Origin of the sequence: Streptococcus caprae (assembly GCF_042649745.1) — a bacterium.
Classification (GTDB): Bacteria; Bacillota; Bacilli; order Lactobacillales; family Streptococcaceae; genus Streptococcus; species Streptococcus caprae.
Map to the genome: position 1 here is coordinate 1 of NZ_JBHRZV010000052.1, position 57,671 is coordinate 57,671.

General features: G+C 43.5%; 51 protein-coding genes, 5 pseudogenes and 1 riboswitch (1 of these 57 running past the window's edge). Of the genes and pseudogenes, 48 read left to right on the forward strand and 8 right to left on the reverse strand.

The features are described 5' to 3' along the window. The 11 genes and pseudogenes from ACFORF_RS09410 to tpx all read left to right on the forward strand — a co-directional run. Positions 1–497: pseudogene (locus tag ACFORF_RS09410) on the forward strand (transposase); the annotation flags it as partial. A gap of 183 nt (positions 498–680) precedes the next feature. After that, positions 681–1,019, forward strand: coding sequence for an ATP cone domain-containing protein (locus ACFORF_RS09415; protein WP_380427639.1), 339 nt, complete (start codon positions 681–683; stop codon positions 1,017–1,019). Between the two features lie 315 nt (positions 1,020–1,334). Continuing rightward, on the forward strand, positions 1,335–1,958 hold the full coding sequence (locus ACFORF_RS09420; RefSeq protein ID WP_380427988.1) for a GTP pyrophosphokinase: 624 nt from the start codon (positions 1,335–1,337) through the stop codon (positions 1,956–1,958). Between the two features lie 2 nt (positions 1,959–1,960). Beyond that, entirely contained in the window at positions 1,961–2,647 is a 687-nt protein-coding gene (locus ACFORF_RS09425; protein ID WP_380427641.1) for a response regulator transcription factor, read from the forward strand. Further along, positions 2,648–3,880: a sensor histidine kinase gene (locus tag ACFORF_RS09430; protein WP_380427643.1), complete on the forward strand. Its 1,233-nt coding sequence runs from the start codon at positions 2,648–2,650 to the stop codon at positions 3,878–3,880. It abuts the gene before it with no gap. Between the two features lie 29 nt (positions 3,881–3,909). Then, positions 3,910–4,248 (forward strand): hypothetical protein, encoded by a 339-nt coding sequence (locus ACFORF_RS09435; protein ID WP_380427645.1) that lies wholly within the window; start codon positions 3,910–3,912, stop codon positions 4,246–4,248. Positions 4,249–4,637: 389 nt separating this feature from the next. Next, the gene (locus tag ACFORF_RS09440; RefSeq protein ID WP_380427647.1) at positions 4,638–5,015 is read left to right on the forward strand and encodes a GntR family transcriptional regulator; all 378 of its coding nucleotides are present in this window, start codon (positions 4,638–4,640) and stop codon (positions 5,013–5,015) included. Continuing rightward, complete coding sequence (locus tag ACFORF_RS09445; protein ID WP_380427649.1) at positions 4,999–5,220, forward strand: ATP-binding cassette domain-containing protein; 222 nt, start codon at positions 4,999–5,001, stop codon at positions 5,218–5,220. Before ACFORF_RS09440 ends, ACFORF_RS09445 begins: the two co-directional genes overlap by 17 nt. 150 nt (positions 5,221–5,370) lie before the next feature. Next, positions 5,371–5,847: a hypothetical protein gene (locus ACFORF_RS09450; protein ID WP_380427651.1), complete on the forward strand. Its 477-nt coding sequence runs from the start codon at positions 5,371–5,373 to the stop codon at positions 5,845–5,847. A 13-nt stretch (positions 5,848–5,860) separates the two neighbouring features. Continuing rightward, entirely contained in the window at positions 5,861–6,535 is a 675-nt protein-coding gene (locus ACFORF_RS09455; RefSeq protein WP_380427652.1) for a hypothetical protein, read from the forward strand. An 84-nt stretch (positions 6,536–6,619) separates the two neighbouring features. After that, positions 6,620–7,105, forward strand: a complete 486-nt coding sequence (gene tpx, locus ACFORF_RS09460) for a thiol peroxidase (protein WP_380427654.1) — start codon at positions 6,620–6,622, stop codon at positions 7,103–7,105. Positions 7,106–7,226: 121 nt separating this feature from the next. On the opposite strand, the gene ACFORF_RS09465 is transcribed toward tpx, so the two are convergent. Continuing rightward, the gene (locus tag ACFORF_RS09465) at positions 7,227–7,625 is read right to left on the reverse strand and encodes a TetR-like C-terminal domain-containing protein (protein WP_380427656.1); all 399 of its coding nucleotides are present in this window, start codon (positions 7,623–7,625) and stop codon (positions 7,227–7,229) included. Beyond that, positions 7,625–7,855: a TetR/AcrR family transcriptional regulator gene (locus ACFORF_RS09470; protein WP_380427658.1), complete on the reverse strand. Its 231-nt coding sequence runs from the start codon at positions 7,853–7,855 to the stop codon at positions 7,625–7,627. Before ACFORF_RS09470 ends, ACFORF_RS09465 begins: the two co-directional genes overlap by 1 nt. Positions 7,856–8,109: 254 nt before the next feature. On the opposite strand from ACFORF_RS09470, the gene ACFORF_RS09475 reads away from it, so the two are divergent. Together ACFORF_RS09475 and ACFORF_RS09480 are read left to right on the forward strand one after the other, a co-directional pair. Then, positions 8,110–8,811 carry an ABC transporter ATP-binding protein gene (locus ACFORF_RS09475; protein WP_380427659.1) on the forward strand — a complete coding sequence of 234 codons (702 nt, stop codon included), beginning with the start codon at positions 8,110–8,112 and terminating at the stop codon, positions 8,809–8,811. Between the two features lie 9 nt (positions 8,812–8,820). Beyond that, positions 8,821–12,315: an FtsX-like permease family protein gene (locus ACFORF_RS09480; RefSeq protein WP_380427661.1), complete on the forward strand. Its 3,495-nt coding sequence runs from the start codon at positions 8,821–8,823 to the stop codon at positions 12,313–12,315. Positions 12,316–12,467: 152 nt separating this feature from the next. Here the strand turns inward: ACFORF_RS09480 and ACFORF_RS09485 are convergent, their stop codons facing one another. The 4 genes from ACFORF_RS09485 to ACFORF_RS09500 form a co-directional block, all read right to left on the reverse strand. Then, on the reverse strand, positions 12,468–12,941 hold the full coding sequence (locus ACFORF_RS09485; RefSeq protein WP_380427662.1) for a hypothetical protein: 474 nt from the start codon (positions 12,939–12,941) through the stop codon (positions 12,468–12,470). A gap of 52 nt (positions 12,942–12,993) precedes the next feature. Further along, a complete protein-coding gene (locus tag ACFORF_RS09490) occupies positions 12,994–13,236 on the reverse strand; it encodes a hypothetical protein (protein WP_380427664.1) in 243 nt (80 codons plus the stop codon). Positions 13,237–13,438: 202 nt separating this feature from the next. Continuing rightward, a complete protein-coding gene (locus ACFORF_RS09495; RefSeq protein ID WP_380427666.1) occupies positions 13,439–14,629 on the reverse strand; it encodes a cation diffusion facilitator family transporter in 1,191 nt (396 codons plus the stop codon). An 89-nt stretch (positions 14,630–14,718) separates the two neighbouring features. After that, entirely contained in the window at positions 14,719–16,050 is a 1,332-nt protein-coding gene (locus ACFORF_RS09500; protein WP_380427668.1) for an alanine/glycine:cation symporter family protein, read from the reverse strand. Between the two features lie 151 nt (positions 16,051–16,201). Beyond that, positions 16,202–16,327, reverse strand: a riboswitch (glycine riboswitch). A gap of 265 nt (positions 16,328–16,592) precedes the next feature. On the opposite strand from ACFORF_RS09500, the gene pcrA reads away from it, so the two are divergent. The 30 genes and pseudogenes from pcrA to ACFORF_RS09650 form a co-directional block, all read left to right on the forward strand. Next, positions 16,593–18,899, forward strand: a complete 2,307-nt coding sequence (gene pcrA, locus ACFORF_RS09505) for a DNA helicase PcrA (protein WP_380427670.1) — start codon at positions 16,593–16,595, stop codon at positions 18,897–18,899. A 416-nt stretch (positions 18,900–19,315) separates the two neighbouring features. Beyond that, entirely contained in the window at positions 19,316–19,495 is a 180-nt protein-coding gene (locus ACFORF_RS09510; RefSeq protein ID WP_043026295.1) for a hypothetical protein, read from the forward strand. Further along, positions 19,482–20,267, forward strand: coding sequence for a replication initiator protein A (locus tag ACFORF_RS09515; protein ID WP_380427672.1), 786 nt, complete (start codon positions 19,482–19,484; stop codon positions 20,265–20,267). The genes ACFORF_RS09510 and ACFORF_RS09515 overlap by 14 nt, the downstream gene beginning before the upstream one ends. Before the next feature lie 153 nt (positions 20,268–20,420). Further along, positions 20,421–21,770: a DNA (cytosine-5-)-methyltransferase gene (dcm, locus tag ACFORF_RS09520; protein ID WP_380427673.1), complete on the forward strand. Its 1,350-nt coding sequence runs from the start codon at positions 20,421–20,423 to the stop codon at positions 21,768–21,770. Further along, positions 21,754–22,203 carry a hypothetical protein gene (locus tag ACFORF_RS09525; protein ID WP_380427675.1) on the forward strand — a complete coding sequence of 150 codons (450 nt, stop codon included), beginning with the start codon at positions 21,754–21,756 and terminating at the stop codon, positions 22,201–22,203. The genes dcm and ACFORF_RS09525 overlap by 17 nt, the downstream gene beginning before the upstream one ends. Continuing rightward, the gene (locus ACFORF_RS09530; protein ID WP_380427677.1) at positions 22,188–22,565 is read left to right on the forward strand and encodes a hypothetical protein; all 378 of its coding nucleotides are present in this window, start codon (positions 22,188–22,190) and stop codon (positions 22,563–22,565) included. The genes ACFORF_RS09525 and ACFORF_RS09530 overlap by 16 nt, the downstream gene beginning before the upstream one ends. Before the next feature lie 8 nt (positions 22,566–22,573). Beyond that, positions 22,574–22,807, forward strand: coding sequence for a hypothetical protein (locus ACFORF_RS09535; RefSeq protein WP_043026288.1), 234 nt, complete (start codon positions 22,574–22,576; stop codon positions 22,805–22,807). Then, positions 22,785–23,381, forward strand: coding sequence for a CPBP family intramembrane glutamic endopeptidase (locus tag ACFORF_RS09540; protein ID WP_380427679.1), 597 nt, complete (start codon positions 22,785–22,787; stop codon positions 23,379–23,381). Before ACFORF_RS09535 ends, ACFORF_RS09540 begins: the two co-directional genes overlap by 23 nt. A 58-nt stretch (positions 23,382–23,439) precedes the next feature. After that, positions 23,440–23,928: a hypothetical protein gene (locus tag ACFORF_RS09545; protein WP_380427681.1), complete on the forward strand. Its 489-nt coding sequence runs from the start codon at positions 23,440–23,442 to the stop codon at positions 23,926–23,928. Next, positions 23,925–25,820 carry a VirD4-like conjugal transfer protein, CD1115 family gene (locus ACFORF_RS09550; protein WP_380427683.1) on the forward strand — a complete coding sequence of 632 codons (1,896 nt, stop codon included), beginning with the start codon at positions 23,925–23,927 and terminating at the stop codon, positions 25,818–25,820. Before ACFORF_RS09545 ends, ACFORF_RS09550 begins: the two co-directional genes overlap by 4 nt. Before the next feature lie 9 nt (positions 25,821–25,829). Then, positions 25,830–26,072, forward strand: a complete 243-nt coding sequence (locus ACFORF_RS09555) for a hypothetical protein (RefSeq protein ID WP_029175065.1) — start codon at positions 25,830–25,832, stop codon at positions 26,070–26,072. Positions 26,073–26,091: 19 nt separating this feature from the next. Further along, positions 26,092–26,943, forward strand: coding sequence for a conjugal transfer protein TrbL (locus tag ACFORF_RS09560; protein WP_380427990.1), 852 nt, complete (start codon positions 26,092–26,094; stop codon positions 26,941–26,943). An 88-nt stretch (positions 26,944–27,031) separates the two neighbouring features. Continuing rightward, entirely contained in the window at positions 27,032–27,388 is a 357-nt protein-coding gene (locus ACFORF_RS09565; RefSeq protein ID WP_380427685.1) for a PrgI family protein, read from the forward strand. Further along, complete coding sequence (locus ACFORF_RS09570; protein ID WP_380427687.1) at positions 27,339–29,708, forward strand: VirB4-like conjugal transfer ATPase, CD1110 family; 2,370 nt, start codon at positions 27,339–27,341, stop codon at positions 29,706–29,708. Before ACFORF_RS09565 ends, ACFORF_RS09570 begins: the two co-directional genes overlap by 50 nt. Before the next feature lies 1 nt (position 29,709). Next, positions 29,710–32,541, forward strand: a pseudogene (locus tag ACFORF_RS09575) (phage tail tip lysozyme). 115 nt (positions 32,542–32,656) lie between these two features. After that, positions 32,657–33,649 (forward strand): hypothetical protein, encoded by a 993-nt coding sequence (locus ACFORF_RS09580; protein ID WP_380427688.1) that lies wholly within the window; start codon positions 32,657–32,659, stop codon positions 33,647–33,649. A gap of 1 nt (position 33,650) precedes the next feature. Then, a pseudogene (locus ACFORF_RS09585) lies at positions 33,651–34,115 on the forward strand (hypothetical protein); the annotation flags it as partial. A gap of 441 nt (positions 34,116–34,556) precedes the next feature. Then, a complete protein-coding gene (locus tag ACFORF_RS09590; RefSeq protein WP_380427690.1) occupies positions 34,557–39,500 on the forward strand; it encodes an SspB-related isopeptide-forming adhesin in 4,944 nt (1,647 codons plus the stop codon). Further along, positions 39,493–39,639: pseudogene (locus ACFORF_RS09595) on the forward strand (calcium-binding protein); the annotation flags it as partial. The gene ACFORF_RS09590 and the pseudogene ACFORF_RS09595, both read left to right, overlap by 8 nt. Positions 39,640–40,240: 601 nt before the next feature. Then, a complete protein-coding gene (locus ACFORF_RS09600) occupies positions 40,241–47,212 on the forward strand; it encodes a DEAD/DEAH box helicase family protein (RefSeq protein WP_380427692.1) in 6,972 nt (2,323 codons plus the stop codon). A 68-nt stretch (positions 47,213–47,280) separates the two neighbouring features. Then, positions 47,281–47,586 carry a DUF5962 family protein gene (locus ACFORF_RS09605; protein ID WP_380427694.1) on the forward strand — a complete coding sequence of 102 codons (306 nt, stop codon included), beginning with the start codon at positions 47,281–47,283 and terminating at the stop codon, positions 47,584–47,586. Position 47,587: 1 nt separating this feature from the next. Then, on the forward strand, positions 47,588–47,887 hold the full coding sequence (locus ACFORF_RS09610) for a DUF5966 family protein (protein WP_373659982.1): 300 nt from the start codon (positions 47,588–47,590) through the stop codon (positions 47,885–47,887). Between the two features lie 101 nt (positions 47,888–47,988). Continuing rightward, entirely contained in the window at positions 47,989–48,633 is a 645-nt protein-coding gene (locus tag ACFORF_RS09615) for a hypothetical protein (protein WP_146565828.1), read from the forward strand. Positions 48,634–48,673: 40 nt separating this feature from the next. Further along, complete coding sequence (locus ACFORF_RS09620) at positions 48,674–49,765, forward strand: DNA primase (RefSeq protein WP_380427696.1); 1,092 nt, start codon at positions 48,674–48,676, stop codon at positions 49,763–49,765. A gap of 57 nt (positions 49,766–49,822) precedes the next feature. Continuing rightward, on the forward strand, positions 49,823–50,062 hold the full coding sequence (locus ACFORF_RS09625) for a DUF5965 family protein (protein WP_380427698.1): 240 nt from the start codon (positions 49,823–49,825) through the stop codon (positions 50,060–50,062). Beyond that, entirely contained in the window at positions 50,059–50,466 is a 408-nt protein-coding gene (locus tag ACFORF_RS09630; protein ID WP_380427699.1) for a DUF5945 family protein, read from the forward strand. Before ACFORF_RS09625 ends, ACFORF_RS09630 begins: the two co-directional genes overlap by 4 nt. Before the next feature lie 42 nt (positions 50,467–50,508). Further along, entirely contained in the window at positions 50,509–50,805 is a 297-nt protein-coding gene (locus ACFORF_RS09635; protein ID WP_380427700.1) for a hypothetical protein, read from the forward strand. Positions 50,806–50,844: 39 nt separating this feature from the next. Next, entirely contained in the window at positions 50,845–51,222 is a 378-nt protein-coding gene (locus ACFORF_RS09640) for a replication initiation protein (RefSeq protein WP_380427701.1), read from the forward strand. Between the two features lie 161 nt (positions 51,223–51,383). After that, on the forward strand, positions 51,384–52,022 hold the full coding sequence (locus ACFORF_RS09645; protein ID WP_380427702.1) for a hypothetical protein: 639 nt from the start codon (positions 51,384–51,386) through the stop codon (positions 52,020–52,022). A 204-nt stretch (positions 52,023–52,226) separates the two neighbouring features. Further along, a pseudogene (locus ACFORF_RS09650) lies at positions 52,227–52,418 on the forward strand (DNA cytosine methyltransferase); the annotation flags it as partial. A 161-nt stretch (positions 52,419–52,579) separates the two neighbouring features. Here ACFORF_RS09650 and ACFORF_RS09655 read toward each other — a convergent pair. Both ACFORF_RS09655 and ACFORF_RS09660 read right to left on the reverse strand, forming a co-directional pair. Next, positions 52,580–52,858 (reverse strand): site-specific integrase, encoded by a 279-nt coding sequence (locus ACFORF_RS09655; RefSeq protein ID WP_380427704.1) that lies wholly within the window; start codon positions 52,856–52,858, stop codon positions 52,580–52,582. A 45-nt stretch (positions 52,859–52,903) separates the two neighbouring features. After that, a complete protein-coding gene (locus ACFORF_RS09660) occupies positions 52,904–53,590 on the reverse strand; it encodes an ArsR/SmtB family transcription factor (RefSeq protein WP_380427705.1) in 687 nt (228 codons plus the stop codon). Between the two features lie 259 nt (positions 53,591–53,849). Between ACFORF_RS09660 and ACFORF_RS09665 the strand changes: the two genes are divergently transcribed. From ACFORF_RS09665 to ACFORF_RS09685, 5 genes are all read left to right on the forward strand, one after another. Beyond that, positions 53,850–54,959 carry a HesA/MoeB/ThiF family protein gene (locus ACFORF_RS09665; RefSeq protein ID WP_380427707.1) on the forward strand — a complete coding sequence of 370 codons (1,110 nt, stop codon included), beginning with the start codon at positions 53,850–53,852 and terminating at the stop codon, positions 54,957–54,959. A 2-nt stretch (positions 54,960–54,961) separates the two neighbouring features. Then, positions 54,962–55,711, forward strand: a complete 750-nt coding sequence (locus ACFORF_RS09670; RefSeq protein WP_380427709.1) for an ABC transporter ATP-binding protein — start codon at positions 54,962–54,964, stop codon at positions 55,709–55,711. Then, positions 55,704–56,471: an ABC transporter permease gene (locus ACFORF_RS09675; RefSeq protein ID WP_125177073.1), complete on the forward strand. Its 768-nt coding sequence runs from the start codon at positions 55,704–55,706 to the stop codon at positions 56,469–56,471. Before ACFORF_RS09670 ends, ACFORF_RS09675 begins: the two co-directional genes overlap by 8 nt. A 445-nt stretch (positions 56,472–56,916) precedes the next feature. Next, a complete protein-coding gene (locus tag ACFORF_RS09680; RefSeq protein ID WP_380427711.1) occupies positions 56,917–57,405 on the forward strand; it encodes a modification methylase Sau96I in 489 nt (162 codons plus the stop codon). 182 nt (positions 57,406–57,587) lie between these two features. Next, positions 57,588–57,671 carry the 5' portion of a hypothetical protein gene (locus ACFORF_RS09685; protein WP_380427713.1) on the forward strand. Its footprint extends 69 nt past the window's final position, so the window shows 84 of its 153 coding nt (coding positions 1–84); it begins with the start codon at positions 57,588–57,590; its stop codon lies off the right edge, out of view.

Genomic DNA, 57,671 nt, shown 5'->3' on the forward strand with positions numbered 1-57,671 from the left:
CAGTTTGACCGAAAATCTCACGAATACAGGGCCCTCAAGCGCTACTGGTCTTGATACAACAAGACAGTCGAAAACTTAGCGATAAACGCTTCTATCGCCCGACTTTTCGCATGCACTTGACTAACCAGGAGATTGTCACTAAACTGCTCAGCTATTCCCAAGAACTGAAAGAGCACTACGAGATTTATCAGCTCCTACTTTTCCATTTCCAAGAAAAGCAAGCCGACCAGTTTTTTGAGCTTATCCAAGAAACACTTGATAGCGTAAATCCTATCTTTCAGACGGTGTTCAAGACATTCTTGAAAGACAAGGATAAGATTGTCAATGCCTTGGCACTGCCTTACTCCAACGCTAAACTCGAAGCGACAAACAATATCATCAAGGTCATTAAGCGAAATGCCTTTGATTTCAGAAACTTTGAAAACTTCAAAACTCGTATTTTCATTGCCATAAACATAAAACGAGAGAAGACAAGTCCTGTCCTCTCTCGGTGTTAAATTGGTCAACCCACTACAGTTGACAAAGAGCCTTAAACAAGGTCTAAAGACCTTGTTTTTTTACCTATATTTTACTGAAATTGTTCTGTAATCTTTCTAAAACCTTGACAAAGTCGTATGGAATAGGGATAATAGAGGTAAAGGTAATAGCATTTTCTGTAATTGTAAGGAAAGGAGTTCCATATGCAAATTATTAAACGTGATGGTCAAATTACTGAGTTTGATCCTGAAAAAATTTATCAAGCAATTTTAAAGGCTGCCCAAAGTGTTTATGTGATTGATGACAAACTGCGTCAGGACATGGCTCAGGTAACTAAAAAAGTTGTTCTTGATCTTGAAGAGGCTCAGGTAGAGCGTCCAACTATCTCTATTATTCAGGGATTGGTTGAGCACCGTCTTCTCGATGCAGGTTTTATCAAAATTGCAGAGCAGTATATCGAATATCGTCTTCAACGTGACTTAGAGCGTAATGGTTACGGTGATCATATTGCAGTACATCTTCGTTTCGATCAGTTGAAATAGAATAAAAAGCACTATTAGACTAGCTTTGTCTGATAGTGTTTTAATTTGCTATGATTGTAGAGTATGGTTTTTGCTATTGTTCTTAATACTCGCTCAAAATCAAAAGAGACAGGGCTAGTTGACGCAGGCTTAACTGGCGCTAGGCAATGAAAGCTAACGACCTATAGCTTTTATTTAGGAAGAGTATAACCTGATTTCGGTTTACCTTAAGGTCTTAGTTCCTGGATATGGTATAATATAAATCAATAAGAAATAGTCTGGCTATCTTCGAAATGAAGTCAGATAGCAAACTGTTATCTTGAAGAGAAAAGAGAAATTGTTATGTCAACGATTTATGGGTATTATGAAGCCAATTTACAAAGGATATTAGATGATTTTTGTGAACAGATTAAAGTTGCCAATCAAGCAGCAAAGGCTGAAACTGGGTTTAAACTCTATGAACACCTTATCGCTCGTGTTAAGTCGCCTGAGTCAATGGCAGATAAATGTCTTCGCAAAGGACTACCAGTTACAACTCAGTCTGCTTTAAAAGAGATAAGAGACGCGATTGGGATTCGGATTATCTGTGGCTTTGTGGATGACATCTATAAATTGGTTGATTTGATGAAAGGTATGGTCGGCGTTCGGATTTTTAAGGAAAAGGACTTTGTCTTTAATGCCAAGTCCAACGGCTATCGGTCCTATCACCTTATTTTAGAGGTTGAAACGCCTTTTGAAGATTGCTTGGGCCAGACTCCTGGAACATATTTTATTGAGGTTCAACTGCGAACTATTGCCATGGATTCCTGGGCCAGTTTGGAGCATCAGATGAAGTATAAGCATGAGGTTAAAAATGCAGAGCTAATCACACGCGAGCTTAAACGCTGTGCTGATGAGTTGGCATCTTGTGATCTGTCCATGCAGACCATCCGAAATTTGATTGCAGAAAGTGGGGAATGAGAATGCCTTTAAAAATCTTATTAGCAGAGGATGAGGAGCAGCTATCTCATGTCTATGCGACTGCTCTGCGCCACAAGGGCTTTACTGTAACCCAAGTTTCCAATGGCCTTGAGGCAGTAAAGGCTGCTAAAACTGAACGCTTTGATGTGATGATTTTGGATATTATGATGCCTATTATGACAGGGCTTGAGGCTTTAGAAGAGATTCGGGCCTCAGGCGACAAGACCCATATCATCATGCTTACGGCTATGGCAGAGCTAGATGACAAGATTAGTGGCCTGTCAGCTGGAGCTGATGACTATTTGACCAAGCCCATTTCTATCAAAGAGTTGTTAGCACGGATAGAATCCTTAGAACGTCGGTTAGCAAAATTTAGCTCTCCTCTCTTGTCCTGTGGAACAGTAACACTTAATCTAGCCGAGCAAGAGCTTTCCAGTCACAATGCTGTTCGCCTGGCTGGAAAAGAAGTAAGACTGATGGAGCTCTTCATGCTTAATCCTGGCAAGGCTTTATCCACTGAGGAACTCTTTAATCAAGTCTGGGCAGGAGATGGCGATGATAGCATCACTGATTCCTATGTCTGGGTGTACGTTTCCTACCTTCGACAGAAACTAAAGGCAATTCATGCAGATGTGACTATTGAAGGAGAACAAGGTGGGGATTTTACGCTAGTTGAGGTAGGTGACTAGATGAAGGTTCTCAATAAAATACGACTACAGTTTATTCTGATTGCTTCCCTAGCCATCATGGCTGTGCTGGCTTCTTTTATCATTGTTTTCAATTCCGTTCGTTATGTTTCAAATAATGCTGAGGTTAGCACTGTCTTATCTATTTTAGTGGACAATGATGGAGAAATTCCTAGTAATGAAGAGCTGGATTCAGCCTTGGAAGGAACAGGCTTATCTGCCATTCGGGCCTCTCAATTATTTTACTTTTCCTTTGTTCTTGATGACGATAATACCTTAATCTCAAGTCAACTGAACGAGATTAAAGACCTTTCTGAGTCAGATATTGCAGAGATTATGACTGAACTGAATTATTCTAAGGGTAAGGGAACTATTAAGTATGAGGGGCATTATTACGCTTATCAGATTGCCCAGAAAAAGACAGGGAAGTTGGTTGTGGTTTTAGATGCGACAGCCAATATTGACGATCGGTCAGACTTACTCTGGACCAGTTTGCAGATGTCAGCCTATAGTTTTCTCTTCTTTATCCTGATTGTCTTTGTATTTTCGGGTCGGGCGATTAAGCCTTATATTGACAATATTGAAAATCAGAAAAGCTTTATCACTAATGCCGGTCATGAACTGAAGACACCTCTAGCCATTATTTCTGCCAATACAGAAATGCAGGAGCTCCTTGATGGGGAAACGGAATGGACCAAATCTACCAAGGATCAGACCAAGCGTTTGACAGACCTCATCAATAGCATGGTGACCTTGGCCAAGATGGAAGAACAACTAGATATCGTGCTGACAAAGTGCGATTTCTCGGCTATTGCTGAAGACGCTGCGGAAGACTTTAAGGGTCCCGTTATTAAGGATGGCAAGATCTTTGAAATGGTAATTAGTCCCGGTGTTATGGTCAATGCTGAAGAAAAGTCTCTTTTTGAGTTGGTCACTATTTTGGTTGATAATGCCAATAAATATTGTGATCCTGGCGGTACGGTTAGAGTTACTTTGAATCAGACAGGATTCAAGCGAGCTCGGCTTGAGGTTTCAAACACCTTTGCCAAAGGTGAGTTTGTCGACTACAGCAAGTTTTTTGACCGCTTTTACCGGGAGGATGAATCTCGTAGCAACAAGGTCAAGGGCTACGGAATCGGCCTCTCTATGGCTGCCAGCATGGTCCAAATCTTCAAGGGCAAAATTTCTGCCCACTACAAGGACGGTAGGATTACCTTCCGTGTTATTTTGCCATAGCAGAGCTAGAAGGAAAGAGGAGTTCTAAGATGGATAAAACCTATTTAAAAACTATTATTGTGACCTGCAAATTTCCGGGTTGTAACAAGGGACCTGTCAAGGTTGGTGGGAACTATTGTGCTAATCATGCTAAATTGGTAAATCAAAGTCAGACCCAGCTTGGTCGAACAGTTTCAGGGGCAGCTATGACTGGCTTAGCTCTCTACCAAAAATACAAGCCCAATATTGATCAGGCATTTGGTAAACTGATTGACGAGACAGAAACTATCACGGCTATTCTAGAGCCAAAAGTAGCAGAAATCAAGCCTAAATTAAAAAACTTGGCCAAGCAATCACTAGAAAAGGTCCAAAATCTCACACGAAAATAATAAACCTGTTGTAAGGGGCTGGGACAAAAGTCCTAGCCTCTCAATCGTTTTTGGATTATCAAGCAAGACGCAGTGGTTGAGTGGGCTCTAATTCGCTGATTTTACTAGCTTTTATAGCCCTACTCAACTGTGCGGAGGTGGGACGACAAAATCAAACCCTTCGGGTTACTGATTTTTGTCCCACTCTCTTTTAATGTCTGAAGTTTTATTAAAAGCCAAACGACATGATGATAAACTCTCACTTAATTTTCTTCTGTCATTCTGAAGAATCCTCAAATGAAATTTTATTTGAACAAATAAATCGGTAATTTTTTTGACAATTTTTCTTTATCGTGACATAGTTAGTTATATAAGTGATTAACTAAACGACTAAAAAGAAAGAAGATGAAATGAAATTTGACTTTGAGAGCGATGTAGCACTATTTCTTCAGGTAGCTCAGCAGTTAGAGACTGACATTTTTCATAAAGTTTATCTGGCTGGTGAACAGGTACCCTCCACAACGGAGATTTCGATGGCTTATCAGATAAATCCAGCCACAGTTCTTAAAGGAATGAATATTCTGGTGCAAGCAGGTGTCCTTGAGAAACGTCGAGGCATGGGAACCTTTGTTACAGAGCAGGCCTGGGAAATATTACGAGAGAAAAAGTATCGTCTGTTTAGCCAGCAACAGTTGCAGAATTTTATTGAGACAGCTAAGGCATTAGGCATTAGTAAGAGTGACTTGCTAATATTGATAGAAGGAGGTTATGATGAGCTTAAGCGTTAGAAATTTATATAAGTACTACGGAAAGCAAGAGGCTGTAAAGGATCTTGATTTGACCTTTGAAGCTGGAAGAATTTATGGTTTACTTGGACGAAATGGTGCTGGCAAGTCAACTATTCTCAAACTTTTAGCTAGTCAGTTGACTAAATCGGCAGGTCAAATAGTGTTAGATGGAGAAGATATTGGATTTTCTCAGGACACTAGCTAGCGTATTTTTCTAGTTTCAGCAGAGCAGTGGCTGCCTAATTGGAATATGGATAAAATCCTCAAAGAAGCTCTGCTATTTTATCCTAATCTTGATAAGGAGTGGGCTGACTTACTATGCCGAAGTTTCGGACTTGATTGTCAAAAGAAAATAATGAGTCTCTCAACAGGTTATCGATCCATTGCGAAGTTTATCTTGGCTTTCAGTTTACCTGTTGACTATGTTTTGTTGGATGAGCCGACGCTTGGTCTCGATGCTGGACATCGTCAGCTTTTTCATCAATACTTACTTGAAACTCATATGCGTAGACCAAGGACCATCGTATTAGCCAGCCATCAAATTGAAGAGGTTGCTCCATTGTTAGAAGAAATTGTCCTAATAGATGGCGGAGCGGTACAACTTGTAGCTTCTGCTGAGGTTATAAAAGGTCAAGTTCATCGTCTGACCGGACCTCAAGACCTACTTGAAGAAGTGGCGAAAGGACTGATAATTTTATCCAGTCAAGTCTTAGGAAAAATGAAGCAAGTTATCGTCTATGGTCACTTACCTCAAAATTTGCCTAATGAAATAAAAATTTCAGGGTTGACCTTGCAGGACTGCTTTATCCAACTGACCCAAAGAGAGGAGTAACTAAGATGACTTTATGGCAATTAACCTGGTATCAACTCAGGAAAAAAATAGGGTTTTTCTTGCCCTTTATATTACTATCCTATTGGTTAATGGACGGCTTTATTGTCGACAATACTGGGGAGTTTTACCACCATGTTCTTATGTTTTAGTCTTGGTGATTGGGATGGCTAGCACGGCAAGTGATTATCGATTATTTACTCAGTTTGGAATGACAAGAAGGACGTTTTTCCAAAGTCAGTTGCTTGTGCATGGTCTTGTGGCGATTCTCTCTGTATTAAGTCTTCTAGTTATGATTGGACTGGCCGGACTTTTTGCGACTCCAACAGAATATTATTTTTATTTTTCAAATGGTGATGTGGCCTACTCAGCAGTAAGGATTTTTAGTTATTTAATGTATAGTGCCTGGTGTTTTTTCCTTATGCCCCTTATAGGTGCAATTTATGCCCTATTTATCAATCGGTTTAGGTCTAAAGGTCGAGGTATTATTCTGGGATTAACGCTTGCGATTCCTGTTTGTTACATGGCTTGGGTTGATTATGCCATGATGCCGAATTTTTATTATCCTATCATGGTTTTACTGGGAATTTTCTTCCAGCCTCTGATTTGTCTCCCTTTAGGTATTGCCCTAGTAGCTTTATATTGGGTGCTTATCATGAAACATGATAGTCAGGATATGTTTGCGATATAGGAGACGCTTACAAGTTTCGGTCAGAAGCTTTGCTATTTTTCCCTGAAAATCATACAATGAAGAAAAGTGATTTTGGAGGTTTTTATGACGACTTTTATCGGAAAAGAAGTGACGATTGTGGGGACTCCCTTGCAAGTTGGTGATGTCGCACCGGATTTTACCTTGATGAATACGGACTTAGAGAGAGTTAGTTTGGCTGATTTTCCTGGACGGAAGGTTATCAGTATCGTGCCATCTGTTGATACAGGGATTTGTTCGGCTCAGACGCGTCGTTTCAATCAAGAACTCTCTGATATGGAGGATATGACGGTGATTACGGTGTCCTGCGATTTGCCATTTGCTCAAAAGCGTTGGTGTGGGGCTGAAGGTTTGGAGAGTGCTGTTACCCTGTCAGATTTCTATGACCATAATTTCGGTCAGGCTTATGGTGTCTTAATGGAAGAGTGGAACCTTTTGGCGCGTGCGGTATTGGTAGTGGATGCGGACAATCGTATTACCTACGTAGAATATTTGGACAATGTCAACGAACATCCAGATTATGATGCTGCCTTAGCTGCAGTAAAAGGATAAAAGAGAAGGTACCACAGGCAAAGTCTGTAGTACCTTTTTTATAGTTGTCTGAATTAACCTTGATACATCATTATGGTAGACTTGCCGTACCAAAGTACTTTCTGCGTTTCACTACTTTGTCTTAAAGTTCTTCATTTGACTCTACATGAGAGTCGATGTAAGCCACTTGGAAGATGATGTCGGTCATTTCTTCCGGACTTTCGATGGCGGCTCGTTCTACCCATAGGCGAATGATGCTCTCGATAGAGGACAAAAAGAGTTCCAAGGCATAGACGTAGGGAATCTGATAGGCTCTGGCTAAATTCACTTCCAAATGTTCCTCTTGGCTCAAAATCCGAAAGACAAAGTCTTTGATAGATTCTGAAAAGTTGATAAACTTATTAGTGGAGATGGTTGAAAAGAAGTCAAAATCCTCTTTTAAATATTGTAAGATGACCAGAATCGCTCGTTTTGGGTCTTCTATGTTCTCGTGAAGGAGCTCGTCGATATGCTGAAGGGTGTCTTCCTTGAGCTGCGCCATCATTCGTACTTGTCCGTGTAGTGGAGGTAGAAGGTGCCACGATTGATTCCGGCCTTCTTGGTAATCTGGCTGATGGTCAGGCGTTCAAAATCGGTCTCCTTGAGGAGCTGGGTTAGGGCTTCTTTGATGTAGGTTTTGGTTTCCGTTTGTCTGATTTTGCTCATTTCTTTTATTAAATCAACACTTTGTTGATTTTTGTCCTTGTCTTTGATTGATTTCAATGACATCATAGAACACATCTTAAATCAACAGAATGTTTATTTTGTTTTTTGAATAAGCGAGCGGTAGCGAGCACATCAGACAACTGCGTCTTGTAAGTAGCACTCTATAAAGTTTGAAGCTGGCTACTTTTGTCCCAGCCTCTGACGCGGGAATTCTTGAGACCTTAGGCTCAAGAGTTAGCTATGAAACACCGAAGGTGGCTGCTAGCGTCCCGACCACTTCAGTTGGTCGTCAAAAAAACAGTTTGAAAAGAGGAAAAAACATGCCCTATATTGAAGTGAAGAATTCATCCAAGTTTTACGGAACTGGGGACAATCGAATCGTTGCCAACAACGATGTCAATTTTGAAATTGAAAAAGGGGAGCTGGTCATCATTCTGGGATCGTCAGGGGCTGGTAAGTCGACCATGCTCAATATCCTGGGTGGGATGGATACGAGCGACGAGGGTCAGGTCATCATTGACGGTGTGGACATCGCCCAGTTTAATTCCCATCAGAGGACCAATTACCGTCGTGATGATGTGGGTTTTGTCTTTCAGTTTTACAACTTGGTCGCCAATCTGACCGCCAAGGAAAATGTGGAACTGGCCTCTGAAATCGTCAAGGATGCTTTAGACCCTGTGACCGTTTTGGAGCAGGTTGGCCTGGGCAAGCGGCTTAATAACTTCCCAGCTCAGCTCTCTGGCGGAGAGCAGCAGCGGGTCTCCATCGCCCGTGCGGTGGCCAAACGCCCAAAGATCCTGCTCTGCGATGAGCCGACAGGCGCCCTTGACTACCAAACCGGCAAACAGGTCCTGCAAATTCTCCAAGATATGTCCCGAAATGAGGGGGTAACTGTTATCATCGTGACCCACAACTCGGCTCTAGCTCCGATTGCTGACCGGGTCATCCATATGCGGGACGCGACGGTTAAGTCCGTCAAGCTCAACAATACGCCACAAGACATTGCGACCTTGGAATACTAGGAGGTTGTCATGGCAAAAAGTGTATATCTAAAGGACCTCGTCCAGTCCTTTAGCAAATCAAAGGGACGATTTTTCTCCATTTTTAGTCTGATGATGATTGGCTCTATCGCCTTAGTCGGACTCAAGGTCACAACACCTAACATGCAACGGACGGCTCAGTCTTATATCAACAAGACCAATATGATGGACCTAACTGTCATGGCAGACTACGGGCTGTCGGATGCGGATGTGGCAGAACTCAAAACCATCAAGGATGCGACAGTGGACTTTGGCTATTTGTCAGACCAGGTCATCGAGGGGACCAATGATGCGGTACGGGTCTTCTCAGAGACCGATACGGTTTCCCAGTATGACCTCGTATCCGGCAAGTTACCAAGCAAAGCTGATGAGATTGCCTTAGTAGCATCGATGTCCAACAGCTACAAGGTTGGAGATACTATTACCTTTAAAATAGATAAAGAAAGCAAAAAATCTGTCCTAAAAACCAAGACTTTTAGAGTGACGGGTTTTGTCCATTCCGCAGAAATATGGGACAACAGCTCCATGGGTCAGACCAAGGTCGGAACCGGTGAGTTGACAGGTTATGGCGTGACGGTGCCGGAATCCTTTGACTCTGATAGCTATATGATAGCCCGGATTTCTTATGACGACCTAGATGAGTTGAGCTTCGCGGATGCGGCTTATGAGGAAAAGCTAGCAGAGCACCAAGAGACGTTGGACAAGATGTTGGCAGATAACGGTTCTGCCCGTCTGACAGTCCTAAAAGCTGATGCCCAAAAAGAAATTGATGAAGGCAAGGCCAAGATTGCAGATTCAGAGAAGAAACTAGCGGATGCTGACCAACAAATCCAAGATGGCGAACGACAAATTGCTGATGGACAAAACCAGTTGGCTGATGCTCAAGCTCAAGTCGATTCTGGTCAGGCTGAATTAGCCACTGCAGCCAGTGATTTGGTAACCGGTAAGGCAAACCTTGACAGTACGGCGCAGCAGTTAGCGGATGCCAAGGCCAAACTCGATAGCTCCAAAGCGCAGTTAGATGCTTCAGCCACCCAACTCCAAGAGACTGACACTCAGCTGGCAGAAGGACAAGCCCAGCTGGATGCGATGAAGAGTCAGCTGGACACAGCTGCTGATCAATTAGCAACTGCCAAGGCTCAACTCGATGAGCATAATAACCAATTGAGTCAGCTGGCCTCTGCTATTCAGACAGGCCGTCAGCAGTGGTATACTGCGATACAAGCTCTGGAAGCTCAAAAGCAAGCCTTGATCGCACAGGGAATTGACCCATCTACCGTTGCAGACATTCAGGCAGCAGAAGCCCAGTTAGCAGCGACTGACCAGCAATTGACAGCTCTTGAAGCCCAGTACAACCAAGCTCAACCAGCTTATGTAGCCGGTAAGACGGAGTATGATCAGAATGAAGCTGCCTACCAAGCTGGTCTTACCCAGTACCAAGCAAGTCTTGAAACCTATAATGCGAGCAAGGCTCAGTACGACGCGGGTATGGTCCAATACCAAGCCGGTCTTGCTCAGTATAACCAAGGCTTGGCCCAGTATGAAGCAGGTCTTGCCCAGTACAATCAAGGGGGAGCAGCTTATGAGTCTGGCCTGGCAGACTATCAAGCTGGACAGGCGAAACTAGACCAGGCTCGTTCAACTATTGCACAAAACCAAGCAAGACTTGATGAAGCCATTGCCAAGCTGGACAGCTCAAAGGCAGACTATGCGACGCAAAAAGCAGAAGCAGAGCAGAAGATTACAGACGCCAAACAGAATTTGGAAGAGGCGCAAGCGGATGTAGAGGCCCTGGAAGAACCAGCTTACACTAGCTACACTCGAACCACCTTCCCAGGAGGCGACGGCTATGTGACCTACAAATCAGGCTCAGAGTCGATTTCGGCGGTTGGAAATCTCTTCCCTGTCGTACTCTATGTCGTGGCTGCCATGGTGACCTTTACGACCATGACCCGCTTCGTAGACGAAGAGCGCAACAACGCTGGGATTTTCAAAGCCCTGGGCTATACCAACAAGCAAATCATTGCTAAGTTTGTAACCTACGGATTTGTGGCCTCTATGGCTGGTATGCTGGTTGGGATTTTAGCCGGGAATTGGTACTTGTCTCCTATGATTGGCAATATCCTGACCCGACGGTCGGTTATCGGTGATTCGCACACCTATTTCTACCCTGGTTGGACACTTTTGGCCATTGTTCTGGGGCTCTTATCAGCGGTCTTACCAGCCTATTTGGTTGCGCACCGTGAGTTGGTGCATGAAAAACCAGCCCAGCTCTTACAGGCCAAACCACCTGTAGCTGGCTCTAAAATTCTCCTTGAGCGCCTGACCTTCATCTGGAAACGGATGAGCTTTACCCACAAGGTAACAGCTCGCAATATCTTCCGCTACAAGCAGCGCATGCTTATGACCATCTTTGGCGTGGCGGGCTCAGTTGCTCTACTCTTTGCAGGTCTTGGTATCCAGTCCTCCATCTCTGGTGTGGCCGATACCCAGTTTCGTGATATCGTGTCTTACGATGTGATTGTGGTTGAAAATAGCAAAGCTTCGGAAGCAGAAAAGACTGCTCTGACAGCTGCCATCAGCTCAGACAAGGTTGCCTCTTCTCTGGCCATTCGCTACGATAGTCTGACGGAGACTATCACAGGTGTTGCTGAGGAACAGAGCATTTCCCTACTGGTGACAGACAGTGATGATCTTACCAACTACATCAAACTCCGTGACCGTAAAACAGGTGAAGCTCTGCCATTGACCGACAAAGGAGCGATCCTCTCTGAAAAACTCGCTAAACTCTACGGGGTTAAAGTTGGAGATACCGTTACGATGACCATCGCTGACAAGAAAGTCTCTGTCACTGTGGCAGGCATCACCGAAATGTACGCTGGCCACTATATCTATATGACCAAGGCCTACTACGAGAGTCTGACAGGTAGTGACTACACGACTAACAGCTATCTGGTCAAACTGACAGATGGTTCAATGAAAAACATCCAAAACACTGCAGCGAATTTCCTTGAAATGGACGGAGTGGCTGGTGTGGTGCAAAACACCGCTATCGAGAAGAAACTGACTACAGTTGCTAGTTCGCTCCAGTCCGTCATGATTATCTTGATTGTACTCTCTATCCTGCTCGGTGTGGTCATCCTCTACAATCTGACCAACATCAACGTGGCAGAGCGGATTCGAGAACTCTCCACCATCAAGGTGCTCGGTTTCCACAACAAGGAAGTGACCATGTACATCTACCGTGAGACCATCGTGCTGTCTATCATGGGGATTCTGACAGGACTAGCGGGAGGCTATCTCCTTCACAAGGTCTTGCTCAATCTGATTGGCTCAGCCTTCATAATGTTCCAGCCGACCGTTGCGATCTCTGTCTACATTATTCCGATTGTCGCTATCGCTAGTATATTGGCTGTTCTGGGGTGGCTGGTCAACCATACCCTACGCCATGTGGACATGCTGGAAGCATTGAAATCGGTGGAATAACACTAAAAAACGCCATCTGGCGTTTTTTTGATGTCTCAGGGTAGTTGTAGGGTTAAGATACGATCGACCTCAACGACAAAGGGATTGTCTTTATAGGAAGAGGCAGATGATTCAAAAAGGGTGAAGAGTCTGTCATCTTGTGACCAGATTTGTTAAAGATACGACGGTGCATCAATCGTCTCAAGTCTGTTTTCATTTGTAAAATCAGTTAAATTTTCCAGTCCAGGATTTGAATAAACCAGAAGATGAGCATCTGTATCTCCATAAGACTGAGAAAAGATTATCTTGTCCTTGTAAAAGGCGACACCTTGAATTTTCTCTGGAATCTTGACAGTTTTAAGAGCTTTGCTATCTTCCAAATCATCAGAAGTAATGTTCTCAAGCGGCAAGCCATTTTCATCAAGATCGTAGAAACTTAGATAGCCAGCTGCTTCTTTATCAAAATAACCGACCCAAAGTTTTTGTTCCGCATAGGTCATAAAAGAAGACCGTTTGATACTAGTCAAATCAAAATCTTCATGAAGTGATATCGGCTCTCCGCTCAAATCAAACTGATAGGATAACAAATCTTGATAATCGAGATAAGCAATCGTAGAGTCACTCCAGTCATCGATAACAGTTGTCAACTAAAGCTTTTGGTGGTCAGCATCAAAGGCTAGTCCTCCAATATGGTCTGTGTTAGGCAAGACAATGGTTTTTACAAACTTGCCATCTGATAAGCCAGAGCACAGAATAGTAGGATTTACTCTTACTATAAGCTGATACGATGACAAAGTCTCCAGCTATTGTTAAACCTTGAGGTGTCATATCTTTGGCCCAACCAAGTTTTCCAGGCTTTTTACTCTTGGCATGGATATTTTTGGATTTAGCCAGTCCCGGAATAGCATAGCTAATCGGCTGATTATCAGTGGACTGAGTCATTAAGTAACCTGAAAAGGTTGGATAGTTTTATTTAATGGCTTCAATATAGTTCTCAGGACTGGTTGAATCCAGAGCTTCTTTAAAAGCCAGTTTTTGTAATTGTTTGACTTCCTTGTCATATTTTTGGACGGCCCAATAGCCACCACTCACTAATAGAATAATTATAAATAATAAGGAAAGTTTCTTTTTTATAGTAGTCTTCTCAATATCTCTCCGTTACTTGATGGAAAATGAGGTACCATTTTTCATGGCGACGCCAGATGCTGGTGTGCTGTTGGTCAGCAAGAGTGTAGGTAATGAGTTTAGTTTTCTGACTGATGGTGGTTAGCTGGAAGTTCTCAAAGTTGGATGGGTAAAATTTCCCACGCGCCACAATGTCAGACTTGGAGAGAAGCTTGCCGTCAGTATCAATTAGCTGAAAGTCATCGCTGATGAAGACTTCGTAATCTGGGAGTTTGGAGAGGATAAATTTTTCATACTTGATTAGTTTTTTCTCGACATTGGCTGGAATTTCATCCTCAGGCATGGTAGAAGGTTCAACATGGATGTCGATATCATAGATACCAAATTGCTCATGCAGGAGCTCTTCAACTTGTTCTGTAATGGCATGGCTCTCGTAGACCGAGAGGTCAGGGTTCATCTCCAGCACTAAATCCAGGTAGATGTTGCTGCCGTAGGTGCGTCCGCGCTGCGATTTTACTGCCGTAATCTTTGGAATACTAAGAATAGCCTCCTCATAGAGCGCTAGATGCTGGTCATCAAAGCCATCGGAGAGGCTAAAGGCCGAATCCCTAAAAATTTCATAGGCTGTCTTGAAGATAAAACCAGTAATGATGATGGCCATGATGCGGTCCAGAATGGGAAATTGCAGAGCAGAAGCCAGGATAGCCATAGAAGTGCCTAGAGAAGTTACTGCATCTGAGAGGTTGTCCTTGGCTGCAGCGATAAGGGCGCCAGACTTGACGGTTTGAGCTAATTTGCGATTATAGAGATAAACTCCAAACATGACAAGGGCAGAGAGGACTCCGACGACAGCTCCGATAGGGTCGAGTTTGGACTGCTGGTCAGTTAGTATGGCCTGGACAGTTTGCCCCAAAACCTGAAAACCTACGAGAAACATGAGGATGGAGGTGATAAAGCTGGCCAGATCTTCTATTTTCCAGTGGCCAAATTTATGGTCCCCATCGGCAGGTTTTCGTGCCAGACGAAGGCCAATTAAAAGGGTGACATTGCTGACGATATCAGAAAAGTTATTGAACCCATCAGCAATCAGGGACTGGGCCCCAAGACTGTAACCCGCAACCAACTTTGCAAGAGCTAGGAGAATGTAGGCAATGATACTAATGACTGGCCCACGCTCGGCCAGCTTCAAATTTTCAACTTCTTGTGACATAAACTCTCCAATCTAGTAGACCCTTATTATATCATGACTTTCTTACAAACTGAAAGCTCCGCCATTGGAAAATAGCAGAGCAATAAAACTTAATTTTTGAGACGAGTGAAGTAGTCTCTGGTCTCTGAGATGATGACTGGGGACAAGGCTAGAAGGGCGATCAAGTTTGGTAGGGCCATGAGACCATTGACGATATCTGCAAGAACCCAAACCAAGTCGAGTTTGAGGAAGGCACCGAGACCGACCATGAGGACAAAGGTCAGACGGTAACCATTGAGCCACTTAGTCCCGAAAAGAAATTCGAAACAACGCTCACCGTAATAGGACCATCCGAGAACGGTCGTAAAGGCAAAGAGCACGAGACAGAAGGTCAGAGCATGAGATCCCCAAGTTCCAAAGACAGTAGCAAAAGCAGCTTGTGTTAATGGTGCCCCTTCAAGGTTAGTCGTCCACTGATCCGTCACGAGGATAGTCAAACCTGTTAAGGTACAGATAATAATCGTATCGATAAAGGTTCCTGTCATGGAAACAAGACCTTGCTCAACAGGTTCATTGGTCTTGGCAGCCGCTGCGGCAATCGGAGCAGAACCCAAGCCAGATTCATTAGAGAAGACCCCGCGAGCAATCCCTTTTTGGATGGCATCCTTAACGACAGCACCGGTAAATCCTCCAACTGCAGCAGCAGGAGTGAAGGCTGACTGAATGACCAAGCTTAACATGGGAATAATCTGATTCCAATGGACCAGAATGACAATTATCGTTGTTATCAAGTAAAGTCCAGCCATAAAGGGAACCACTTTGGTGGAAATATTGGAGATGGATTGGATTCCTCCAAAGATCACTAGGGCTACAAGAAGAGCTAAAATTAGACCACTCAAGTGTTCTGAGATATTAAAGCTGTTTTTGAGAGAAGATGTGATTGAGTTAACTTGAGTGAAAGTTCCAATACCAAGTAGGGCAACGAGAATACCTGAGACGGCGAAGAACTGTGCCAAAGGTTTCCATTTTTCTCCCATCCCCTTGATGATGTAATACATGGGCCCTCCCGACATCTGGCCGTTTTCATCTACCGTTCGGTATTTGATAGCCAGGAGACCTTCGGCATACTTGGTGGCCATCCCAAAGAAAGCCGCCACCCACATCCAAAAGAGGGCACCTGGACCACCAGATTTGATAGCTGTAGCGACACCGACAATATTTCCTGTTCCGACCGTAGCGGCAAGGGCAGTTGCTAGGGCTGCAAAACTAGAAATATCACCGTGCCCGTCATCCTTAGAAAAAATTTGTTTAAAGGCAATAGATAACTTTGTGACCTGTAAAAGTCCCAAGCGGATGGTCAAATAAATACCAGTCCCCACCAATAAGATGAGCAAGGGTGCACCCCAGACTAGGTTGTCAATGTGTTGAAAAAATGGTAGCATATAAAACTCCTTTTAAAGCTGGCTATCTAGACCAACTCCATCAATTTTTGTTTAAAGTTAACAAACAAAAAGAGGCTATTCCATCTTAAGAATAGTCCTCTGGAGTGATAAAAATACCAAAAAGCATAGGCAAAAACCTGTCTTTTTCATAGATTTATCTTCTGTCCTTTTGCCTGAGAGATTGAGCGGTAAACCACCTTGCCCCTTCGGCGCCTTTTGCAAGACTCTTGCAAATCGGATTGCTCTGCAATCCTGAGGTCTCTCCAGAAGTCCGTCAGATTTTCAGTCCTCTCCCTCGCGGAAACCTGAGAGTATAACTCCTTCGGCGAAGGCTAAACCAGCCCTCTTCTCCTGAAAAACGTCATTCGGTTAACTTTATTGGTTTCTATCTTAGCGGAAATAGCAGAGCTTGTCAAGGTATTTTTGTATGTTTACACAAAAATTACAGGTTTTATGCGTTTTTTCTGGGGTGTAACAAAACGCCCTTACTTTTTCCAGCTTTTAAAGTGTGCTATAATGTTACAGGAAGAAATGAGGTATGTATGAATTCTTTATTGAACGGTATGAATGAGAGACAGGCTGAGGCGGTTCAGACGACAGAAGGACCACTTTTGATTATGGCAGGTGCTGGTTCGGGTAAGACGCGAGTTCTGACCCACCGCATTGCTTATTTGATTGATGAGAAGTTTGTCAATCCCTGGAATATTTTAGCCATTACCTTCACTAACAAGGCGGCGCGTGAGATGAGAGAGCGGGCTATGGCCCTTAATCCTGCGACAGCCGATACCTTGATTGCGACCTTCCACTCCATGTGTGTAAGGATTTTAAGACGAGAAGCCGACCACATTGGCTACAATCGCAATTTCACCATCGTGGATCCAGGTGAGCAACGGACGCTGATGAAACGGATCCTCAAGCAACTCAACCTAGATCCGAAAAAATGGTCAGAACGTTCTATTTTGGGCACCATTTCCAATGCTAAAAACGACCTGTTAGACGAGGTGGCCTACGAGCGTTTGGCTGGCGATATGTACACTCAAATCGTTGCCAAGTGTTACAAGCTTTATCAAGAAGAGCTCCGTCGTTCTGAGTCTATGGACTTCGATGACCTGATCATGATGACACTCCGTCTTTTTGACAAAAATCCAGATGTTCTAGCCTACTATCAGCAGCGCTACCAGTATATCCATGTCGATGAGTATCAGGATACCAACCATGCCCAGTACCAGCTGGTCAAGCTCTTAGCCAGTCGTTTTAAAAATATTTGTGTCGTTGGGGATGCGGATCAGTCTATTTATGGCTGGCGTGGGGCGGATATGCAAAATATCTTGGACTTTGAGAAGGACTATCCCGAGGCCAAGGTTGTCTTGTTGGAGGAAAACTATCGTTCAACTAAGACCATCCTTCAGGCGGCTAACCAAGTCATTGACCGCAATCGCAATCGCCGTCCTAAGAACCTCTGGACCCAGAATGCTCAGGGTGAGCCAATTGTCTATTACCGTGCTGGTAATGAACAGGAAGAGGCTGTTTTCGTAGCCAGTCAGATTGACTCCTTTGTCCGTCAGCAAGGCAAGAATTTCAAGGATTTTGCGGTCCTCTATCGGACCAACGCCCAGTCACGGACCATTGAAGAAGCCCTGCTCAAGTCCAATATTCCTTACACTATGGTCGGTGGAACCAAGTTCTACAGCCGTAAGGAAATCCGTGATGTCATTTCTTACCTCAATGTCATTGCCAATCCAGCTGATAATATCAGCTTTGAACGTATCGTCAATGAACCCAAGCGTGGGGTGGGGCCAGGAACTCTTGAGAAAATCCGTGACTTTGCCAACCAACAAGACATGTCCTTGCTAGAAGCCTCTGCCAACATCATGATGTCTGGCGTCAAAGGCAAGGCGGCCCAGGCTGTCTGGGATATGGCCTCTGTGCTTTACAAGCTCCGTGATAATTTGGATAGTTACACCATCACAGAACTAGTGGAAGCAGTCCTACAAAAAACAGGTTATATGGAGGCCCTGGTCCTGCAAAACACCCTTGAAAGCCAGGCCCGTATCGAGAACATTGAGGAGTTTCTCTCTGTGACCAAGCATTTCGATGAGGATAATCATGATGGTCCTGAGGATGAAGGCGGACTCGATAAACTCAGTCGCTTCCTCAATGATTTGGCCCTGATTGCCGATACTGACAGCGGTGAAGAAGAGGCAGCTGAAGTCACCCTCATGACCCTTCATGCGGCCAAGGGATTGGAGTTTCCCCTGGTTTTTCTCATTGGGATGGAGGAGGGTGTTTTCCCACTTTCTCGTGCGACAGAAGCCGAAGAAGAGTTGGAGGAGGAACGCCGTCTAGCCTACGTTGGTATTACCCGGGCTGAAGAAATGCTCTTTTTGACCAATGCCAGCAGTCGTGTCCTTTACGGGAAGACCAGCTACAACCAGCCGAGTCGCTTCCTCAACGAGATTGAGGATGACCTCCTAGACTACCAAGGCTATGCCCGTCCGGCCAATACAAGCTTTAAAGCGACTTATGGCAATAGCGGAGCAACACAGTTCGGTCAGGGGATGAGTTTATCTCAGGCCCTGCAAGCCCGCAAGGCTCAAAGTCAGCCTGTCCAAACTCGATCAACATCTCTGCCATTTTCAGCTACTAAAGTAGGCCAACCAGCTTCGACAAGCTCTGAAACTACTGACTGGCAAATTGGCGACACCGCCATCCACCGCAAGTGGGGCGAAGGCATGGTTTTATCTGTATCAGGAAGTGGAAAAGCCATGGAGCTCAAAATCAACTTCCCTGAAGTCGGCCTCAAAAAACTGCTCGCCAGTGTCGCTCCGATAGAGAAGAAAGAGCAGTGAAAATACTGAAGTCGTTGAGAAAAGTCTCTCTTATCAGCTAGCACGCTTTTTATAGGGATTAGAGCTAGAACAAAGCAAATCATGGTATAATAAAAATAATTTTTAGTGTTTTAGTATATATTTAAGGGCACTATTCCCTTGCTACGAAAGGAATTATAACACATGGCTAACATTCAATGGTTGAATGGGAGCATTAGAAATTATGTTAGTTGTTTAAGAAACGAATAACCCTTAAAACCCTTGATTTCAAAGGGTTTTTAAGTTGTTGTGCTAATAGATAGGCAAGTAAATATCATCGCTTAAAGAAGCAATAATGAGCAATAAAAACCATTTTTTGGTGCCCAGTTTGGTGCCTAGTTTGTGGCAAGAACAATTTAGAGTGTTCTTGCCTTTTTTATTTTACAGGGAGGAAAATCGTGGAACTTGCAGAATCAACTCGCCTAGGTGTTGTTAGCTATCTCATGATTGTTATGGGAGTTACATCATCTAAAGCAACAGACATGTTGAAGGAATTAGAAACAAGTGGGCTGGTTAATATTGCTACAACTGGTCAACTAGCACTCAAAGTATTGGAGGACAATCATGAAACGCATTAGTGCAAACCAATATCAAACATCAGAACGGTATTACAAGCTCCCAAAACTCTTGTTTGAGAGTGAGCGATACAAGGACATGAAGCTTGAGGTTAAAGTCGCTTATGCCGTCTTAAAAGATCGTTTGGAACTGTCCCTAAGTTCAGGTTGGATTGATGAAGACGGTTCAATCTATCTCATCTATTCCAACTCTAGTTTAATGGAGCTTCTTGGGTGTTCTAAGTCCAAACTCCTGTCCATCAAAAAATCCTTGAGAGATTTTGGACTTATTGAGGAAGTCCAACAGTCATCCAGTGAAAAAGGACGGCTCGCAAACAAGATTTATCTGGGTGAGCTAGAACATGAACTTACCCCCGTCTTAAATTCAGACGGGGGTGGTGTTAAAAAAACACGGGAGGAGTCTCAAAAACAAACGGGCCCCGTCTTAATTTCAGCCACTAGTGAGACTGAAGATAATGAGACTGAACATAGTGAGACTAAAGAGAGTGATTGTCTTTCAGAGGATGAGGAGGAAAAAGGGCTTATTCGCAAAGTGGATAAGCCAACCACCTATGACAAGGATTATATTTACCAATTGGTCTATGACCAGCTGATTCGTGAGAAGTTTTCTAAGACAAGTGCAGAATTTGTCATGAGGCATTTTGAAAACAGGTATCAGTATGCTTTGGAGAACATGAGATTTGCCAGAACGGCAGAGACCATAGCTGAGTATGTCTTTAATGGCATTCTGGCAGAGTGGAATAAGGAACGCCGACAAGAACAGGAAAGGAGGTGAGAATAATGTGGTGGAAACTTGCACTAGGCATTTTTATTGTGTCAATCTTCAGTTTGGTGGTTGAGATTATCAATGCTCCAGAAATGGAGGACCATATCTAACCAAGGCTTTACGAGAAGTAAGGTCTTTTTTGATACCCGAAAGGAGAAATAGATGAACTTTTTTGATTGTTTTGCAGGGATTGGCGGCTTTCGCTTAGGAATGGAAAGTCAAGGTCATACCTGCATTGGTTTTTGCGAAATAGATAAATTCGCTAGACGGTCTTATCAGGCCATTTTTGAGACAGAAGGAGAATTAGAATATCATGACATTACCCAAATCACCGATGACCAACTCAGAGAACTCCGAGGACAGGTGGATGTCCTCTGTGGGGGCTTTCCTTGCCAAGCCTTTTCTCTCGCAGGCAGACGACTGGGATTTGAGGACACTAGAGGCACTCTCTTTTTTGAGCTTGCTCGATGTGCCAAGGAAATCCAACCACCTTATCTATTTTTTGAAAACGTCAAGGGGCTACTCAGTCACGACCAGGGACGGACGTACGCCACAATTCTCAATACGTTGGATGAATTGGGGTATCATGTCGAATGGCAAGTGCTTAACAGTAAAGATTTCGGCCTTCCCCAAAATCGGGAGCGGGTCTTTCTTATCGGACATTCTCGAAAGCGAGGTTTCCGACCAGTATTTCCTCTCCGAGGACAAGGTAGCCCAGCTCATCTTGACCGACTAGGCAATGTCAATCCATCTGGTAAGGGGATGAGTGGGGAGGTCTATCTCTCGACAGGTCTATCTCCAACCTTAACCGTAAATAAGGGTGAGGGAGTTAAGATTGCCATTCCTGTTTTAACACCAGACAGGCTTTATAAAAGACAGAACGGCAGACGATTCAAGGCTAATCAAGACCCCATGTTTACTTTGACGGCTCAAGACAGGCATGGGGTACTAGTGGCTGGAAATTTGCCGACTAGCTTTGATCAAGCAGGACGAGTTTATCATACAGAAGGTCTTTCCCCGACCCTCACCACCATGCAGGGTGGGGATAAGATTCCAAAAGTCTTGTTACGTCACGAAGCGCCACACTTAAAAATCCGTGAGGCGACTAAGCAAGGCTATGCCAAGGCGGAAGTAGGGGATTCGGTTAACCTGTCCTATCCCAAGTCTAACTCTAAACGTGGACGGGTAGGCAAACAGATGGCCAACACCCTAACGACCAGCTCCCAACAAGGTGTCGTTATCGCAGCCCTGGAATACCGCAAGGACAAATGGTTTGAGGTGACAGGATTTTTGGTGGGAGATAAACTTTATCGTTTGAGGATTCGCAAGCTCACACCAAGAGAGTGTTTTCGCCTACAAGGCTTTCCAGATTGGGTATTTGAACGAGCAGAGGCGGTTTCAAGCAAGAGCCAACTCTATAAGCAGGCTGGAAACAGCGTATCAGTTCCTGTTATCGCTGCTATCGCACGAGAATTAAAGAAATTGGAGGAGAACCATGAAACTACTACATAAAGAATCCATAAGAACCTGTTTAGAGTTGGATGAGGCTATTCATCAAGCAGAGGTGGAGCGACTGACAGAAAGGCTCCTTACCTTGCCCAACTATGATTGCGAAATGATTGTGATCTTTGAGGATGACTACCACAAGGAGATGAATCTCCCCCTCTTTTACGAATCCAATCTCCATCGGGTTTTTGAGTTTTTGGAGGAGAGGGACATCAAAAACGGAGTGGACAGCTTCTTGACAGAGGATGGGGATTTGGCCTTCAGAGCCTATGGGCAGAATTACACCCATCAAGGCAAGGACGGTATCCTGACGAGCCTAGTAACAGTGAAATGCTTTAGTGAGGGCAGGGTTCCTGTCAATATGACCAGAATCCTTGGTGGGTTTGTGATGGAAGACCTAACCAAGGGGAAGGAGGGTGTCACATGCGACTCTATCTAAGCAAAAACCAAGACCGACACCAGTCTTTGATTGAGACCCTAGATGCTTATGGCATTGCATATGAGCTGGTGGACTTTGAGAAACTGAAGAAAGAAGACCTATTGGAATGGATGCGGCTATCTCCAGACTGCTTTGACTTTCTGACCCCAACCTGTTTGATATATAAACGCAGGGATAATCTCCCTTTTTCCCGATTTCTTGACATCATCTGGGACAATCGGGCAAGAAGTCTTCGTTTACCGCTAATCGTCGATAAGGGGCAGGTCTATCCTGATGTAACCCTAGAAGACTTGCGATCCTTTCTTCCTCGTGAACGGAAAGAGAAGGAGCGGCGAGCTCTTAAAACCTTCTTAAGCGTGTAGGAGGGGCTATGGCAGAATTATTTTGGGAAAACCTTGCCCTCTTGTTGGCAGAAAAAGAGATGAGCTGGGCTGAGTTGACACGGCAGATGTTTGCGGGGAGTTATCAGTACCCCAGCGAGTTCAATCGGCTCTATCAGAAAATCAGGCACTACAAGTCCACCTGTCAAATGCCTCAGACCAAGTGGGTGGAAAAAATGGTGCTGGTCTTGGAGGTGGACTATGAAGACCTATTTAGACGCTAGAATTTGGAACATTTTTGGTCTCTATCTCTACCAGTATGTGAATACTATTTTAGTATCTCTATACTTAGGAGACCAGTTATCATTGTGGGAAATCCTTGTCCTTCAGCTCCTTTACTTGGCCAGTCTGGTCTGGCTCTTAAAGAAGTTTCTACGGTCTATATCTGTTCAAGTTCGGTTTGTTTGGTTGGTGACTTGTCTAGGCTCTATGTTTCTGATGTCAGTTCTTGTCGGGATTCTATGGCCGGTCACTTCCACCAATCAAACGAGCCTTATTCCTGTTCAAAGCCAACTCCCTTTGATGGTTTTTATCCTCTTTCTAACCAATGCCAGTCTGGTTGAAGAGTTGGTTTACCGTGGCTACCTTTGGTCACTCTTTCCAAAGCCTTATCAAGCCTTACTGGTCACAAGCCTAGTCTTTGCCTTGGCTCATCAACCGGATAGCTTAGGGAGCTGGGTGGTCTATGGGAGTTTAGGTTTGGGTCTAGGGGCTATGCGACAAAAGACGGATCTGGTAGGGGCGACAGGTCTCCATCTGGTGTGGAATGGCTTGGTGCTACTAACTACTTTTCTGTGATAAAAAAGGCGAGGGGACTGGTTTAAGATAAGCCTATCCCACAACGGAAGGAGCAGCTATGTCGAGTGAACAACAGGAACGCCAAGCCTTTCAGTATTTAGAGCGAAGTAGTCTCTTAACGCTGAGAACCTTGCTTAAGATTCTGGACTGGTCTGTGAAACGAGGCCTTCATCAAGAAACAGCCTATAAAATTGGCCTTCAAACCTTGGCAGACTTGGTCAAGACCCCGTTTGCCATTGATGGCATTGACTTGAAAACGGAACTCTTAGATAAGCCCGTGGACGTCGAGAAATTAAAAGAGGTGCTGATAAGGAAAAACTTGCCTCTTGCCATCTCTTTTCAAGACAACTACCTCTATTTTTACACCAAGGATAGATCCTTGCTGGATACCCACCTAGACACCCTCCTCAAAGAGTTGGTCAATGACGCAGACAAGCTCAAGGGCTTGGTGACGGACAAGACACTAGATGAGGAAATTGCTTTGGCCAAGGAAGATATTGTTCTGAGTGAGGAGTCTAGTGTGAAAACGAAAGAGATGGTGCTGTGATGTCTAAAGCAAAACCACTTGTCTTCATCATGATGGGTCTGTCACTTGGCTATGTCTGCCATCGCTTAAGCCTCCTCTATGATGAACTGAATCATCTGCCAGTTCTTGATAGGTGGACCTACCTCTTGATGAATGGCCAGGATGAGATAGCGGCTAAGCCTTGGGTCTTTGACTTTACCCTTGGTTCGAGCCTTTGGTTTTTGGCTGGTCTTGGGGCAATGGGTTTGGCTTACCTTTACACGACTTCAGGAGCCAAGGTCTACCGAGAAGGGCAGGAATACGGGTCTGCTCGCTTTGGGACAAGACAGGAAAGTCAGGCCTTTGCCAGTAAAAATCCCTTTTTGGATACCATACTAGCTAAGACCGTTCGGCTTACTCTTCTGGAGAAGAAGAGACCTAAGTTTGACCGCAATAAAAACTTGGTTGTCATCGGTGGGTCAGGTGCAGGCAAGACCTTTCGCTTTGTCAAACCCAATCTGATTCAGGCCAACTGTTCCAATATTGTGGTTGACCCCAAGGACCATCTGCCCCAAAAAACAGGAAAGTTCTTCCTGAAAGCAGGCTACCAGATAAAGATTTTAGACTTGGTGTCTATGATGACCAGCAATGGCTTCAATCCCTTTCGCTATGTGGAAACGGAGAATGATTTGAACCGTATGCTGACGGTGTATTTCAATAATACCAAGGGGAATGGGTCACGCAGTGATCCCTTTTGGGACGAGGCGTCGATGACCTTGGTTCGTGCCATCGCTTCTTACCTGGTTGATTTTTACAACCCACCCAAGACCAGAGCACAGTTAATTGAAGAGTCTCGCCTGTCCAAGAAAGAGAGGCAAGCTCTTTATACCAAGGAGAAACAAGACTTGGAAGATCGTCGTAAGAGGGGACGGTACCCGTCTTTTGCGGAAATTTCCAAGTTGATTAAACTCCTTCATAAGGCGGACGGGGCTGAGAAGAGTGTCCTAGAGGTCATGTTTGAGCGGTATGCCAAGACTTATAGCACAGAAAACTTCACCATGCGAAACTGGGCTGATTTTCAAAACTACAAGGACAAGACCTTGGATTCAGTTATTGCAGTCACAACTGCTAAATTTGCCCTCTTTAATATCCAGTCGGTCATTGATTTGACAAAAACTGATACTATGGACATCAAAAGTTGGGGGAACCAAAAAACGATGGTCTACTTAGTTATTCCAGACAATGATTCTACCTTTCGCTTCTTGTCAGCCCTCTTTTTCTCAACGGTCTTTTCCACCTTGACTAGACAGGCTGATGTGGACTTTAAGGGAAAGCTTCCTATTCACGTGCGGGCTTATCTGGACGAGTTTGCGAACGTCGGCGAAATTCCAGACTTTGCGGAATTGACCTCAACCGTTCGCTCCCGAAATATTAGCCTTGTCCCTATCCTACAAAACATTGCCCAGCTCCAAGGCCTCTACAAAGAAAAAGATGCCTGGAAGACCATCTTGGGTAACTGTGACAGCCTACTTTATCTGGGTGGGAATGATGAGGAGACCTTTAAGTTTATGTCGGCTCTCTTAGGGAAACAAACCATTGATGTCAGAAACACCAGTCGGTCCTTTGCCCAAACAGGGTCTGGTTCTCTTAGTCATCAAAAGATTGCCCGTGACCTGATGACACCAGACGAAGTTGGCAACATGGATCGAGGGGATTGCTTGGTTAGAATTGCCAATACCCCTGCCTTCTATGCCAAGAAGTATGACCCCTTTAAGCACCCCAACTGGCAGTATTTGGCAGATGAGGAAGGGGACGACTGGTGGTGGGAGCCAGACCTTTCCTTGACAGGAGAACCACCGCTTGATTTAAGGGGGCACCGAGTGCGAAACCTGAGTCAAGACCCTCGCTTTACCGCAACACTAAAACAGAAATGAGGAAAACAGATGATACAAAAACTACCAAACCTAACCTATGGAGTTGATGCCAGCTCCATGTTTGCCCAAGCCATGTCCCTGCTTCAAAAAGGGCTGGTGGCGACAGGAGCCTTTCTTGTCGTGATTGGGGTCATTAACCTAGCGACCAACATCAAAGACGGTGGACCAGGTGTCCGTAATGCCATCTTAGAAATTGTCGGTGGGGTGATGGTCGGAGCTGCTGGGGCCTTTGTGACCCAGATTACCATTTAAGAAGGGGACCAGCAATGTGATGAATAACTTATTCCCTCAGCTAGTTTTTCTGGTCTCAGAAAAAGTCTCCTCAGATAACCTCTTTGAGGGCTTCTCGCTGGATTTAGAATCGACTGCTGATTTGGTCAAATCCCTATCAGACTACAATCCAACCGTCTGGTCCTACATGACAGCCGTCACCGATCAGGTCATGCGTCCGATTGGCGTAGCTATCTTAGCCCTTATCTTAATCTTGGAGTTTTCAAAATTAGCCAAGAAGATTGCAGGGTCTGGTGGCGCTATGACCATTGAGGCCATTGCCCCAATGGTGGTCAGTTTTATCATGGTCGGAGTGGTCATGGCTAATACCACGGTGATTGTGGAAGCCATTTTGGGCTTAGCTGGCCATGCCCTCTCCCGAATTGCAGGCGTAGTTACCCAAGGTGGTCAAACTTATGACACCCTATCAGGTCTAAAAGGGTCTAGTATCGTCGGGAAAATGATTATTGCCTTTTTTGCCCTCTTGATTTGGCTGGTTAGAATGGCTAGTGCCGCTATGGTTAATCTCATGGTGACCATTCGTTTTATTCAGCTCTATCTCATGCTTCCCTTTGCCCCAATCACTCTCCCAACTTTTTTGAGTGATGAGTGGCGTGGGGTAGGCATTGGCTACCTGAAAAATATTATGGTCTATGGTGTTCAGGGTATTCTCATCTTCTTGATTGTATCCCTCATACCGCTCTTTGAATCGGCTGGAAAAATTGCGGTCGCAAACGGAGCAGGAGCTGGTGAGGCTCTCGTCATCATGTTTGGGAGTCTTGTCCAAGCCATTCTGCTTATCATTGCCCTTGTTGGCTCTCAACGCACAGCCAGAAGTATTTTAGGGATGTAGGACGACCTTGTTCCAGCTTAACACGATAACGGAGTAGAGGGTCTGCTCCGTTTTTGTCAATCATATCTTAGTTATGGAGGATTATTGAATGAATACCCGTGTCTTTAAGGACATTTCAAAATACCAGCACCGAGCTTGGTTAGGATTTACCACACGGCAGGTCATTTTTGTCTTGCCAGCTTTAGCGATAACCATTCTAGTCCTAGGACTCAATCTCTTTTTTTGGCAGTTTGGGGACTGGTTTGTCTATGGCTTTACGGGGAGTTTCACCCTCCCTCTTCTGCTGTTTGGGGTCTATCGCCCCAACAACCTAGCCTTTGAATACTACCTGCATTACCGCCTACGGTTTGCCCTTACTGTCCCTGTACGTACCCTAACTGGAAAGGAAAATACCCATGCGAAACCTACTAAAACCATCAACGACATCCAAGCTATCTGCGACTGATAAGAAGCGACAAAAAGAGCTTCGTCAAGAACTTCAACCAACAACCGTCAACACTATCGCTTATCAAGGATTGTTTGAGAATGGCCTCATGCAAGTCACCCCTGACTATTATTCCCAAAGCTATCTTTTGGGTGATGTCAATTACCAGACCGTTGGGCTTGAGGAGCGAGCGCTGATTGTGGACAAGTATTCGGACATGATTAACGCCTTAGATGACCGCACCCATTTCCAGCTGACCCTCTTTAATCAACGGGTCAACCTAGATAAGTTCCGTTCAAGTGTGCTTTATCCCCTACATGATGATGGCTACAACCATTTCCGTGAGGAACTGAACCAGATGATGAACCAGAATTTGGACAATGGTGAAAACAATTTTAACACTATCAAATTGATAACCTTTGGGCGGACGGATACCTCAACCAAACAAGCTCATCGCTCCTTATCCCAAGTTGGTGAGTACGTCAAAAATGGTTTGGCTGAAATTGACTGTACCTTCCATCTCCTAGAGGGAGAAGCTAGGGTCAATTACCTTGCGGATATGCTTCGAGGAGACAATCATTTACCGTTTAGCTATAAGGATTTGGCTCTATCAGGTCTAACGACCAAGCATTTCATTGCGCCACAAAGCATGTCCTTTAAGCACAAGGACTATCTGGCTATTGACGACCGTTATTTACAGGTGGTCTATGTCAGGGACTATGGGACAGAGTTAGGGGATGGTTTTATCCGTGACCTCATGCAGACAGATAGGGAACTCATCATCAGCTTTCATGCCAAGGGGTCGCAAAAGTCGGAGGCTATGGCCAAGGTCAGAACCAAGAAGACCTTGATGGAATCCCAGAAAATCGGTGAGCAACAAAAGATGGCTCGTTCAGGTATCTACTTGGAAAAGGCTAGTCATGTTCTAGAAACCACTATTGATGAAGCGGATGACCTCCTCAGCACCATGACCAAGACAGGGGATAAACTCTTTGAGACGGTCTTTCTGATTGGACTGTTAGAAGATAGCCCAGAAGCCCTCAAAGAAGCTCTGAATGATATGCGACAGGTTGCTGGCTCTCACGACTTGATTATTGAACCCTTGCCCTATATGCAGGAAGCCGCCTTTAATAGCCTTCTCCCTCTTGGGAAAAACTTTCTTCAAGGCATTTCTCGCAGCCTCTTGACCTCCAATATCGCTGTCCAATCCCCGTGGACTTCGGTGGATTTACAGGACAAGGGTGGAAAATACTATGGCATTAACCAGATTTCAAACAACATCATCACCATCGACCGCAAGGCACTCAATACCCCGTCTGGTCTTATCCTAGGGACATCGGGGGCTGGTAAGGGCATGGGAACCAAGCATGAAATCACCACCACTAGGCTCAAAGAAGTCGATGACAAGACAGATATTATCGTGGTTGACCCAGAAAATGAGTATGGCTTGATTGGTCAAGCCTTTGATGGGGAAAGCATCATTATTGCCCCAGATAGCCAGACCTTTCTGAATGTCTTAGACTTATCTAGTCATGGCTTTGATGAAGACCCTGTCAAGCTCAAATCAGAGTTCCTCTTGTCTTGGATTGGGAAGCTCTTAGACCGCCAGATGGATGGCCGAGAGAAGTCGATTATTGACCGAGTGACGCGGCTGACCTACCAACATTTCCTAGAGCCAACCTTGGAAGAATGGGTATTTGTCTTATCCAAGCAACCTGAACCAGAAGCAGGTAATCTGGCTCTTGACATGGAACTTTATGTTAAGGGGTCTCTGGATATGTTTGCCCACCGAACCAACGTGACGACGGATAAGTCCTTTGTGATTTATAATGTTAAAAAACTAGGAGAAGCCCTCAAACCCATTGCCCTCATGGTAGTCTTTGAACAAATCTGGAATCGGGTGGTCAGAAACCAACAACTGGGGAAGACCACTTGGATTTACTTTGACGAGATGCAGCTCTTGTTATTGGATGAATACGCCAGTAATTTCTTTTTCAAGCTCTGGAGCCGGGTGCGAAAGTACGGGGCCATCCCAACAGGTATTACCCAAAATGTGGAAACCCTCCTGATGGATGCCAACGGGAGGCGAATTTTAGCCAATAGTGAGTTTATGATTCTGCTCAAACAGGCCAAAAATGACCGAGAAGAATTAGTTCATCTGCTTGGTTTGTCTAAGGAGTTGGAGAAATACTTGGTCAATCCCGAGCGTGGAGCTGGTCTTATTAAGGCTGGTCACACGGTTGTGCCTTTCAAGAACCGGATTCCTGCCGATACCCAACTCTTTGACCTGATGAGCACGGACCCAGATAAGATGGTTCAGGTAACAAGGGAGGACGATTAGGATGGCTGTCACCAAGAAAGAACTGAAGCGAGCACGTCTCACCAGGAAAACCAATCTCAGACAGGGTAGACGGACTTATCGTCTCAAACGACAGGAAGCAAGGCAAAACTTGATTTCTCAGTCAGGTAGACGAGGCTCTCTCTTTCATCGTCTGGTGTCGTCTAACTCTCCAGCACAAGTGGCTTATCAGGAAACGCTCTCTAGTGCTAAGAAAGAGTTTGACGACCTCAAAGAAGAGGAAGACAAGCGGTTTGATAGCCTTTTATCCTCCGCCAATCCTTATGACCTATCCCATCGAGAATTAAAGCATCATCGTTTACCCAAGGCTAAGGCCAGACACAAGCAGGCCAGACAACACTTGAAAAACGTCAAGGAGGAAGAAAAGGCTAAGGATAAGAAAAAAGCATCTGTCCAAGTAGATGATGCCAAACGCTCTCGTTTTTTCTACCAAGCCAAGTCTATTGAGCGTTTGCAGGCTGAACAGGAAGTCTCTCAAAGCAAACGAGAGCTGAAACAGGTTAAGACAGCCACCAAGCACAAGTCACCCACGAACAAGGTCAAACGTGCAAGTAAACTGATTGGGCGAGAAGCCCTCTATCTAGCCAGTCAAGAGGACGACTTATCAGGGGCTAGGGAGATAGTGGATACCACTTATCAGGTGGCACGCTATACGAAAGCAGGCATTGAGACAGGCAAAGCAACGGTCAAGCTCTCACAAGCCAGTACACGGTTTATGGTCAGACGGGCTAGAAATACCAAAGAACGTTACCAAAACTGGCAAGCAGGTAAGGGATTTCGTCTGAACAGAAGGGAGGACCAATTTACTCAACGCCTCAAACGGCAAGTCGCCAGACGAGCACACCAGACCAGACAAGTTGGGAAGATTATTCAAAGCCTCATCTCTAGTTTCAAGCAGGCTTTTATGGCCTTGGTGGGCAATCCTGTCACTTAGATTGTTTCAGGTTTCTTGTTGTTTTTATTGCTTATGATGGCATTCTTCTTGGGTTTTGCCAGTCAAAACCTTATCCAACAAGATGAGTTTGAATTAACCAAAGCCTATACTCATATGACTTGGGAGGATGCGGAACAGACCCGAACCAGCGAAAAGGGGATTACCTACTACACCAAGATTGATGAGGTCATGGCTTATATGAATAGCCAGTTTCAGGATTATGCCTTAGAAGATAGGATAAGTGTCTTGCCACCGTCAAGCACTTATAAGGATTATCTGTCCACCCTCTGGCAGGACTTAAATGGTAGTAGTAGTCTCAAGACCATGTCCGACCTCTATGATAAGCCGCCTTATCAATTGTCCAAAGAGGAACAAGATGACCTCAAAGAACTGTCGGAGGAAGGTGTCTATGCCAGTATGCAGGAACTTGAGAACCCTTTTGAGGGCAAGACAGATGATGATGTTTTGCCCGTGACCTATCGCTATGGTTACTACCATTTGGACGGTAAGCCCACTATGCAAGAGTTTATTATCCTTGAAGCAAAGGAAAATCAAGCGGTTCTCGCTCCTCTTGATGGGACGATTCATCTGGATGGTGATGATGTCGTTATTACCGCTGGTAAAAAGGTTAGTTCAGTTTCTTTGCGTTTGTATGGCATTCACACCGGTCGCTTGGTTGAGGGGCAAAGAGTTGTTGCGGGTGATAGAATTGGTCAGACCAAGACTAACACAGGTCTTAAAGTGTCCTATGAGAAGTATGACCCAGACCAAAAGAAGTTGGTGATGGTCAATCCTGCTTTTTACTTTCCCAAGGTGGTTCAAGTCCAGACCACTATCTTACCCAATATCGGACAATTTGGAGGAGCTGAATTTGAGCGAGCCAAGGCCATTTACACCTACCTCAAGTCCAAAGGAGCGACCAATCAGGCTATTGCAGGCATCTTAGGCAACTGGTCGGTTGAATCAGCTATCAATCCCAAACGGGCAGAAGGGGATTATCTTAGCCCACCTGTTGGGGCAAGCGATAGCTCCTGGGACGACCCTAACTGGCTGTCTATGGGTGGTCCTGCCATCTACAACGGTAGCTATCCCAATATTCTTCGTCGAGGCCTTGGTCTAGGTCAATGGACGGACACCGCAGACGGGTCACGTCGCCACACCTTACTTCTGGAGTATGCCAAAAGAAGAGGGAAGCCCTGGTATGATTTAGAGCTTCAGTTGGACTTTATGCTTGAGGGAGACAACCCCTACTACACCAACTGGCTCAAAGATTTCTTCCAGAATACGGGCAGTCCAGCCAGTCTAGCCCAGGTCTTCCTGACCTATTGGGAGGGCAATAGTGGTGATAAGCTCTTGGAACGTCAAACCAGAGCTGCCGAGTGGTACTATCAGATTGAAAAAGGTTTTAGTCAACCAAATGGAGGCACCGCTCAGAGTGATCCAGCTGCCCTAGAAGCCGTTAGAGGAGACCTCTTTGACAATTCTATCCCTGGAGGTGGTGACGGGATGGGCTATGCCTACGGCCAATGTACTTGGGGAGTTGCGGCACGTATCAACCAATTGGGTCTCAAGCTCAAAGGGCGAAATGGTGAGAAAATCCCCATCACAAGTGTCATGGGGAATGGTCAGGATTGGGTGGGTTCTGCATCAGCTTTAGGAGGTGAGACGGGTTCAATGCCTCAAGCAGGGGCTATTATCTCCTTTGCGGGTGGCAGTCACGGCACACCTATTCCTTACGGGCATGTGGCTTTTGTCGAGAAAGTTTACCCAGATGGGTCGTTTCTCATCTCAGAGACCAATGTCAATGGCAATCCAAACTACACCTTCCGAAAAATCAGCGGACCAGACGCGGCCATGAGTTTTGCCTATACGATGAAATAAAAAGAATATGCTAACAAAAATGAGTGTTGTTAGCATATTCTTTATTTTATCAAAAAACTTGAATTTTATAATTGTGTTTGATAAAATACAATTATAATGATAAAACGGAGTAGACATGAATACGGATAAAATCAAAACTATTATTAGAGCGTTTCACTTTGACGCTCAAATACAGCCAATAAGGCTAAATCTGCCTATCGTTTTCCAAAAGCGTTATGACTATTCGATGTTAGAGGTGCAAGGAAAATCCTTCCTTTTACTCAAAGAGAGAAGGACTGGTAGCTTAGATAGTTTTGTAAAGCACGCTCAGGTGATTAGAAATCAGGTTGGTGACGATGTCATTCTAGTTTTTAATAAATTATCTGATGATCAAAAGAAAAAATTATTACAGGTTGGGGCAGCCTATCTTGATTATCAAGAAAATGCTTTTATACCACAATTAGGATTTTTATTTTCTAAAGAACCTAACATCATTCAGACTAGCAGTGTTCTATCACCGATTGAACAAAAATTGTTAATTACCTTGTTGCTACATACTAAAACTTTCGTTATTGATATGGATAAGATTTGCCAGTTGACAGGACTTTCTAGGCCTAGTTTATATCGTTATTTTAGAGGGTTTAAAGAGCGTCAATGGTTGGTCAACAAGCAAAAGTCCTATCATTTGGCAAAATCAAAACGGATGATATTTGAGGAAGCTAAAAAATTGTTGGATAATCCTATTAAAGAGGTTGTAACAATTAGTGATCAGGATTGTCAGCAATTGAAAAACAAGGTCGCCCTAACAATTACAAATCTACAAGCATTATCAATTCTGGGTATGCTTGCGGATACAGAAGATTATGGAAGCTATGCTATTTCTAAGAAACAGTATAGAGGCATTAAAAAGGAGCTTCAGCAACATATCCTTCAGGGACATCGCTTAGAAATTTGGTATTATGAACCAATCCCTTTTGATTATCAGAAAAATGGTTGGTCTGAATCGGTAAATATGACGATAGTTGATCCTCTTTCATTGTATTTAATTCTAAAAACTAATGAAGATCCACGTATCGAAGAAGACATTGAAAGACTAGAAGAGAAAATTTTAACCCTATTAGGAGAATAATATGCCAGCTAATTTTAAACCTATTTTTAAAGAGATGTTTCAAGATTATAAAGATAATTATGTCTTAATTGGTGGAACCGCAACTTCTATTGTATTAGATGCCAATGGATTTGAAAGTCGGACGACAAAAGATTACGACATGGTCATCATTGATGAATTAAAAAATAGGGATTTTTATAATACCTTGACCTCTTTTTTGGAACAGGGTGAGTATGTGGGTAGTCAGAAGGACAATAGAGCCCAACTTTTTCGTTTTACAACAACTAAGCCTGGATTTCCAGAAATGCTCGAATTATTCAGTATTCTACCTGAATACCCATTGAAAAAGGTTAGTCGAGAAACACCGGTACATTTTGATGAGGATGCAAGTTTATCTGCCTTGCTTTTAGACGAGGACTATTATCAATTGCTAGTAAATGAGAGAGAAGTAGTGAATGATTACTCTGTATTGAGTACAAAAGGGCTGATTGTATTTAAGGCAAAGGCCTGGCTTGATATGAGTGAACGTGCTAAGAATGGTGAACAAGGGCTAACTAAGAAAATTAAGAAACACTTGAATGATGTTACTCGTTTAGCTGGTTTACTTCGTCAAGAAGACACATTGTCAGGTTTGAATGTCAGGGAAAAGGTTCAACAGGATATGTTGCAATTCCTATCATTGTTATCCTTAAATATTGAATCAATTCCTCAAAATTCAGATATTGAACTTTCAAAAAATGAGGTTTTTGATATCCTGCAAGACTTCCTCACAAAATAATTTTTCCTTTATGTGACATAACAATACTGCCATCCACAATTGTGGGTGGTTTTTTGCCGTGATAAAATATGCAACTCCTTCCTGGTATGATGGGGCAAGATTAGTCAGTATTTCTGGCAATCGATAAATATTACCATAAAGGAGTGTCCCATGACCCTACCCATTCAAGTGAAACCCATTATTACCCAAGAAAAGGGTGAGAAACATGTCTTTCGTAAAAGCAAGAAATACCGTACCCTGTGTTCGGTTGCGCTAGGAACGGTCGCAACGGCGGTGCTAGCTTTAGGTGGCGGTGTCGCTAAGGCTGATGAATTGGCTACGACACCAGTTGAAACTTCCATTATTCTGACGGATAATCCAGCGACCAACCTTCCTGAAGCCCAGCCTACTGAGACAGTGGAGCATAACACTAGCCTTTCGGAAACAGGGAAATCCCAAGGAACCATGCCTGTGACTATTGATGAGACACCACTAAAGCAGGCAGTTGATGAAGCCAAGGCTGAAGGGGTGATGATTACACCAGGTCAAGACATGGATCTTGGGACTACCCAGACAGCCGAAGAAACCAACCAATCCCTTGATACAGCTAAATCAGATATAGATAAGCAGGTATCCGAGCTTGACCAAGTGACAGCCCAGTACCAATCCGATAAGGCTGAACACGCGGCGGAAGTCGCACGGATTGAAGGAGAGAATGCGATCCTGAAAGCCAGCCATAAAGAGGCAGAAGACGCGGCGAAAAATCTTGAAAACAATGTTAATACCACCGTTTCTGACTTGACCAATCGTTTTCCTAATGCCAAGGTAAGGGTGACGGATAAAACCATCACATCAGGCGATGGCACATCTCCTGAAGCCTATGAGGGTTATGCCAAACTGGTCCAAGGGGTTAGTGAGCAGAACCAAGCTGCTATTGACACCTATGTGACTAAAAAAACGGAAGCAGACGCTCAAACGGCTAAAAATAAGCAGATTGAAGCTGAAAATGCAGCTGGTCTAGCCAAGGCAAAGAAAGACAATGAAGTCATTACTCAGCGAAATCAGGCAGGTCAGGCCGCCATTGACGAGGAGAATCGCCGTGGTCAAGCAGCGGTGGACCAGGCCAATAAGGACAAGCAAACCCAAGTGACCAACCGTCAGGCAGAGATTGAAGCCATCAAAAAACGTAATGCCCAGAAACAGGCAGAAGCCGATGCGACCAACAAGGCCAATGAAGCCTACAATGCTTCTGAAAAATCTCGCTACGACAGGGAACTGGCTGAAATTCAAAAGGGTGAAGAGGGCTACATTTCAGAAGCCCTTGCCCAGGCTCTTGACCTCAATCGTGGGGAACCCCAAGCCCAGCACGGAGCAGCGACTCGCACTCCTGACCGTATTTTAAGTAAGGGTGACGCTATGCTGGGTGGTTATAGTAATATCCTTGATTCGACTGGCTTCTTTGTCTATGACCAATTTCGGACAGGGGAGACCTTGCGATTTAACTACTCAAACCTTCAAAACGCTAGTTTTGCGGGCAAGAAGATTACAGGTGTGACTTATGACATCACCAACCTTGTTTCGCCTGCAGGCACCAATAGCGTGACGCTGGTTGTTCCTAATGACCCGACAGAAGGCTTTATTGCCTATCGTGGAGACGGGACGGGCGACTGGCGAAATGACAAGATGGAATTTCGTGTGGAGGCTAGGTACACCTTATCTGATGGCAGTCAAGTGACCTTTTCTAAAGAGCAGCCAGGAGTATTCACCCATTCGTCACTCAATCACAACAACATCGGCTTAGAGTATGTTAAAGATTCATCGGGTAAATTTGTCCCTATCAATGGGTCAACTGTTCAGGTCACGGATGAAGGTCTAGCACGGTCGCTTGGGTCTAACCGAGCCCATGAGATTGGTACACCTGAAGAGTGGGACACGACATCCAGTCGCTATGCTTATAAAGGGGCTATTGTCTCAACAGTGACTTCTGGTAACACCTACCGAGTGACCTTTGGCCAAGGGGATATGCCCACTCAGGTCGGAGGTAAGACCTATTGGTTTGCCCTTAATACCCTGCCTGTGGCACGGACGGTTAGACCCTATACCCCAAAACCTTTGGTCAAGCCCAACCTTGACCCTGTTCCAGACCCCTTAACCTATACCCCGTCTGTCTATACGCCAAAGACCTTTACACCAGAACCTCTGGTAACTTTTACGCCAAAACCGACTACCCCTATTGATGAGCCGAGTTTGGCACTTGTGACAGTAGCCCTCCCAACCACACCCGTCTATGAAAAAATCCCTACGCCACCAACTGTTCCAAGCGTTCAGGTTCATGGTTATCGTCTAGCTACTCAGCCAGGTATCCATAAGGACGTGGAAAATAGTGACCGTTTGTCCATTGACAAGACTCAGGTCGCAAAGGCTTCCTCTGTCAACTATCCTTTAGAAGTGGGGGATCTGTCCCCAAATCGTGTGGCGACAAGTAGCCTCATCTTTGAGGATTACCTACCCGCAGGTTATGTCCTGAATGAACCGACAACCAAAGAACAGAACACAGCTTATGACCTTGCTTATGATAGTTCTAAGCACCTGGTTCGCTTGACAGCTAAAGACAGTCTCCTGTCTGAAGTCAATAAGGACTTAGCGAAGAGCTACCATCTGACAGCTCCTGTTTTGTACGGTACAGTGGTCAATGATGGTGCGACTTACACTAACACTTACAAGCTCATCATCAATCAGGGAACACCAACTGCCTACACCGTCACCTCAAACCCTGTGACCGTTCGGACACCAGGTGATGAGACCACAACGACCTTGATTACACCGAATAAGACCAACAAAAACAGCGATGGCGTTGTTATCAATGATACAGTGGTCTTGGTTGGTTCAACCAATCACTATACCTTGACTTGGGATTTAGACCAGTATAAGGGCGACCAGTCATCCAAGGAGACCGTTGCCAAGGGCTTTTTCCTCCTAGATGACTATCCAGAAGAAGCTGTGATGACCGATGATAAAGCAGTCATCGTCACAAGCCTAGACGGAAAAGCCTTATCTGGTTTTGTGGCGACGACTTACAAGAACTTGTCAGAAGCGCCAGAAAAGCTTAGACACCAACTGGCAACGGCTAAGATTAGCCCTAAAGGAGCTTTTCAAGTCATTGTTCCAGAAGACAATCAAGCCTTTTATGACACTTATGTTAAGACTGGGACAAGCCTTTTAGTGACCAGTCCGATGACCGTGCGAGCGGACCTGACCGGTAAGCAACTTTCCTACACCAACAAAGCCTATCAGATTGATTTTGGCAATGGGTATGCGACTAAGGAAGTGACCAATACCTTAGTGACCCCTGAGCCTGTCAAGAAAAATCTGAACGCAGATAAGGTCGATATTAACGGTCAAGCCATGTTGGTTGGTTCAACCAATTTCTACACCCTGTCTTGGGATTTGGACCAGTACAAGGGAGTTGAAGCAACCAAGGAGGCAATCGCCAAAGGGTTTTACTTTGTGGACGATTATCCCGAAGAAGCTCTAGATATTGATACCGCAGCGGTTCAAGTGGTAACGACATCAGGCAAGGTTGTTTCAGACCTCTTGGTTGAGACTTACTCAAGTCTTGACCAAGCTCCAGAAGCATTGCGGCAGGCCTTGTCTGCTAAACAGATTCGTCCGACTGGTGCTTTCCAAGTCTTTCGTCCCAAAGATAACCAAGTTTTCTATGACACTTATGTCAAGACTGGTCAATCCTTGACAATTATTGACCCGATGACGGTCAAATCCAGTCTTTACAATTCAGGTCAGACCTATACCAATAAAGCCTATCAGGTTGATTTTGGATTGGCCTACGAGACGGAAGACGTATCCAACTTCATTCCGATTGTTAGGCCTAAAAAATCCAACACCACTGACAAGGGTGTGACCATTGATGGGAAGACTGTCTTACCTGATACCGTCAATTACTACAAGATTGTCATGGATTACAGTGCCTATAAGGGCATGTCTGCGACCAAAGACCAGATTGCCAAAGGTTTTTATATGGTTGATGATTACCCAGAAGAAGCCTTGGATGTCAACCTAGACGGTATTCAGATGGTGGATGGTCAAGGGCAGGCTGTTAAGGGCTTATCGGTTAAGGTTTATGCGTCCTTGTCTGAAGCACCAAAGGCTGTTCAAGAGACTATGGCAGGTAAGGGATTTGTGCCTAAAGGAGCCATTCAGGTCTTTACGGCAGATGACCCACAGACCTTTTATGACACCTATGTCAAAACAGGTCAGACCTTGGTTGTGACCAATCCCATGTCCATTAAAAAAGATTTGGTAAAAACGGGTGGTGACTACACTAATACCGCCTATCAGATTGATTTTGGCCTAGCCTATGTGACGGATACTGTTGTGAACAACGTGCCAAAACTAGACCCCAAAAAGGATGTGGTCATCGACCTATCTCACAAGGACCAGAGTTTGGATGGCAAGGAGATTGCCCTTAATCAGGTCTTTACCTATCGTCTTCAAGGCGCACACATTCCAGCTCATCGAGCGACAGCTCTCACTGACTATCGCTTTAGCGATGATTACGATGAAACCCATGACCAGTATGACGGTGTTTATCAGGCTTACCTGATGACGGACGTGACCTTGGCAGATGGGACAGTCCTAAAATCGGGGACAGAAGTGACCAAGTACACGCTTCAAACGGTTGATACCACATCTGGTCAAGTGTCTATTTCCTTTGATAAGGCTTTTCTGACCAGCATTTCAGACGATTCCACCTTCCAAGCAGATGTCTACCTTCAGATGAAACGGATTGCGGCTGGGGAAGTGGAAAATACCTTTAGCCATGTTGTTAATGGGGTTACCATTACCTCTAATACAGTTAAAACAACTACCCCTGAGCCGGTAATCCCACCGACACCTCCTACTCCAAAATCAGAAGTGCCAGGAACTCCAATTCCAACACCAGTTCTTCCACAAACACCAGGTCCAGTTGCTAGTCTCCCACAAACAGGAGAGACGACTTCCCTTCTTGGTCTGGTTGGTGGCGGCCTGATGTTAGGATTAGCTTATGGGGCGTACCGTAAGAAGGAAGACCTAGAAAGTGAGGATAGCCATGCCTAAGACCCTTTACACCCAAGACAGTGACCGAGACGGTCTCACAGATGCCCAGGAACTGGCTTTAGGAACCAATCCCTTAAGCCCTGATTCTGATGGCGATGGGGTAGCTGATTTGGCAGAAATCCTATCTGGTCGCACTCCAACATTCCAAGAGATGAGACAGGTCATGCAGCACTTTTTGGACCAAGATACGTCAGCCTTTACTAAGGCAGTCATGAGTGTGGAGACCCAAATCACCAGTCAAACCTTTCTGAATGACCTCTATGCTTACTATATGGCGACAGACAACATTTATCTGTTGGATGAGCAACTGCGATTGGTTGCGGATGAGCAGAGTGAGGTGATTAGGCAAGACCTGACCCGACTACTAGATAACCTCTACCGAACAGGGGATGGGAATGAGTTTATCTCAGAGGTCTTCCAAGGTCGGTCGTCTGCCTATTTGGTGTCGTCTGATGGTTGGGAATTGGGCAACTTTGACCCCTATAGTTTGGAGACTTTAGATGATTTGATTCGCCACCAGCTGGATGCAGATAGTGACGATTATTTCGGAGACTTAGTTCATTTGGCTCTTGCCCAAGACAGGTTGGATAGTCGTTCCCAGTTCTTACGAAGCTACATGGCAGACCTAACTAGACCTCAAGTAGACGCACAGCGAGAGTTGTCCATGACCCTCTAAGCGATTGGGACTGAGAGCTTTCTCAGTCCTTTTTGACTAAAGAAAATTAAAGGAGAATTACTGGATGAATACACAAGCCATCAGCCACCGCCTTCGGCAACATCAACACCAAGATTTGGCCATTAAAGAGGCTTTTCTACGCTTTCAAGCCCACCATTTTGATAAGCCTTGGGAAAGGCTTTTAGAAACCTTTATCGAGCAGGAAGGTCATGTTCCCCTTTTCCCAACTCCCTACGATGTGAGTGAGGAGCTAGTTGCCTTTCTGAGCCAAGGAGACCAACCTTTTGAACATTTGGGCGCTTATGCTTATCATTTTGCCCAAACTGGTTTACGCCAAATCCCTCAACTTACCCCTTTTGAAAAAGATATGGTGGTATTGGTTGCGACCTATAATCTTGCCGTTTATTGTCAACTTCTAGACCAACAGGGAAGCTATCATGGTGTCTCACTGAAGCGCTTGGTGTCGCAAATGGAACAGGTGGATTTTATCAATGTGTCTAAGGTGGCTAACAACCTAGCAGACCGCATTAGCCGAGACCTTGATTTGTTTATTTTGAACTATGAAGCCCCAACTATCCCAAAGCCAGAACTAACCTTTGAAACCACTGACCAAGATCTGGTTGCCCATTACGGTCAACCGGTGGCCAGGTTAGATAAGACGAGTTTACTTGTGGCGCACTTGCCAGCCTATCAGGACTTGCCCTTGGGCATTAAAGCAGAGATTATTACTCAGTTCGACCAGAAAAAAGCAGAGTTCAGTCAGGTGAAGCCGGAAGAAACCGTCAGATTTGAAGAAGTTGATAATGTGGTAACGGCTTATCTGACCAATCAAGCTGAACCACTCTCTTCTTATGACCGTCGCTTAGGCAAGAGCCAGCACTATGAGGCCTATGAGCACTTGAACCTGACCCAAAAGTTTGCCATTTTAAGCCACTACGATGAATTAGCCAAACTAGAGCGACCGTTACAATTTCGTTTGGGTGACTTTGATGAGGAACGCAGGCAAACCCCTATCTATGAAGGGGAGACGATTTTTACCTATCTGGAAGCGGATGGGTCGGCAGATGAATTGGCTAGAGAACCAGGTTCTCAGGAACTAGCAGAATTGGTAGACCTCAGTCGTCAGCTCTTGGCGAGAAACTACCAGCTTTTAGAGGAAGCTGGTGTACCCGTCGAGGACTTTCCAGAGAGTAGCCGAGGGGTCTTGTTAGATGCGGTTGGGAAATACCGTTTGCCCAGAAAAGAGTTACTTTATTTAGGGCAGTACCCTCATGCCACGGTCAATCAATTGAGGCTTGCGGTTGAATTGCTTGACCAGGGACTAGACAGAGATAGCGTTACATTTTTCCTTGAGAGCAGCCTCCCTTATGAGCGTTTGGTCTTTGTGGCCAATCGCATCACCAAAGATGGGCTGAAGCTAGAGGAGGCTAAAATCTTTGAGCGAATGGCTCAAGCAGAGCCAGACAAGGCGTCTCGTTTATTATTGGAAGAACTTCAGGCTAAAGAACCGGAAAGTGCCTTTGATGATAGCCTGTCAGAACTCAAGGAAGAGGTTCATAGAATCTACCCTTTGGGGAGTTTAGTTCATTATGGTAGTCACCTGTTTGAGGTCGCAGGGATTTGGGAAGACCAGGGTCAGATTAGAATTGAGTTAGCTGCTTTACCCGATGATGATGTGCTAGACAGTCCTGTTTTTTATGTCGGTTCTCTTGGGGCATTGGAAAAGAGCCAGCTGGTTTATCGACCAGAAAAGTCAGAGGCTTTTAAAGAAAGTAATGACTTTGCAGTAACAAAGGATTCTGATGACATCGACCTCTTTTCTTTCCTAGATGACAGTCAAACAGACCCCACTTCAGACAAAGGTCCTGCAGAAAGAACGGAGGCTCCAAAAGACCAAGCGGTTATCCAAGACGAGCCTAGTGTGCTTGAAAAGGAGCCTGAGCTAGTTAAGGTTGAGCCTGTTCAGAATTTTGCCTTTCCAGAGGACTTGACCGATTTTTACCCTAAAGGGACACGGGCTAAGGTGGAAGCTAACCTCGCAGCTATTCGCTTGGTTAAGGAGTTGGGCAAGTCTGGGAGACAGGCTAATTCAGCTGAACAGGAGATATTAGCCAAGTATGTCGGCTGGGGCGGTCTAGCCAATAGTTTTTTTGACGACTACAATCCTCAGTTTGAGATAGAACGGGCAGAGCTAAAGAGATTGGTGTCTGATAAGGAATACTCTGACATGAAGCAGAGTTCTCTGACTGCTTACTATACCGACCCAGCCATCGTTAGAGCCATGTGGGATAAACTAATCGCAGATGGGTTTACAGGCGGACGGGTGCTGGATCCGTCTATGGGAACAGGGAATTTTTTTGCGGCCATGCCAGAACAGTTAAGAGAGAAGTGCGAACTGTATGGTGTGGAGTTAGATGGCATTACAGGAGCCATTGCAAAGCAGCTTCATCCCAATGTGACTATTTTTGTTCAGGGCTTTGAGGATGTGCCTTTTCAGACGGATAGTTTTGACCTGGTTATTTCAAACATTCCCTTTGGTAATTTTAGGATCGCGGACAACCGTTATGACAAGCCTTATATGATCCATGATTATTTTATTAAAAAGTCCCTGGACGTGGTTCATGATACTGGGCAAGTGGTGGTCATTTCCTCAACGGGAACCATGGACAAGCGGGTAGACAATGTCTTACAGGACATCAAGGCTACCACTCAGTTCTTGGGTGGGGTTCGTCTGCCTGATTCAGCCTTTAAGGCTATTGCAGGAACCAATGTGACAACGGACATTCTCTTCTTCCAAAAGGATTTGAACAAAAGAGCATTCACAGATGACTTTGCTTTTTTGGGAAGCAAGCGGTATGCCAAGGACGACCGTATTTGGCTCAATCCCTACTTTGACGGTGAGAATAATTCCCAAGTTTTGGGAACTTATGAGGTCAAAAATTTCAACGGTGGAACCCTATCTTTGAAAGGGAATGGCCAACCCTTGGTGCATGAGTTGACGCAAGCCCTGAAGCAGGTCGCTCCTCCACAAACCAAGGACAATGTCTTTATCCAACCTCAAGTCCTGATGGAGAAAACCGTTGACAAGACCATCCCACAAGCCATTTGGGATAGCCTTGAACTCTATAGTTTCGGCTATGAGGGAGATACTGTTTACTATCGAGACCGTGACGGGATTCGAGTAGGGGCTAAGACAGAAGAAATCAGCTACTATGTCACGGAAACTGGGGATTTTGTGGCTTGGGATGCCAAATACTCTCAAGCAGCTATTGACCGTTTTGTGGCTTTGACTGTGACCGATGAGACAGCTGTTGATGTTTACCTGTCCAAAGAAGCGACGAAGACGGGCAGACACAAGGGACTTTTTAAGAAAACGGTCTTCTATGAGGGAACGTTGTCTGATAAGGAGGTTGCCCGTATCAAGGGCATGGTCAACCTTCGCAACACCTATCAGGAGATGATTGACCTCCAGCGGGACTATGATTATGACCGTGATGTCTTTGAAGGCTTGCTTGGGGACTTAAATGTCCAGTATGACCGCTTTGTCAGACGGTATGGTTACCTCAATAGTAACGTCAACCGCAATCTATTTGATAGTGATGACAAGTATTCTCTTCTTGCTAGTTTAGAAGATGAATACATTGACCCCGTGGATAAGAAGGTCAAGTACAAGAAGTCGCTGGCTTTTGAGAAAGCCTTGGTCCGTCCAGACCGTATTCTAAAGGAAGTCAAGACTGCCCAAGATGCCCTCAATGCCAGTCTGGCAGATGGTCGTGGGGTGGATATTGCCTTTATGATGTCTCTTTATCCAGGCAAAACAGAAGGTGATGTGATTGAGGAATTAGGGGATTTGGTTCTGTTGGACCCTGCTTATGCCCTCTTAGGAAAAGTGGTTTATGTTTCTCGTCAGGATTTTCTATCAGGCGATATTTTAACCAAGCTTGACCAGGTGGATTTGCTTCAAAAAGAGGACAATGCCTTGGCAGATTGGGGATACTATCAGACCTTACTTGAGGCTGTTAAACCACGCCAGATTGGTCTAGCAGATATTGCCTACCGCATTGGCTCTCGTTGGATTCCAAACGAGGTTTATGGGCAATTTGCTCATGTGGTGATTTTGGGCGAGGAGAAAACCTTAGATGATCCAAGCCTAACTGAGGTGATTGAGGTTAGTCCTATTGATGGCACCTATACTTTGTCTAAGGACTTTACCAACCGTCGTGTGTCCGCCCAAGAAGCAGCCATGGGGGTGAGGGGGTCACGCTATGATAGTGGGCGGAAGGTGTTTGAGAACCTGCTTAATTCCAATCAACCGACTATTACACAAACGGTCAAAGATGGGGATAAGCAAAAGCAGGTGACGGATGCCGAAAGAACTAGCCTATTGCGGAGTAGGGAAGCGGATATGCAGGGACTTTTCCAGGACTTTGTCTTATCCTCTCCAGAAGTTCAGACCTTGATTGCGGACACCTACAATAGCCTGTATAACCGAACGGTGTCAAAAACCTATGATGGCAGCCATCTGGTTATTGATGGCTTGGCTCAAAATATCACCTTACGTCCTCACCAGAAAAATGCCATTCAACGCATCGTGGAGGAAAAACGAGCCCTTTTAGCCCATGAAGTGGGTTCAGGCAAGACCTTAACCATGCTTGGGGCGGGGTTTAAACTGAAAGAGTTGGGGGTGGTCAATAAACCTCTCTATGTGGTGCCTTCTAGTTTGACTGCTCAATTTGGTCAGGAAATCCTCAAGTTTTTCCCGACCAAGAAAGTTTTTGTGACGACCAAGAAGGACTTTGTCAAATCCCGCCGCAAGCAATTTGTGTCACGGATTATTACAGGAGACTATGATGCCATTGTCATTGGCGATAGCCAGTTTGAGAAAATTCCCATGAGTAAGGCCAAACAAGAGACCTATATTCTGGATAAGTTGGGCCAGATGCGAGAGATTCATCTGAATAGTGAGAACGATTATACCGTTAAGGAATCCGAGCGCGCCATTCGTTCCCTAGAAGAACGCTTAGAGGAGCTTCAAAAACTGGATAGGGACAGCTTTATCGAGTTTGAGAACTTGGGCATTGATTGCCTCTTTGTGGATGAAGCTCATCACTTCAAGAATATTCGTCCCATCACAGGCTTGGGCAACGTGGCAGGCATTACCAATATCACAGCCAAGAAGAACGTGGACATGGAGATGAAGGTGCGGCAGGTCCAGTCCGAACATGACAATCGCCATGTCATCTTTGCGACAGGGACACCAGTCTCTAATTCCATCAGCGAACTCTACACTATGATGAACTATGTCCAGCCAGATGTGCTGGAGCGGTATCAGGTGGCACACTTTGATTCTTGGGTAGGAGCTTTTGGCCAGATTGAGAATTCAATGGAACTGTCTCCAACGGGAGATAAGTACCAGCCTAAGAAACGCTTTAAGAAGTTTGTCAACCTGCCTGAACTCATGCGGATTTATAAGGAAACAGCTGATATTCAAACTTCAGATATGTTGGACTTACCTGTGCCAGAGGCACGGATTATCCCAGTAGAGAGTGAGTTGACGGATAGTCAACGTTACTACCTAGAGGAGCTGGTGGCACGGTCTGAAGACATCAAGAACGGTCTGGTAGAGCCGACGGTGGATAATATGCTCAAAATAACGGGTGAGGCCAGAAAACTCGCTATTGATATGCGGTTGATAGACCCTGCTTACAAGCTGTCTGACAGTCAGAAACTTCTTCAGGTGGTGGACAATGTGGAGCGGATTTATCGAGAGAATATGGCAACAGAAAGTACCCAGATGATATTTTCAGATATTGGGACACCCAAGAAAGATGGAACTGTTTTTGACATCTATAACGAACTGAAAACTCTCTTGGTCGATCGTGGTATTCCAGCCAACCAGATTGCCTTTGTCCATGATGCCAATACTGACGACAAGAAGAATAGTCTATCTCGACAAGTTAATAGTGGTGAGGTGCGGATTCTCATGGCTTCAACGGAAAAAGGGGGAACGGGTCTCAACGTTCAGGCTAAGATGAAGGCTGTTCATCATTTAGACGTCCCTTGGCGACCAAGTGATATTGTCCAACGTAACGGTAGGCTTATCCGTCAGGGAAACCAGCACCAAGAGGTAGACATTTATCACTACATTACTAAAGGGAGCTTTGACAACTACCTCTGGCAAACTCAGGAGAATAAGCTCAAGTACATCACGCAAATTATGACCTCTAAAGAGCCTGTTCGGGCGGCAGAAGACATTGATGAGCAGACCATGACCGCCTCTGATTTCAAGGCTTTGGCTACAGGCAATCCCTTTCTTAAACTGAAGATGGAGCTAGAAAATGAGTTGGGGCTTTTGGACAATGAACGGCGTGCCTTTGAGCGAACTAAAGACGATTACCGTCAAACCATACGGGTGGCGGAGCGGGATTTGCCAGTTATGGAGAAACGCCTTAGTCTTTATGACCAGGACATTGAGCGGTCAAAAAATAGTAAAGGCAAGGATTTTGTCATGTCCTTTGGCAGCCAAACCTACACCGAAAAAGGCGAGGCAGGGGAGTACCTACACCAACTGATTCGTCAGAACCGCTCAGAAACCAAGGAACTCCGAACGCTTGCCCACTACCGAGGCTTTGCCTTGAAGGTGACGACCAGAAGCATGACTGAACCTGTTCCTGAAATTGTCACGCTTAGAGTCGTCGGAGATAATCAGTATTCGGTTAGTCTGGATTTGAAATCCCCTATTGGTACCCTCCAGCGGATTAACAATGTCATTGACGACATTGAACAGGACAAAGAAACAACCGAGGCTTTGGCCAAGACCATGAGGGATAAGGCAGCCGTTGCCAAGGAACAGATTGAGAGGGTCTTTAGTAAGGAAGAACATTATCAAAACCTTAAAGCCCAATACGATGTCCTTGCGCCCCTGATTGAAGCTGGGGAGGCAACCGAAGTCATCGAAGAAGCCCTCGCTCCCTTTCTTAATCAGCCCAATCAGCAAGAAATCGTCCTTGACGACCAACTTTCTTTGGACATTTAGCAGCAATGAGCTGACAAAAGGAATGGAACGCGGTAAACTAATGGTAACAGAAGAAAAGGAGAGACATGATGACAGACCAATTTGAAAACATGAAGCACCAACTAGATAACCTTTTGAGTGAGGGTTTTAGCACTCCTGACCAGTACGAGGCTTATCGTGACTTGAAAGACCAATACGAGACAGCCACAGGTGATGTGAGCTTTTCCATTCGTGAGGTCACGGGTCAATTAGAGGTTATCATGACCAATCGTGAGACCTTCTTCCCAGACCTCGATGAGGGGACACGGGTAGAGTATTTGGACTTGGTTGAACGACTTGAGGAGCTGGATAACACCAAGGCGGCTTACTACCGCAGACAGCTAGGGGAGGCATAAGATGTTTGAAGAGTTAGGGCAAATTATTCTCATTCTCATCGCTATTGGAGGGATTCTTCTCCTGCTTTACCGCTTGTTTCTGGCGGCGACAGGCTTATTGCTCATTGGAGGAGGTCTCTTTCTAGCCTTTATGGAGGTTTATGGTCTTTACCTGTTGTTTACTGAAACAGACCTCTTTGTCAGAGATTTTCAGACCAATGGCTGGCTCAGTTTTCCGACCTTTTTTGTCGGGATAAATGTCTTGTTGGCTGGATTATTGGTTAAAAAAATAAGCAAACGATTGACAAAACGCCTCGCTTAACCCCACATTTGGACACCTTCGGGTGTCCTTTTTTCTGTGATAAAATCCCCAATCTCCTCATGGTATGCTTGGTCTATAACTATAGAAAAGAGGAAAAACAGATGATTGATAAAACCAAGCAGATTGTCCTAGTGAGTGTGGCCAGTCTTGCTTTACTAGCCTTTGTCTCGACTATGGGCTATAGCTTAGGTAAGCAAAGTGTGACCAATGAGACCAGGGCGGCTATCAAGCAGGAGGCTAAGAAACTACAAGATGAACAGACAAAAAAAGAGAAAGCCAGTCAGCTATCCCAAGAAAGCGTTGAGGCGTTTCTCCGTCACTACTTTACCAAGAAACAACTTGGCGAAAATAACAAACGTATCAAGCCTTATTTGACGGATTCAGCCTACCGTGAGGAGTTGACCCGCCAAGAAGACACCCTCCAGCAGGTCTACAAGGACTATATCTTGGACTATCAGTATCAGGAGGCTGATATTTACCTCAATCATGCTTCAAATGAGGTCTTAGCCGAGGTGTCTTATACAGTGACCTACGTTCCAGACTTGGAACAAAAAGACAAGGCTCAGACCAATCAAGTGGAGAAACGCCTCTTACGCTTGACCTACACTAAACTGGGAGATAAGCTCTTGGTCAACCATCTTCAAACTTATTCGACAGATTTATCAGAAGCTCTTACTCAAGCGCAAAAGACGACACCAGAGCCAGAAGCGATTCCTGAATTGCCAGTTTCAACCACAACACCATAAGCAGAAGGCTGGGCTTCTGCTTTTTTGATAGGAGAATAAGATGATAACATTAGAGACGATTAAGAAGAAGTCCATCGTTGACGTTGCAGGGGCCTTGGGTATCCCTTTGAAACGTTTATCCAGCACCCTTTACGAGCAGGTAGAACACGATTCTTTCAAGATTTTTACCAACACCAATACCTTTAAGTGGTTTTCGCGGGATATTCAGGGCGATGTCATAGACTTTGTGCAGCTGTTGGCAGGGGTTAGCTTCAAGGAAGCCATTCACTTTTTGGACAAGGGAGATTTTCCAGAGCAGGAGGTTCAGGCGTTAAAACTGGAACCGTTTCGTTATTATCTTCCTGAAAGTAAGGACTTTGGTTCTGCTCGCACCTATCTCAAGACCATCCGTCACTTATCTGATGAGACCATCAACACCTTTGGCCGGCAAGGTTTTCTTGCCCAGGGGCAATGGCAGAGCGACAACCATACCGAGCCTGTGGTTGTGTTTAAGAGTAAGGATCATCATGGGCGATTGGTAGGAGCCAGTCTTCAGGGGATTGAAGAACACCCAGACAGATACAAGCGGGGACGGCTCAAGAAAATCATGAAAGGATCTCATGGTTATGCAGGGGTTAGCTTGGCTATAGGTAAACCCAAGCGGCTTGTCTTTGCGGAATCTGCCATTGATTTGATGAGTTATTATGAATGCCATAAGGAAGAGCTATCGGATGTCCGTCTGGTATCGATGGAAGGATTAAAGAAAAGCGTTATTGCCTATCATGTTATCCGTCTAGCTTCGGAGGAAAAGGGAGATTTTAGCTTTCTTGATGAGTTGGACAAGGGAAGACTAACAAACTATTTGGATATGATTTTACGAAGCACCACTCATTTTCAGACCCATGAGCAGTTGATTACCTTGGTTGTGGATAATGACAAGGCAGGGAGAGACTTTATTGCCAAATTACAGGAACAAGGCTTTCCTGTTCAGAAAGATTTACCGCCTTTGGACATCTTTGATGGCAAGTCTGATTGGAATGAGGAATTGATTCGGCAAAAGCAAGAGCCAAGTCTTGATGACTGGCTTTGTCAGTTTTACGAGGAGCGGTCACATGGGTTTCGGCCATCTCAAGAGTTAGCTCTTGAGTTGTGATGAAAAAATCAAGTCTGGTTTGATAAGCTAGACCAAACACGATAAGGAGGAAGACTTATGAGTTTGAGCCAAGTGGCTCGGTTAGAAGAAAAAGTTGCCAAGCAAATAGAGAGGGTCAATCAGGAACAAGAGCGCTTAACCCTTTACCAAGACCAGCTTCAAAAGGCCATGTTTGCGACCTTTATCAGTTATCAAGCAGGTAGCAACCTGAGATTTGATAAGGCCTTGGAACAAGCCTTTGGGGCGGCACCTAAAGCCCACAATCCATCAACAGGAGAAAGAAGGAATGAGACATGATAACACCAAGTGATTGGACCTATGAGGGTCAACTAGATACACCAGCAGAACAACCTACCACACCAGACCAGGAGCGAGCAAAAATTGCAGCTCTCTTTAAACCAACTTCAGAAGAGCTCCAAGCTGACAGTATTGATTATCTCGCAGCTTTTGAGAAACATAAGAAAGGCAAACAAGCCCCGGTTAGAGAGCAAGATAAAGTTGTTTCTACTCAACTCAGCAATCCTAAAGAGGACATCACGGATCGTTATAAGGCATATTTGACAGAGTTGTTGACCAGTCACGAAGAAGAGACTGTCCACTACCGAGTGGAGTTGGAACGTTTTCAAGAATTGGTTGCAGGAAAAGAAAAAGTCATTAAGACCATCAAGGCTATCATGACAGCGATGGATACCCTCGATTAACCGACAGTCCTTACGAGGACTGTTTTTTGATAAGGAGACACTATGTTTAGAAACTTATTCAAAACTAAAGACTATCAGCCATCGAGTGACCGTTTTAAGTCCCTCATTCATACCTTGTCCATGATGAGTGATCAGGAGCTGGAGAAAGTGGAGAAACTTTTGGGTGTTGTTTTTGACCAAGAGCAACAGGAAAAAGTAGTCAAGCAACCAGAGCCTCAAAGCATACCCATTCGAGAAGAAAGCTTAGATGACCGCATTGAGACAGCCAAGGCCACGCTTAAAACAGAAGAACTAGAAAAACGGATAGAACAGTTTAAGCAGAGTAAAAAAGAGAGCTAGAAGCCAATCACTTCTATTCGGATGGGTTAATTATTCTCAATGGTTGACTTTATGGAAGATGGAGAAGTAGCATTTAGATTTTCAGAGTTTGCGTCTCCCTTTGTATTTGCTTTAAGAACCCAATATTATTCTTTTAAGCTAGCAGAGATTGCACGGATTAAGTCCAAGTATGCGCTCGTTTTGATGAAGTTGTGGAAAGCACGTCGATACCGAGACCAACGTGTCACCACAATAGAAGGGGATTTAGACGAATGGCAAGATTGGTTTCTAGGCTCTGAAAAGAGAATCGCTCCGGCAATTTTCAAAAGAAATTGTTTGACAGTTGGTGCTGAAGAGCTTGAGAAGAAAATTGGAGTAGAAATCTTCCTAAACACTATCAAGCTACTTTATTCGAATAAAAAACCGTATATTTCTTGACATACAGATATCTATTGGTTATAATAAAAGTGAGAAAACGCTTTATAAATGTATGTAATATGTACCAATTTTTAATTAGGAGAAGGTGAGTCCAATGTACAAATTATAATTATCAATCCTTATTGTCCAACTTAGCTATGAAAGAACAGTAGGTGACTAGCATGAAAAAAATACTATTTACTCTATTATTTAGTTGTTTAGCATTGTTTTATCTACCTATATCATCTGTAAAAGCGGATACTGGTGATGACCTTGTCGTTAAATTCAATGAACTACAGTTTACTGTTAATGATTATAATATTTCTAATCCAGAAGTAATCTATTCAAAATCAGGTTTTACAGAAGTTGCGACTGTTATTGATAGTGATACTGGAGAAGTTGTGGAAACTATTGAATTGATTCCAGATCTTTCTCGTGCTACAGTTAGTTCACATACATTAAGAAGAAGTGCAACATTTGCGAGAACTACAGTTCAATTAAGTGTAAATATTGAGCTATATAATAATGGTTCTTTCCGTCAAATTAACTCAGTCCAAGGCTATTACCTAGGAATAACAAATTCTATTACCAACACATATATTGAAGGGCAGAATATTAATGTCTGGTCTCCAAATGGATACCCTACAACAAGTATAAAGTATGCTTATAATGGTACTTTAACAGCAGCTATAAGCAGTAGTGGTTCAGCTCAAGTTAAAGCAGAGTTGTTAGGAGCTGGATTTACATTTGGAGGAACTATTGGAGGTACCTCATATTACAGAGTTCCATTTAATCAAAACGGAACTATTAGCCTATACTAATTTAAGTTATATTCGATAATATGGATAAAAAAATTCACACATATTTGATTTGTGCAAGTATTATTATTGCATCTATCATTTTAGGTATTTCAATTTATAACGGACTTGATATTTTGGGGCAATATATAAACGATGGTCTTAGAATAATTAGCCAGTAATAGAATTTAAACAAAGGGTGCCGACCATATTGGTCGGCTTTTTTTAATACCTTTAATCCTTACCAATAGCAAGAAAATCAGAAAACTAACTCCTCGTGAGTGTTTCAACGTTAAAGGTTTCCCAAAAGACTGTAAACTGCCAAATCAAAGTAACGGACGATTATACAAACAAGCAGGTAATAGTGTTACTGTTCCAGTTATCGAACGTATAGCTCAAAATATCGCTAAAGCAATTAATTTAAATGAATATTATTGTCTGCTTATCTCCTAAAAAGATGAGTCGTTCTTTTTTTCCTTTGCCCAAAATCAGTAAGGTGCGATTCGCCAAATCAATATTAGCTTTTTATAATTGACACAATTCGGAGATTCTCAGTCCAGTAGACAAGAGCAAGTAAAAGATTAGTTGTTGATGGTAAGCTTTTTGAGTGGCGTACTTTGTTTGAGCAGTTGTAGATTGGTGTTGAAGATAATAAAAGAGTTTTTCAAATCCATAAGAGGAATTGTTTTTGGTAAAATTTTCTCAGATTTAAAACGAAATCTCTTGTGGTGAAAGGGATTTTCGCTTATTATATTTTGTTCTTCTAGGTAGCGATAAAAAGCCTTTAGGCTTGCTATTTTTCGTTTTAATGTACTACTTTTGAGATAATAACAGTAAAGATGGTCTAAATATTTCGTCACATCCTGATTGTAATCAAGATAGAAATATGCTTCTAACTTGTCATTTTATTCTATTGAAATATCCCACTCATTCTTTAAAAAATTGACACCAGTATCGGTTATTTTCAAAGCTCTAGACTGTTCCATTCTTTCGATTATTTTATTTTTAATCAAGAAATCAAGAATTTCTTTTGCGAGTGAGCCAGCAAGATGGTTTTTACGCTCACTCCAATCTAAGCATTTTATACAAAATTTTCTTTTCTTATTACGCAATAGTTCAATATTAAAATCAAGTTTTTTACAAAAATAATCTTGTCCTTTGGAAGTTAACTGAAAGTTATTTCCTTCTTCTTCGATGAATCCTAATGTGATAAAAGAATTTGCAATAGCAACACCAAGTTCACCTGCAATATGATCATAGCAAGTTCGTGCTTTTTTTAGTTCCTTCTTCCTAAAATGTTGGTTAAAACTTTTTACTGGTCTTTCGGGGGAATAATTACTTAAAACTTCAAAAATTTTTATTGTCGGCGTATCTTTTATAGAGTAGTATCGAAATTTTCCGTAGGCTTGAACATTTAATAAGTTAGCCTCTTTCATTAACTTGAGGTGATAACTAACTGTATGCTGTTTTAAATTGGTATAAGAAGCAATCTCGTTCACGGTATGAGCAGCTCCATCCATCAGTATATCGAGAATATGCATCCGTGACTGGTCTGAAAGAAGTTTTGTAATAGAAAAGACATCTGGACTCATTAATTTCTCCTAAAATTTCATACATCGATGAATTTGTTGAAATAATTATACTACAATAATCTCATGGAGTAAAGATAAACTGAACTTCAAATAAAATAGGAGGTCTTTCGAATGAAAATCACTAAAATTGTTGCTGCGGCAAATTCAGTTGAAGGTCGCTAGTAAAAAGCGACTAGGTACATTTTGTACCTTTACAAAAGAGTGGATTGAATCCATTCTTTTTTAGATATTTAGAAGATAACTATTTCGGAGAAAACAGATGAAACTACCTAAAATAAAATCTATACACAGTGTCCTATTCCTAAAAGATAAAATTAGAATTGGAATGGGGACAGATTATAGCATAGAAATTGAGAATCCCGATGAAAAGTACACAAAACTAATTAAATCTTTAGATGGAAGAAATACCATAGAAGAAATCACGGAAAAATGTGTTACTTTGTCTAAAGGTGAAATTTTAGAATCTATAGACACCCTTTGCGATTTAGGTTATATTGAGGATAACTCAATTAAACCAGAATTAGATTTTTCTGATGCTGAATTACAAAGGTACTCAGTAAATCTAAACTTCTTTAGTACATTAGATACTGATGTAATTAGTAAGTATGAGTATCAGCGACAATTAATTAAAACTCATGTTCTTATTTTAGGAATTGGGGGAATTGGTTCAAATATTTGTTTGTCTCTTACTGAACTTGGTATTGGGAAAATCACAGCAGTTGATTTTGATGTTGTTGAATATAGTAATTTAAATCGACAAGTTCTATACAATACAGAGCAATTAGGAAGAAGAAAGACTGATGCTGCGAAAGATTTCATGAATAAATTTAATCCAGAAATTGAATTTGATACAATTCATATGGAAATTTCCTCATCGGATGATATAGAGAAACTAATTTTTGAATCGAATTGTGATATAGTAGTTAATGTGGCGGATTACCCAACTGGCTATATTGATTTTTGGGTCAATGAAGCATGTGTGCGTTCTAACACACCCTGTTTTTCAGCGCTTGTAGGAAAAAAGAATGGTAGAATCTACTCAATAGTTCCGAATAAGTCCGCCTGTTTTTACTGTCAGTATCTTGATGATTTAAAAATTAGACCTGATTATGAAGAAGAATTAGAAACTGTCAGAAATATTCGGAATAAAGATGAACTTGATTTATTTAGAACGCCTAATGGAGCATTAGGACCGGCGTGCTTGTTCCATGGATATTTTATTGCTTATGAAATAATGAGGTATATCTTTTGGGGTACGGATAAGTTATTAACATATAATAAAAGATTTAGTATTGATTTTATGTCATTTCAACAAGAGTTTACAGAACTGAACAAGTATTCGGAATGTCCTGTTTGTTCTGAGAGGTAAAAATGGAAAAATTAAGGATAGTTAATCTAAAAAAGAATTATGGTAACTTTGAAGCGGTTCACGATGTAAGCTTTGAATTACATAGAGGTGAATGTATTGGTATTCTTGGAATTAATGGTGCGGGGAAATCTTCAATCTTAAAAATGATTTATTCAGCAACTTCAATAACATCAGGAGCAGTTTTCATTGATGGAAAGGATATTACTGAAAATCGGGCAGAGAGTAAGTCTAAATTAGGAATTGTGACGCAAGATGACATGCTAGACTCAACTCTTACAGTTTTAGAAAATTTAATAGCTCATGGTATTTGTTATGATATTTCTAAACAGGATGTCCAGAAGAGAGCTTTAGAGTTACTGAAATTTGTAAATTTGGAGGGTCATCAAAATAAAAAAATTGGAGAGCTATCTGGAGGAATGAGGCGAAGAGTTTCTTTGGCCAGAGCCTTACTCAATAATCCTGAAATAATTATATTAGATGAACCAACTGTTGGGCTAGATATTCAGTCAAGAAATATTATTTGGGATAAATTGCAAGAGCTCAAGGATAGAGGGATTGCAATTATTATAACTTCTCATTATATGAACGAGATAGAAAAGTTATCGGATAGAATCTTGATTATTCATTCTGGTATTGTAAGTGCAGAAGGTACGGTTTCAGATTTATTTGTTCTTCATAAACAGAATAATTTAGAAGATTTGTTTTTGAAACTGACCAAGTCGAACAGGGAAGAGGAGAGATATAATGAGTAAGATATCAATAAAATCTATAAGAAATGTTATCATTAGAAATTATATGAGTTTCAGAAATTTATTTAAGATTTCAATTATGCCGAATCTTGTAGATCCACTTTTCTACCTTATTGCAATGGGATTTGGGGTAGGGAGTTATTTGACAATGGTTGGGGGAATGAGCTATAGAGATTTTATTATTACGGGACTAATCTCAGCAACTGCAATGACTGCGGCAACTTCTGAAACAACAGTAAATGCTTTTATTCAATTTCGTCTCGAAAAGACCTACGATGCCATGTTGATGACTCCTATAAATACAGGGGATATAGTTATTGGTCAATCCATCTGGGCTGGGATAAGAGCGGTAATTTTTGGAGGGATATTCTTTTTAGTTTCTATTTTTATTAGTGGAAACTTCCATATCTCTTTTCTGTTAATCCCAGTTGTTTTATTTATTGTTGGTTATCTATTTGGAATTTTAGGCTTGTCATTTACTTATCTAGCACCTTCAAGAGAATTTTTGAACTATTATAACGTGCTAGTGATTCGGCCGTTATATATGTTTTCAGATACTTTCTTTCCAATTTCTTCAATGCCTCTTATCGTTCAGAAGATAACATGGCTATCGCCTCTTTATCATGCTTCTAAGATAGTTAGAGGAATCTGGATAAATGAATTTAAAAATTTGTTCCCTCATTTTATTTGGTTAATAACAGTGTCAGTTCTTTTATCACTTATTCCGATGTATATCTTAAACCGATCATATTTCAAATCATGAAACACATCTTATCAGATATGTCAGACACATAGCCGAACAAGGTTGAGAAGCTTATCAATCTAGTCTTTGACCAGAAGCAGCAGGAAAATCAGGTACATCCCTCTGAACCAGTAAGCCCAGTTGTTCAGGAAGAAAGCCTTGATGACCGTATTGAGACTGCCAGAGCAACACTAAAGACAGAAGAGTTGGAAAAGCGGATAGAGCAGTTTAAGCAGAGTAAGAAGTAAAGTAAGTGGTAAGAGTTTTTAGAATAGAAAATAATCCTGTATTTATGAGGAGAACGGAGAAATCTGTTCTCCTTTTTGTTCGCTTAAAATCTTGTAAGAGGGAGGGATCACCATGGAGAAATTGAAAATTTTGATAGATATTGGGCAATTAGAGTTTTATAAATTCATTTAACATTTCTTGAGTGGTGATTAATAAATGACACAATCAGGAGGATATGATGACTAGAAATGAATTTTACAATCAGTTAATCAATAGTGATCCATTGGGTTTTATCGATCCTTTGACCGATCTAGGAGAATTTGATTTTGTTCAGATGAAATTCAAAGAACCTGTTCATCAGTTAATCAATAAGTACTCTGGTCAACCTTATAATCCTAACTGGCAGAATAAGATTGAACAGATGAGGGGACTATATATCCAGTATCAGAAAAGTATAACGCTAGAGGAGGAGAGTATTCGTCATAGAGTTAGAAACCAAGAATCTAAAGAATATGTACATAAAATTGTTACAACTTATTTGGCTTTGGGCTTTAAATTTAAAGAGATTGAAAAACGTTTGCCGTTATCTTATAAGCAATTAATACGAGGTCGTAAGAGAAGTGATTTTGTAACCGCATCAAGCCCTGAATTTTATTTGAAAAGAGACTTACATGATGGTTACTGTATGCCAAGATTTTCTCTCCCTAAGAGTATGAAAGTTAATTAAAGGAGCTGTTATGAGACAAGAAGCAATAGGAATTTGTAAGGAGTGTGGTTGTACATGGACAACGCCATGCGTCAATGAAAAATTTGGCGTTTGTTGGTGGATGGAAGACAGTAACCAAGATTTATGCAGTCATTGTTATTATGGCTTGAATGAGAACAATCACAGCACAAATTGAAGCCTGTATGACAGATTTAGAAAATTACAGTCCATCTCTCGCGGAACTTTCTAAGAGCCAGTATTATCTTCTGAAACAGACGAATGCTGAG

Bases quoted from the DNA above. Each gene is read 5' to 3' on its own strand.
- ACFORF_RS09415 (WP_380427639.1), top strand. From the start codon at position 681: ATGCAAATTATTAAACGTGATGGTCAAATTACTGAGTTTGATCCTGAA.
- ACFORF_RS09425 (WP_380427641.1), top strand. From the start codon at position 1,961: ATGCCTTTAAAAATCTTATTAGCAGAGGATGAGGAGCAGCTATCTCAT.
- ACFORF_RS09430 (WP_380427643.1), top strand. From the start codon at position 2,648: ATGAAGGTTCTCAATAAAATACGACTACAGTTTATTCTGATTGCTTCC.
- ACFORF_RS09435 (WP_380427645.1), top strand. From the start codon at position 3,910: ATGGATAAAACCTATTTAAAAACTATTATTGTGACCTGCAAATTTCCG.
- ACFORF_RS09440 (WP_380427647.1), top strand. From the start codon at position 4,638: ATGAAATTTGACTTTGAGAGCGATGTAGCACTATTTCTTCAGGTAGCT.
- ACFORF_RS09445 (WP_380427649.1), top strand. From the start codon at position 4,999: ATGAGCTTAAGCGTTAGAAATTTATATAAGTACTACGGAAAGCAAGAG.
- ACFORF_RS09450 (WP_380427651.1), top strand. From the start codon at position 5,371: ATGAGTCTCTCAACAGGTTATCGATCCATTGCGAAGTTTATCTTGGCT.
- ACFORF_RS09455 (WP_380427652.1), top strand. From the start codon at position 5,861: ATGGCAATTAACCTGGTATCAACTCAGGAAAAAAATAGGGTTTTTCTT.
- tpx (WP_380427654.1), top strand. From the start codon at position 6,620: ATGACGACTTTTATCGGAAAAGAAGTGACGATTGTGGGGACTCCCTTG.
- ACFORF_RS09465 (WP_380427656.1), bottom strand. From the start codon at position 7,625: ATGGCGCAGCTCAAGGAAGACACCCTTCAGCATATCGACGAGCTCCTT.
- ACFORF_RS09470 (WP_380427658.1), bottom strand. From the start codon at position 7,855: ATGATGTCATTGAAATCAATCAAAGACAAGGACAAAAATCAACAAAGT.
- ACFORF_RS09475 (WP_380427659.1), top strand. From the start codon at position 8,110: ATGCCCTATATTGAAGTGAAGAATTCATCCAAGTTTTACGGAACTGGG.
- ACFORF_RS09480 (WP_380427661.1), top strand. From the start codon at position 8,821: ATGGCAAAAAGTGTATATCTAAAGGACCTCGTCCAGTCCTTTAGCAAA.
- ACFORF_RS09490 (WP_380427664.1), bottom strand. From the start codon at position 13,236: ATGACTCAGTCCACTGATAATCAGCCGATTAGCTATGCTATTCCGGGA.
- ACFORF_RS09495 (WP_380427666.1), bottom strand. From the start codon at position 14,629: ATGTCACAAGAAGTTGAAAATTTGAAGCTGGCCGAGCGTGGGCCAGTC.
- ACFORF_RS09500 (WP_380427668.1), bottom strand. From the start codon at position 16,050: ATGCTACCATTTTTTCAACACATTGACAACCTAGTCTGGGGTGCACCC.
- pcrA (WP_380427670.1), top strand. From the start codon at position 16,593: ATGAATTCTTTATTGAACGGTATGAATGAGAGACAGGCTGAGGCGGTT.
- ACFORF_RS09515 (WP_380427672.1), top strand. From the start codon at position 19,482: ATGAAACGCATTAGTGCAAACCAATATCAAACATCAGAACGGTATTAC.
- dcm (WP_380427673.1), top strand. From the start codon at position 20,421: ATGAACTTTTTTGATTGTTTTGCAGGGATTGGCGGCTTTCGCTTAGGA.
- ACFORF_RS09525 (WP_380427675.1), top strand. From the start codon at position 21,754: ATGAAACTACTACATAAAGAATCCATAAGAACCTGTTTAGAGTTGGAT.
- ACFORF_RS09530 (WP_380427677.1), top strand. From the start codon at position 22,188: ATGCGACTCTATCTAAGCAAAAACCAAGACCGACACCAGTCTTTGATT.
- ACFORF_RS09535 (WP_043026288.1), top strand. From the start codon at position 22,574: ATGGCAGAATTATTTTGGGAAAACCTTGCCCTCTTGTTGGCAGAAAAA.
- ACFORF_RS09540 (WP_380427679.1), top strand. From the start codon at position 22,785: ATGAAGACCTATTTAGACGCTAGAATTTGGAACATTTTTGGTCTCTAT.
- ACFORF_RS09545 (WP_380427681.1), top strand. From the start codon at position 23,440: ATGTCGAGTGAACAACAGGAACGCCAAGCCTTTCAGTATTTAGAGCGA.
- ACFORF_RS09555 (WP_029175065.1), top strand. From the start codon at position 25,830: ATGATACAAAAACTACCAAACCTAACCTATGGAGTTGATGCCAGCTCC.
- ACFORF_RS09560 (WP_380427990.1), top strand. From the start codon at position 26,092: ATGAATAACTTATTCCCTCAGCTAGTTTTTCTGGTCTCAGAAAAAGTC.
- ACFORF_RS09565 (WP_380427685.1), top strand. From the start codon at position 27,032: ATGAATACCCGTGTCTTTAAGGACATTTCAAAATACCAGCACCGAGCT.
- ACFORF_RS09570 (WP_380427687.1), top strand. From the start codon at position 27,339: ATGCGAAACCTACTAAAACCATCAACGACATCCAAGCTATCTGCGACT.
- ACFORF_RS09580 (WP_380427688.1), top strand. From the start codon at position 32,657: ATGAATACGGATAAAATCAAAACTATTATTAGAGCGTTTCACTTTGAC.
- ACFORF_RS09590 (WP_380427690.1), top strand. From the start codon at position 34,557: ATGACCCTACCCATTCAAGTGAAACCCATTATTACCCAAGAAAAGGGT.
- ACFORF_RS09600 (WP_380427692.1), top strand. From the start codon at position 40,241: ATGAATACACAAGCCATCAGCCACCGCCTTCGGCAACATCAACACCAA.
- ACFORF_RS09605 (WP_380427694.1), top strand. From the start codon at position 47,281: ATGACAGACCAATTTGAAAACATGAAGCACCAACTAGATAACCTTTTG.
- ACFORF_RS09610 (WP_373659982.1), top strand. From the start codon at position 47,588: ATGTTTGAAGAGTTAGGGCAAATTATTCTCATTCTCATCGCTATTGGA.
- ACFORF_RS09615 (WP_146565828.1), top strand. From the start codon at position 47,989: ATGATTGATAAAACCAAGCAGATTGTCCTAGTGAGTGTGGCCAGTCTT.
- ACFORF_RS09620 (WP_380427696.1), top strand. From the start codon at position 48,674: ATGATAACATTAGAGACGATTAAGAAGAAGTCCATCGTTGACGTTGCA.
- ACFORF_RS09625 (WP_380427698.1), top strand. From the start codon at position 49,823: ATGAGTTTGAGCCAAGTGGCTCGGTTAGAAGAAAAAGTTGCCAAGCAA.
- ACFORF_RS09630 (WP_380427699.1), top strand. From the start codon at position 50,059: ATGATAACACCAAGTGATTGGACCTATGAGGGTCAACTAGATACACCA.
- ACFORF_RS09635 (WP_380427700.1), top strand. From the start codon at position 50,509: ATGTTTAGAAACTTATTCAAAACTAAAGACTATCAGCCATCGAGTGAC.
- ACFORF_RS09640 (WP_380427701.1), top strand. From the start codon at position 50,845: ATGGTTGACTTTATGGAAGATGGAGAAGTAGCATTTAGATTTTCAGAG.
- ACFORF_RS09645 (WP_380427702.1), top strand. From the start codon at position 51,384: ATGAAAAAAATACTATTTACTCTATTATTTAGTTGTTTAGCATTGTTT.
- ACFORF_RS09660 (WP_380427705.1), bottom strand. From the start codon at position 53,590: ATGAGTCCAGATGTCTTTTCTATTACAAAACTTCTTTCAGACCAGTCA.
- ACFORF_RS09665 (WP_380427707.1), top strand. From the start codon at position 53,850: ATGAAACTACCTAAAATAAAATCTATACACAGTGTCCTATTCCTAAAA.
- ACFORF_RS09670 (WP_380427709.1), top strand. From the start codon at position 54,962: ATGGAAAAATTAAGGATAGTTAATCTAAAAAAGAATTATGGTAACTTT.
- ACFORF_RS09675 (WP_125177073.1), top strand. From the start codon at position 55,704: ATGAGTAAGATATCAATAAAATCTATAAGAAATGTTATCATTAGAAAT.
- ACFORF_RS09680 (WP_380427711.1), top strand. From the start codon at position 56,917: ATGACTAGAAATGAATTTTACAATCAGTTAATCAATAGTGATCCATTG.